At 67.3% G+C, this 57671-nt stretch carries 50 protein-coding genes (1 of these 50 running past the window's edge); 40 read left to right on the forward strand and 10 right to left on the reverse strand.

Features of this window, described 5'->3' with window-relative positions; genetic code table 11:
* Positions 1 to 13: 13 nt before the first annotated feature.
* A complete protein-coding gene (locus tag ITJ67_RS07890) occupies positions 14 to 439 on the reverse strand; it encodes an RNA-binding S4 domain-containing protein (protein ID WP_104331119.1) in 426 nt (141 codons plus the stop codon).
* A gap of 166 nt (positions 440 to 605) precedes the next feature.
* Between ITJ67_RS07890 and ITJ67_RS07895 the strand changes: the two genes are divergently transcribed.
* Positions 606 to 1178 carry a CDP-alcohol phosphatidyltransferase family protein gene (locus tag ITJ67_RS07895; RefSeq protein ID WP_181057884.1) on the forward strand — a complete coding sequence of 191 codons (573 nt, stop codon included), beginning with the start codon at positions 606 to 608 and terminating at the stop codon, positions 1176 to 1178.
* Here ITJ67_RS07895 and ITJ67_RS07900 read toward each other — a convergent pair.
* Positions 1150 to 2055, reverse strand: coding sequence for a DUF3097 family protein (locus ITJ67_RS07900; protein ID WP_236558400.1), 906 nt, complete (start codon positions 2053 to 2055; stop codon positions 1150 to 1152). The two genes, ITJ67_RS07895 and ITJ67_RS07900, sit on opposite strands and share 29 nt — an antisense overlap.
* Before the next feature lie 167 nt (positions 2056 to 2222).
* Here ITJ67_RS07900 and ITJ67_RS07905 point away from each other — a divergent pair, with 167 nt between their 5' ends.
* The 3 genes from ITJ67_RS07905 to ITJ67_RS07915 all read left to right on the forward strand — a co-directional run bounded on the left by ITJ67_RS07905 (position 2223) and on the right by ITJ67_RS07915 (position 4261).
* Positions 2223 to 2723: an FHA domain-containing protein gene (locus tag ITJ67_RS07905; RefSeq protein WP_068478243.1), complete on the forward strand. Its 501-nt coding sequence runs from the start codon at positions 2223 to 2225 to the stop codon at positions 2721 to 2723.
* Positions 2724 to 2788: 65 nt separating this feature from the next.
* On the forward strand, positions 2789 to 3418 hold the full coding sequence (locus tag ITJ67_RS07910; protein WP_323741423.1) for a MerR family transcriptional regulator: 630 nt from the start codon (positions 2789 to 2791) through the stop codon (positions 3416 to 3418).
* A 300-nt stretch (positions 3419 to 3718) separates the two neighbouring features.
* Positions 3719 to 4261, forward strand: a complete 543-nt coding sequence (locus tag ITJ67_RS07915; RefSeq protein ID WP_104241118.1) for a MerR family transcriptional regulator — start codon at positions 3719 to 3721, stop codon at positions 4259 to 4261.
* 111 nt (positions 4262 to 4372) lie between these two features.
* Here ITJ67_RS07915 and ITJ67_RS07920 read toward each other — a convergent pair whose 3' ends face one another.
* Positions 4373 to 5239, reverse strand: a complete 867-nt coding sequence (locus tag ITJ67_RS07920; protein ID WP_160071675.1) for a ParA family protein — start codon at positions 5237 to 5239, stop codon at positions 4373 to 4375.
* Between the two features lie 77 nt (positions 5240 to 5316).
* Here ITJ67_RS07920 and ITJ67_RS07925 point away from each other — a divergent pair, with 77 nt between their 5' ends.
* The 3 genes from ITJ67_RS07925 to def are packed head-to-tail and all read left to right on the forward strand — an operon-like array spanning position 5317 to position 10686.
* The gene (locus ITJ67_RS07925; protein ID WP_194677269.1) at positions 5317 to 8739 is read left to right on the forward strand and encodes a pyruvate carboxylase; all 3423 of its coding nucleotides are present in this window, start codon (positions 5317 to 5319) and stop codon (positions 8737 to 8739) included.
* Entirely contained in the window at positions 8732 to 10138 is a 1407-nt protein-coding gene (locus ITJ67_RS07930) for a mycothione reductase (RefSeq protein WP_194677270.1), read from the forward strand. The genes ITJ67_RS07925 and ITJ67_RS07930 overlap by 8 nt, the downstream gene beginning before the upstream one ends.
* The gene (def, locus tag ITJ67_RS07935; protein ID WP_194677271.1) at positions 10135 to 10686 is read left to right on the forward strand and encodes a peptide deformylase; all 552 of its coding nucleotides are present in this window, start codon (positions 10135 to 10137) and stop codon (positions 10684 to 10686) included. Before ITJ67_RS07930 ends, def begins: the two co-directional genes overlap by 4 nt.
* 45 nt (positions 10687 to 10731) lie before the next feature.
* Here def and ITJ67_RS07940 read toward each other — a convergent pair whose 3' ends face one another.
* Complete coding sequence (locus tag ITJ67_RS07940) at positions 10732 to 12552, reverse strand: AMP-dependent synthetase/ligase (RefSeq protein WP_194677272.1); 1821 nt, start codon at positions 12550 to 12552, stop codon at positions 10732 to 10734.
* A 175-nt stretch (positions 12553 to 12727) separates the two neighbouring features.
* Here ITJ67_RS07940 and ITJ67_RS07945 point away from each other — a divergent pair, with 175 nt between their 5' ends.
* The 3 genes from ITJ67_RS07945 to ITJ67_RS07955 all read left to right on the forward strand — a co-directional run bounded on the left by ITJ67_RS07945 (position 12728) and on the right by ITJ67_RS07955 (position 16874).
* Positions 12728 to 13447, forward strand: a complete 720-nt coding sequence (locus ITJ67_RS07945; protein WP_104241124.1) for a lysophospholipid acyltransferase family protein — start codon at positions 12728 to 12730, stop codon at positions 13445 to 13447.
* Between the two features lie 169 nt (positions 13448 to 13616).
* On the forward strand, positions 13617 to 15002 hold the full coding sequence (locus tag ITJ67_RS07950) for a class II 3-deoxy-7-phosphoheptulonate synthase (protein WP_160071680.1): 1386 nt from the start codon (positions 13617 to 13619) through the stop codon (positions 15000 to 15002).
* A gap of 168 nt (positions 15003 to 15170) precedes the next feature.
* A complete protein-coding gene (locus ITJ67_RS07955; protein WP_194677273.1) occupies positions 15171 to 16874 on the forward strand; it encodes an acyltransferase in 1704 nt (567 codons plus the stop codon).
* A 115-nt stretch (positions 16875 to 16989) separates the two neighbouring features.
* Here the strand turns inward: ITJ67_RS07955 and pknB are convergent, their stop codons facing one another.
* Positions 16990 to 19005, reverse strand: a complete 2016-nt coding sequence (gene pknB, locus ITJ67_RS07960) for a Stk1 family PASTA domain-containing Ser/Thr kinase (RefSeq protein ID WP_194677311.1) — start codon at positions 19003 to 19005, stop codon at positions 16990 to 16992.
* Between the two features lie 134 nt (positions 19006 to 19139).
* On the opposite strand from pknB, the gene ITJ67_RS20240 reads away from it, so the two are divergent.
* Complete coding sequence (locus ITJ67_RS20240) at positions 19140 to 19484, forward strand: Rv2175c family DNA-binding protein (protein ID WP_194677274.1); 345 nt, start codon at positions 19140 to 19142, stop codon at positions 19482 to 19484.
* A 110-nt stretch (positions 19485 to 19594) separates the two neighbouring features.
* Here ITJ67_RS20240 and ITJ67_RS07970 read toward each other — a convergent pair whose 3' ends face one another.
* Entirely contained in the window at positions 19595 to 20677 is a 1083-nt protein-coding gene (locus ITJ67_RS07970) for a polyprenyl synthetase family protein (protein ID WP_194677275.1), read from the reverse strand.
* A gap of 87 nt (positions 20678 to 20764) precedes the next feature.
* On the opposite strand from ITJ67_RS07970, the gene ITJ67_RS07975 reads away from it, so the two are divergent.
* From ITJ67_RS07975 to ITJ67_RS08090, 24 genes are all read left to right on the forward strand, one after another.
* Positions 20765 to 21148, forward strand: coding sequence for a DUF3040 domain-containing protein (locus ITJ67_RS07975; RefSeq protein WP_160071683.1), 384 nt, complete (start codon positions 20765 to 20767; stop codon positions 21146 to 21148).
* Between the two features lie 266 nt (positions 21149 to 21414).
* A complete protein-coding gene (gene mraZ, locus ITJ67_RS07980; RefSeq protein WP_160071684.1) occupies positions 21415 to 21846 on the forward strand; it encodes a division/cell wall cluster transcriptional repressor MraZ in 432 nt (143 codons plus the stop codon).
* Positions 21847 to 22038: 192 nt separating this feature from the next.
* Complete coding sequence (gene rsmH, locus ITJ67_RS07985; RefSeq protein ID WP_228502430.1) at positions 22039 to 23040, forward strand: 16S rRNA (cytosine(1402)-N(4))-methyltransferase RsmH; 1002 nt, start codon at positions 22039 to 22041, stop codon at positions 23038 to 23040.
* On the forward strand, positions 23037 to 23600 hold the full coding sequence (locus tag ITJ67_RS07990; RefSeq protein ID WP_160071686.1) for a hypothetical protein: 564 nt from the start codon (positions 23037 to 23039) through the stop codon (positions 23598 to 23600). Before rsmH ends, ITJ67_RS07990 begins: the two co-directional genes overlap by 4 nt.
* A gap of 36 nt (positions 23601 to 23636) precedes the next feature.
* Positions 23637 to 25406 carry a peptidoglycan D,D-transpeptidase FtsI family protein gene (locus ITJ67_RS07995; protein WP_160071687.1) on the forward strand — a complete coding sequence of 590 codons (1770 nt, stop codon included), beginning with the start codon at positions 23637 to 23639 and terminating at the stop codon, positions 25404 to 25406.
* A 23-nt stretch (positions 25407 to 25429) separates the two neighbouring features.
* Complete coding sequence (locus ITJ67_RS08000; protein ID WP_160071688.1) at positions 25430 to 26962, forward strand: Mur ligase family protein; 1533 nt, start codon at positions 25430 to 25432, stop codon at positions 26960 to 26962.
* Positions 26963 to 26966: 4 nt separating this feature from the next.
* A complete protein-coding gene (locus ITJ67_RS08005) occupies positions 26967 to 28385 on the forward strand; it encodes a UDP-N-acetylmuramoyl-tripeptide--D-alanyl-D-alanine ligase (RefSeq protein ID WP_194677276.1) in 1419 nt (472 codons plus the stop codon).
* The gene (mraY, locus tag ITJ67_RS08010) at positions 28382 to 29479 is read left to right on the forward strand and encodes a phospho-N-acetylmuramoyl-pentapeptide-transferase (RefSeq protein WP_104241137.1); all 1098 of its coding nucleotides are present in this window, start codon (positions 28382 to 28384) and stop codon (positions 29477 to 29479) included. Before ITJ67_RS08005 ends, mraY begins: the two co-directional genes overlap by 4 nt.
* Positions 29476 to 30987 carry a UDP-N-acetylmuramoyl-L-alanine--D-glutamate ligase gene (murD, locus tag ITJ67_RS08015; RefSeq protein ID WP_194677277.1) on the forward strand — a complete coding sequence of 504 codons (1512 nt, stop codon included), beginning with the start codon at positions 29476 to 29478 and terminating at the stop codon, positions 30985 to 30987. Before mraY ends, murD begins: the two co-directional genes overlap by 4 nt.
* The gene (gene ftsW / locus ITJ67_RS08020) at positions 30947 to 32176 is read left to right on the forward strand and encodes a putative lipid II flippase FtsW (protein ID WP_194677278.1); all 1230 of its coding nucleotides are present in this window, start codon (positions 30947 to 30949) and stop codon (positions 32174 to 32176) included. The genes murD and ftsW overlap by 41 nt, the downstream gene beginning before the upstream one ends.
* Entirely contained in the window at positions 32173 to 33258 is a 1086-nt protein-coding gene (locus ITJ67_RS08025) for a UDP-N-acetylglucosamine--N-acetylmuramyl-(pentapeptide) pyrophosphoryl-undecaprenol N-acetylglucosamine transferase (protein ID WP_160071692.1), read from the forward strand. Before ftsW ends, ITJ67_RS08025 begins: the two co-directional genes overlap by 4 nt.
* An 89-nt stretch (positions 33259 to 33347) precedes the next feature.
* The gene (gene murC, locus ITJ67_RS08030) at positions 33348 to 34757 is read left to right on the forward strand and encodes a UDP-N-acetylmuramate--L-alanine ligase (RefSeq protein WP_194677279.1); all 1410 of its coding nucleotides are present in this window, start codon (positions 33348 to 33350) and stop codon (positions 34755 to 34757) included.
* Entirely contained in the window at positions 34754 to 35476 is a 723-nt protein-coding gene (locus ITJ67_RS08035) for an FtsQ-type POTRA domain-containing protein (protein WP_194677280.1), read from the forward strand. The genes murC and ITJ67_RS08035 overlap by 4 nt, the downstream gene beginning before the upstream one ends.
* Positions 35477 to 35729: 253 nt before the next feature.
* Complete coding sequence (gene ftsZ / locus ITJ67_RS08040) at positions 35730 to 36956, forward strand: cell division protein FtsZ (RefSeq protein ID WP_104241143.1); 1227 nt, start codon at positions 35730 to 35732, stop codon at positions 36954 to 36956.
* Between the two features lie 7 nt (positions 36957 to 36963).
* Positions 36964 to 37680: a YggS family pyridoxal phosphate-dependent enzyme gene (locus tag ITJ67_RS08045; protein WP_194677281.1), complete on the forward strand. Its 717-nt coding sequence runs from the start codon at positions 36964 to 36966 to the stop codon at positions 37678 to 37680.
* Positions 37681 to 37713: 33 nt separating this feature from the next.
* Entirely contained in the window at positions 37714 to 38220 is a 507-nt protein-coding gene (locus tag ITJ67_RS08050; RefSeq protein ID WP_104241145.1) for a cell division protein SepF, read from the forward strand.
* Positions 38221 to 38338: 118 nt separating this feature from the next.
* Positions 38339 to 38623, forward strand: a complete 285-nt coding sequence (locus ITJ67_RS08055; RefSeq protein WP_104241146.1) for a YggT family protein — start codon at positions 38339 to 38341, stop codon at positions 38621 to 38623.
* 306 nt (positions 38624 to 38929) lie between these two features.
* A complete protein-coding gene (locus ITJ67_RS08060; RefSeq protein WP_104331145.1) occupies positions 38930 to 39676 on the forward strand; it encodes a DivIVA domain-containing protein in 747 nt (248 codons plus the stop codon).
* A gap of 10 nt (positions 39677 to 39686) precedes the next feature.
* Positions 39687 to 40238, forward strand: coding sequence for a signal peptidase II (gene lspA, locus ITJ67_RS08065; protein ID WP_323741425.1), 552 nt, complete (start codon positions 39687 to 39689; stop codon positions 40236 to 40238).
* Complete coding sequence (locus ITJ67_RS08070) at positions 40238 to 41164, forward strand: RluA family pseudouridine synthase (protein WP_104241148.1); 927 nt, start codon at positions 40238 to 40240, stop codon at positions 41162 to 41164. Before lspA ends, ITJ67_RS08070 begins: the two co-directional genes overlap by 1 nt.
* Before the next feature lie 76 nt (positions 41165 to 41240).
* Positions 41241 to 44750: a DNA polymerase III subunit alpha gene (gene dnaE, locus ITJ67_RS08075; protein WP_194677282.1), complete on the forward strand. Its 3510-nt coding sequence runs from the start codon at positions 41241 to 41243 to the stop codon at positions 44748 to 44750.
* 62 nt (positions 44751 to 44812) lie between these two features.
* Positions 44813 to 46117: a histidinol dehydrogenase gene (gene hisD, locus ITJ67_RS08080; protein WP_194677283.1), complete on the forward strand. Its 1305-nt coding sequence runs from the start codon at positions 44813 to 44815 to the stop codon at positions 46115 to 46117.
* On the forward strand, positions 46117 to 46626 hold the full coding sequence (gene nrdR / locus ITJ67_RS08085; RefSeq protein WP_104241151.1) for a transcriptional regulator NrdR: 510 nt from the start codon (positions 46117 to 46119) through the stop codon (positions 46624 to 46626). The genes hisD and nrdR overlap by 1 nt, the downstream gene beginning before the upstream one ends.
* Complete coding sequence (locus tag ITJ67_RS08090) at positions 46623 to 47654, forward strand: quinone-dependent dihydroorotate dehydrogenase (protein WP_194677284.1); 1032 nt, start codon at positions 46623 to 46625, stop codon at positions 47652 to 47654. The genes nrdR and ITJ67_RS08090 overlap by 4 nt, the downstream gene beginning before the upstream one ends.
* A gap of 164 nt (positions 47655 to 47818) precedes the next feature.
* Here the strand turns inward: ITJ67_RS08090 and ITJ67_RS08095 are convergent, their stop codons facing one another.
* Complete coding sequence (locus ITJ67_RS08095) at positions 47819 to 48403, reverse strand: DUF3043 domain-containing protein (RefSeq protein ID WP_160071698.1); 585 nt, start codon at positions 48401 to 48403, stop codon at positions 47819 to 47821.
* Between the two features lie 40 nt (positions 48404 to 48443).
* Here ITJ67_RS08095 and ITJ67_RS08100 point away from each other — a divergent pair, with 40 nt between their 5' ends.
* The 5 genes from ITJ67_RS08100 (at position 48444) to ITJ67_RS08120 (ending at position 53562) form a co-directional block, all read left to right on the forward strand.
* On the forward strand, positions 48444 to 49862 hold the full coding sequence (locus ITJ67_RS08100) for a dipeptidase (protein ID WP_194677285.1): 1419 nt from the start codon (positions 48444 to 48446) through the stop codon (positions 49860 to 49862).
* Between the two features lie 100 nt (positions 49863 to 49962).
* Positions 49963 to 50328, forward strand: a complete 366-nt coding sequence (locus ITJ67_RS08105) for a HesB/IscA family protein (protein WP_104241155.1) — start codon at positions 49963 to 49965, stop codon at positions 50326 to 50328.
* A 128-nt stretch (positions 50329 to 50456) separates the two neighbouring features.
* Positions 50457 to 51410, forward strand: coding sequence for a cytochrome c oxidase subunit II (gene coxB / locus ITJ67_RS08110; RefSeq protein ID WP_104241156.1), 954 nt, complete (start codon positions 50457 to 50459; stop codon positions 51408 to 51410).
* 11 nt (positions 51411 to 51421) lie between these two features.
* A complete protein-coding gene (gene ctaD, locus ITJ67_RS08115; RefSeq protein ID WP_104241157.1) occupies positions 51422 to 53143 on the forward strand; it encodes a cytochrome c oxidase subunit I in 1722 nt (573 codons plus the stop codon).
* Positions 53140 to 53562 carry a cytochrome c oxidase subunit 4 gene (locus ITJ67_RS08120; RefSeq protein ID WP_104241158.1) on the forward strand — a complete coding sequence of 141 codons (423 nt, stop codon included), beginning with the start codon at positions 53140 to 53142 and terminating at the stop codon, positions 53560 to 53562. Before ctaD ends, ITJ67_RS08120 begins: the two co-directional genes overlap by 4 nt.
* Positions 53563 to 54771: 1209 nt before the next feature.
* On the opposite strand, the gene ITJ67_RS08125 is transcribed toward ITJ67_RS08120, so the two are convergent.
* The 3 genes from ITJ67_RS08125 to ITJ67_RS08135 form a co-directional block, all read right to left on the reverse strand.
* Entirely contained in the window at positions 54772 to 56376 is a 1605-nt protein-coding gene (locus ITJ67_RS08125) for a cytochrome b (protein ID WP_104331154.1), read from the reverse strand.
* Positions 56360 to 57439, reverse strand: coding sequence for a ubiquinol-cytochrome c reductase iron-sulfur subunit (locus ITJ67_RS08130; protein WP_104241161.1), 1080 nt, complete (start codon positions 57437 to 57439; stop codon positions 56360 to 56362). Before ITJ67_RS08130 ends, ITJ67_RS08125 begins: the two co-directional genes overlap by 17 nt.
* Before the next feature lie 72 nt (positions 57440 to 57511).
* Positions 57512 to 57671, reverse strand: partial view of a c-type cytochrome gene (locus ITJ67_RS08135; protein WP_104241162.1) — the 3' portion only. It continues 674 nt past the right edge of the window; 160 of the gene's 834 nt are visible here — the last part of the coding sequence; its start codon lies beyond the right edge, outside the window — the gene reads right to left on this strand; the stop codon is at positions 57512 to 57514.

Below are 57671 nucleotides of genomic sequence, written 5' to 3' on the forward strand. Positions count from 1 at the left end.
GCGCGGTTCGCGATCACTCGTCCGGGTCGAGCAGGGGCCGCTCGTCGCGGCCGCGGATGCGATCGATCTCTCGACGCTCCCGCTTCGTCGGACGCCCGGCCCCACGGTCGCGGTACGCGATGGGGGAGGCGAACTCCCGAGGGGGAGGCGGAGGTGAGTTGTCGATGAGCGCCTTCGCCGCGATCGGCGCGCCGACGCGCTTCTTGAGGAGCTCCTGCGCGACGAGGACCCGGTCACGATCGGTCCGCACCCGAACCTCGTCGCCGACGTGGATGCGCTGCGCTGGCTTGGCCCGATCGCCGTCGATCTTGACGTGCCCGGCCTTGCAGGCCGCGGTCGCGGCGCTGCGGGTCTTGTAGATGCGGACCGCCCAGAGCCACACGTCGACCCGCACGGAAGCGGGCCCTGGCTGGTGGTAGCCCTGCTCGTCTCGGTCCATCCGATGATCGTATCGAGTTCGTGAGGCCGCGCCCAGCGGTCGTGCTCAGCGGTCGTGCCCTCGTGCGCGCACAGCAGATGGCGTCACCACGTGTCGACCCGCGCGGGCTTCACCGACACGCAGACGCGCCGAGACGCGCGAGGCGTGCCACTGCGACAATGACCTCATGGCAGGCGACCGGCACGAGAGCCCGATGCGGTGGGCGACGCTTCCCAACGCCATCTCGGTGGCGCGACTGCTCGTCTTCGTGCCCCTCACTATCTGGCTCGCCGCCGACGGCCGGGAGCTGGCCGCCACCCTGAGCCTCGCTGCGTTCGGGGCGACCGACTGGATCGACGGCTTCCTCGCCCGCCGCCTCGGGCAGGTTTCCCGGGTGGGGGAGGTCCTCGACCCGGTCGCCGACCGGCTCGGCATCATCATCATCGGCTTCGGCCTGGCACTCCTCGGCTACTTCCCGTGGTTCGTGCTGGTCACGATCTTCCTCTGCGACCTGGCGCTGCTCGTCATCGGGCTGGCGCGGCTCGAGCGGGTTCGCGAGGGGCGCGTAAACCTGCTCGGCAAGGCCAGGTCGGCGTTCATCATGGTTGCCATGCCGCTCCACCTGCTGTCGTACGCCGAGCAGGTGCCCGCCGAGCCGCTGCGCACCATCACGTGGTGGATGCTGCTGATCGGGACGGTCCTGCACGTCGCAGCAGGAGCCGTCTACGCGGTCAGGTACCTGCGCCGCCGGGCTCCGTGACGAAGTCGATGAGCTCCTCCACCCGGCCGAGCAGCGACGGCTCCAGGTCCCGGTAGTCGCGGACGCGCTCCAGGATGCGCTGCCAGGCCCTTGCCGTGTCCGCCTGCTCCTCTGCGGGCCAGCCGAGGGCCCTGCAGATGCCCTTCTTCCAGTCCTGCCCTCGAGGAATGACGGGCCATGCCTTGAGCCCGAGGCGCTCGGGCTTCACCGACTGCCACACGTCGACGTACGGGTGGCCGACGACCCGCACGTGCGAGGCGCCGAAGCGCCGCGTGATGTCGTCGGCGATGCGCTGCTCCTTCGAGCCCTTGACGAGATGATCGAGCAGCACTCCGACGCGGCGCGTCGGGCTCGGTCCGAACACCGTCAGCACTTCGGCGAGGTGGTCGGCGCCCTGCAGGAACTCGACGACGACTCCGTCGATGCGCAGGTCGTGGCCCCAGACCTTCTCGACGAGCTCGGCGTCGTGCTTGCCCTCCACGAAGATTCGCCCGGCCCTCGCGGTCCTCGCCTTGGCATCGGCGACGTGGAAGGAGCCGGACGCGCTGCGTGCTCGCCCAGACTGCTGCTTGGCCGCCGGGGGCCCGAGGAGGATGGCCTCATCCTCGAGCAGGAAGATCGAATCGGCGGGGAACGCCTTGCGCTGGCCGTCGAAGTCCTGCAGCGTCACGGTCTGCTTGTTGGCCGACGCGAGGCGGCCGTAGAAGCCGCTCGCCGCATCCTCGAGCCACATGCCGCTGGCCATGGGCACCTTCCGCGTGAGGGGCGCGGACTTGCGCTCGCGCATGCGGGCGATGGGGTCACCCGAGTAGCGGTCGTCGGACTCGGCGCGGCCGTCGAAACTCGCGCGATCGCCGGAGAGGGAGTCGTCTAGCACTCCGGAAGTGTACGCCGAGGGTGAAAATCGGGCTCGATCTTCCCGCTCGTTTCGACAACACTCAGTCGTCTGACGCACAATGGCAGGCGGTGCTGCTGCAATTAACCGACCGGAATTCGGGCACCCCCGATTCCGCTACGCTTGAGCATCGACTCGAGGAGGCAAATATGGCTGGTTCTGACGCTGAGGCGCGGACCCCTGAAGGCGACGGCGTCGTCGATGAGCAGACACAGTCTTCGACGATGTCGTTCACCGGCGATTTCAGCGCGCAGCTCGCTGCGCTCATCGCAGGTGGTGTGTCGAAGGAGGAGATGGAGTCCATCAGTGCGCTTCCCTCCGGATCCGCGCTCCTGATCGTCCGTCGCGGTTCCAACGTGGGAGCCAGGTTCCTGCTCGACACCGACCTCCAGGTCGCCGGCAGGCACCCGAACGCGGAGATCTTCCTCGACGACGTCACCGTGTCCCGACGTCACGCCGAGTTCACGCGGCACGGCCGCGAGTTCCACATGCGCGATCTCGGTTCGCTCAACGGCACGTACTACAACGGCGAGCGCATCAACTCCGCCGTCCTCACCAACGGCGGAGAAGTGCAGGTCGGCAAATTCCGGCTCACTTTCTACAGCTCTCCGCTTGACACCAGCCTGACTTCCGCGTCTGCCGGGAACTGATCGTGGCCGCTATGGCGGCGGCGGCTTCTGCGCGGGGACCAGGTCGGACGCTCAGTATCGGTCAGGTGCTGCAGCGGCTGAACGTCGAGTTCCCTGAGCTGAGCCCCTCCAAGCTCCGCTTCCTCGAGGACAAGGGCCTCGTGCATCCCGAGCGAACGCCGAAGGGGTATCGCAAGTTCTCCGCGGCCGACGTCGCTCGCCTGCGCGAGGTGCTCACCATGCAGCGCGACCTCTACCTGCCGCTCAAGGTGATCGCCGAGTACTTCGACGACCTCGATCGGGGCCTCGAGCCTGAGCTCCCGGGATCGCGGGCACCGCAGCGGCAGACCATGCTCGCCGCCGGCACCGTCCTCGATCGCGCGCAGCTGCTCGAGCGCTCTGGAGCCAAGCCCGCCCTGCTCGAGCAGGCCGTGAGCGCCGGACTCATCCCGGCGGCGAGTCGGTACCAGGAAGACGAGCTCACCATGCTGAGCACGCTCGTGGAGCTCGAGCGGGTGGGCATCGAGCCGCGCCACCTGCGCCCTTTCCGCGCTGCCGCACATCACGAGTACGGGCTCATCGAGCAAGCGCTCTCGACGAACACCCGGCGGGCGCGCTCGCAGGGCGAGGCCGTCGAGCGTGCCAACGAGCTCGCCGAGCAGCTCGGGTCGGTTCGCCGGTCCCTCATCCGCCAAGCGGTTCGCGGTCGCAGGTAGGTTCATCCTCCACTTGAACGTGAAGTGGATTCGCGAGCCACGATCTCGTGCCACGACACGCCGCAGGCCTGCCGCGGATGCCTGAAATCCGGGGCAAGTCGGGTCATGATCACATCGTTGTCGTTCGGAAGTAGCCGAGCGGCATGCACTCCAATAGAATCGACCCAGACGGCTCGGGACTTACCTCAAGTTCCCTTGTGGTACAAGGCTTCCCCAGGGCGCATCGGCTCCCCGGAGCGCAGGGCTTGCTCCAGGAGTACGGGGCGCTGAGTTGGTCGAAAACGTGTGAAAGGTGCAGGCATGAGCGAGCAGGGACAGGGCGACGCGCCAACCGGCGGCGAGTTGGTCTTCACCGACGGCATTCCGGACCTCGATCCGGGCTCCGGGTACCGTGGCGCCGTTGCCGCGCGTGCCGCGGGCATCACCTATCGGCAGCTTGACTACTGGGCTCGCACCGGCCTGGTCGAGCCGACGGTTCGCGGGGCGAAGGGCTCAGGCTCGCAGCGTCTCTACTCGTTCCGCGACATCCTCGTCCTCAAGCTCGTGAAGCGACTGCTCGAGACGGGCATCTCGCTCCAGCAGATCCGCACGGCGGTCGACCAGCTCGCCGAGACCGGCGTCGTTGACCTCGCGCAGACGACGCTCATGTCGGATGGCGCAAGCGTCTACCTGTGCACCTCGAACGACCAGGTCATCGACCTCGTGCACCGCGGGCAGGGCGTGTTCGGCATCTTCGTCGGCCAGGTGCTCCGCGAGGTCGAGTCGACCCTCGTCGACTTCGAGCAGCAGACGCTCGACCCTGTCGACGAGCTCGCAGCACGCCGCGCCAGCCGCGCGAGCTGAACCCGCAGACGGCCTCGCTGTCTCGGCACGTTCGGGCGCTTGACCGCGCTCCGGTTGCCTGACCACGCGAGGCAGGCCGCGGCGCCGAAGCCGCTGGTTTCCGGAAACTCGCTAGTTGTTCGACCGGCCCCGTTGACGCCCGCGCGTCACCGGGGCTTCGTCGTCGCCCGTGGCGGGGGCTTCCGCATAGGTGCCCAGCCGGCCGGCCCGCATGATGCGGTCGAGCAGCTTGTCGAAGTTCGCCGCCATCTCCTCGGCTGAGCTTCCCGGCCAGAGGTGCACGGGCTTCGCTGCGCCCTGCGCCTGCTGCAGTGAGGTGCGCTCTGGGAGCGCGGGGGAGAGCACGAGGGGACCGAACATGTCCCGGAGCTCGCCGAGACGGAACTGGTGCTCGAGGGACTGGTGCTTGGCCCGGTTGACGATGATGCCGAGCGGCTGGAGCCGCGGCGACAGCTCGCGCCTGATCTCGTCGACGGCCCGGAGTGCGCGGTCGGCGGCGGCGACCGAGAAGAGCCCGGGCTCGGTGACGACCGCGACACGGTCCGAAGCGGCCCAGGCCGTGCGCGTGAGCGCGTTCAGCGAGGGCGGGCAGTCGATGAGGACGAGGTCGTAGTCCTCCTCGACGACGGCAAGCGCCTCCTCGAGTCGCCAGATCTCTCGGATCGAGGGATTCGGGGTATCGAAGCTCAGCGCTGCTGGACTGCCCACCATGAGGTCGATGACGCCGCGGCTGCCTTCGCCCCACGCGGAGCGGGCGATCGCCGCGCGAACCGTGCTTGGCTTCGGCGAGCGGAGGACGTCGGAGATCGTGGCGCCATCCTGCGCGCGGGCATCGAGCCCTGTGGAGACGTCGGACTGGGGATCCAGGTCGACGACGAGGGTTCTGAGCCCGCGGGCCCAGGCGGCGGAAGCGAGGCCAAGGGTCACCGTGGTCTTGCCGACGCCGCCCTTGAGAGAACTGATGCTGAGGACGAACACCAGCCCAGGCTACATTCACTAGGCTTGAGGTCACGTTGCTGCATGCCCCTGTCGTGTTGTCGGAAGGTGGAACACCGGTGTTCAAGAAGATCCTGGTCGCGAATCGAGGCGAGATCGCGATCCGCGCATTCCGCGCCGCAGTCGAGCTCGGAGCGCGGACGGTCGCGGTCTACCCGTATGAGGACCGCAACTCCCTGCACCGCTTGAAAGCTGACGAGGCGTACCAGATCGGCACCGTCGGACAGCCTGTTCGCGCCTACCTCGATGTCGCCGAGATCCTCCGCGTCGCGAAGGAGTCGGGGGCTGACGCCATCTACCCCGGTTACGGCTTCCTGAGTGAGAACCCGGAACTCGCGCGCGCTGCCGAGGAGGCTGGCATCGCGTTCATCGGTCCGCCGCCGCGGGTCCTCGAGTCCGCGGGCAACAAGGTCACGGCGAAGAACCAGGCCATTGCCGCCGGCGTGCCCGTGCTCGCTTCGAGCCAGCCCTCGACGGATCTCGACGAACTCTGCGCTGCCGCCGACGAGATCGGCTTCCCGATCTTCGCGAAGGCCGTCGCCGGAGGCGGCGGGCGCGGCATGCGTCGCGTCGAGCGCCCAGAGGATCTGCGCGAGGCGCTCGAGTCTGCGATGAAGGAGGCAGAGAGCGCCTTCGGCGACCCGACGATGTTCGTGGAGCAGGCCGTGCTTCGGCCTCGCCACATCGAGGTGCAGATCCTCGCGGATGAGCACGGCAACGTCGTGCATCTGTTCGAGCGCGACTGCAGCGTCCAGCGGCGGCACCAGAAGGTGGTCGAGATCGCTCCGGCTCCGAACCTCCCGCAGGAGGTCAGGGACAAGCTCTACGCGGATGCCGTCGCCTTCGCGAAGTCCATCGACTACGTCAACGCCGGCACCGTGGAGTTCCTGCTGGACACGGCCGGACCGCGCGCCGGGCAGCATGTCTTCATCGAGATGAACCCGCGCATCCAGGTCGAGCACACCGTGACGGAGGAGGTCACGGACGTCGACCTCGTCCAGGCGCAGATGCGCGTGGCCTCGGGCGAGCGGCTCGACGACATGGGGCTTCAGCAGCACCAGCTGGAACTCCACGGCTTCGCGCTGCAGTGCCGCATCACGACTGAGGACCCCTCCCAGGGGTTCCGTCCCGACACCGGCGTCATCACGACGTACCGCTCCGCGGGCGGCTCCGGCATCCGCATCGACGGCGGCACCATCGCAACGGGGGCCGAGGTCCTGCCGCACTTCGACTCGATGCTCATGAAGCTCACGGCTCGCGGACGCGACTTCCCCGCAGCCGTTCGGCGGGCACGTCGAGCGCTCTCCGAGTTCCGCATCCGCGGCGTCGCCACGAACATCCCCTTCCTCCTCGGCGTGCTCGACGACCCCGACTTCCAGCGTGGCGACGTCGCGACCGACTTCATCGAGAAGCGTCCGGGGCTGCTCGAGTACCGCCGACCCGGCGATCGAGGGACGAAGATCGTCAACTGGCTCGCCGACGTCACGGTCAACGCTCCGCACGGCGCTCGGCCGACCTCCGTCGAGCCCCGCTCGAAGCTCCCTGAGCTCGACACCGCCCTCCCGCTGCCCTCCGGGCGCCGACAGGAGCTGCTTGAGCTCGGGCCGACGGCTTTTGCAGCGCAGCTCCGCTCGGAGCGACGACTCGCCGTGACCGACACCACGTTCCGCGACGCGCACCAATCGCTCCTCGCGACGCGCGTCCGAACGCGGGACCTCGTCACAGCGGCGCCCTACCTCGCGCGGCTCACGCCAGAGCTGCTCTCCATCGAAGCCTGGGGAGGGGCGACGTACGATGTCGCGCTCCGCTTCCTCGGGGAGGAACCCTGGGAGCGCCTCGCGAGCCTTCGCGAGGCTGTCCCGAACATCCCCCTGCAGATGCTGCTCCGCGGGCGCAACACCGTCGGCTACACGCCGTACCCCGAGGCTGTGACCAAGGCGTTCGTCCACGAGGCGACTGCGACTGGTGTCGATATCTTCCGCATCTTCGACGCGCTGAACGACGTCTCGCAGATGAAGCCCGCCATCGACGCAGTGCTCGAGACCGGCACCGCCGTCGCCGAGGTCGCCCTCTGCTACACCGGCAACCTCGCCGACCCCGCTGAGCCGTTCTACACGCTCGACTACTACCTGCGCCTCGCGGAGCAGATCGTGGAGGCGGGCGCGCACATCATCGCGATCAAGGACATGGCGGGACTCCTGCGCCCTCAGGCGGCCTCGATCCTCGTCAAGGCCCTGCGCGAGCGCTTCGACCTGCCCGTCCACCTGCACACGCACGACACCGCTGGTGGTCAGCTGGCGACGCTCCTGGCGGCAAGCGAGGCAGGCGTCGACGCCGTCGACGTGGCCAGTGCTCCGATGTCGGGCACGACCAGCCAGGCGAGTCTCTCGGCGCTGGTCGCATCGCTCGAGCACACGGAGCGAGACACCGGCATCAGCCTCACGAACGTCACCGATCTCGAGCCATACTGGGAGGCGGTCCGCCTCGTCTACCGCCCCTTCGAGTCGGGTCTGCCCGGCCCGACCGGTCGCGTGTACAAGCACGAGATCCCCGGTGGCCAGCTGTCGAACCTCCGCCAGCAGGCCATCGCACTCGGACTCGCGGACCAGTTCGAGCGCATCGAGGACATGTACGACGCGGCCGACAAGATCCTCGGCCGCATTCCGAAGGTGACCCCCTCGTCGAAGGTCGTCGGAGACCTCGCTCTGCACCTCGTCGCGGTGGGCGCCGACCCGGCCGACTTCGCCGAGAACCCGGGCAAGTTCGACATCCCGGACTCGGTCATCGGCTTCATGGCGGGCGAACTCGGCGAGCTGCCCAACGGTTGGCCGGAGCCCTTCCGCAGCAAGGTGCTCGAGGGGCGAGACGTGAAGATCGAGATCACGCCGCTCTCCGCAGCCGACGAAGCCGGCCTCGCCGGCGACAGCCTCGAGCGCAGGCGCACCCTCAACAGGCTCCTCTTCCCGCAGCCGACCGCGAGCTACGAGGACACGGTCCGGCTCTTCGGCGACCTGTCCGTGCTCGACACCCTCGACTACCTGTACGGGCTCGAACCTGGCGAGGAGCACGTCATCCACATCGGCAAGGGCGTGCAGCTCTTCGTCGGGCTCGAGGCCATCGGCGAGCCGGATGCGGACGGCATGCGCACGGTCATGGCCACCCTGAACGGTCAGCTGCGGCCCGTCTTCGTGCGTGACCGCAGCATCAAGGTCGACACGATCGAGCGCGAGAAGGCCGACAGCGGGAATCCCGGTCACGTGGCAGCGCCGTTCTCCGGCGTCGTCACGCTGCGGGTGGACGTCGGCGAACGCGTCGCCCAGGGACAGACCGTCGCGACGATCGAGGCGATGAAGATGGAGGCCGGGATCACCGCTCCCGTCGCTGGAGTCGTCGAGCGCCTCGCGATCTCCTCACCGCTGGAGGTCGGCAACGGAGACCTCCTCGTCGTCGTACGTCCGGGTGCAGAGAGCGCCGATGCCTGAGCTCACCGACGCCGAGCACTTCGGCCTCATCATCATCGGCGCGGGCTCGGGGAACTCCCTCCCGCCAGGCGACGAGAGCGGGCCGAGGACCGCGATCATCGACGACGGCCCGCACTTCGGCGGAACCTGCCTCAACGTCGGCTGCATCCCGACCAAGATGTTCGTCCACGTGGCGGACATCGTGCGGGTCGCGCGCGACGCCGACCGCCTGGGCATCCACGACGTCCGGCTGCGCCCGTCGTGGCCGGAGGTGCGCGACCGTGTGTTCGGGCGCATCGACCACATCAGCGACAGCGGGGAGCAGTACCGGGAGAGCGGCAACCCTCGGGTCACGCTTGTCCGTGAGCGAGTCGAGATGCTCGGCGACCGCGAGGTGCTCACGGCATCCGGCAGGCGCCTCACCGCCGACACGCTCGTCATCGCCGCGGGAAGTCGCGCGCGCCACCACGACGTCGTTCCGCTCAGCTCGCCACTCGTCCACACCTCCGACACGATCATGCGCATCGATGACGCACCCCGACGCCTGGCGATCATCGGCGGCGGCTCGATCGCGTCTGAGTTCGCGCACGTCTTCAGTGCCTTCGGCTCCGAGGTGACGCAGCTGGTGCGTGGGCGCGTGCTCTCCTCGCTCGATGCCGACGTCGCCGAGACCTTCGCGGAAGCGGCACGGGAGCGCTGGCGCCTCGAGACCAGCACCTCCGTCGTCGGCTTCTCCGATGACGGCGGCGTCGCGACGCTCACGACCGACTCGGGAGAGCGCATCGAGGTCGACGCTGTGCTCGTCGCGATCGGGCGCATCCCGAACACCGACACGCTCGGCACCTTCGAGGTCGGCTTCGACCACCACGACGACGGCCGGCTGCGCGTGGATGCCTACCAGCGCGTCCTGCGCGACGGCCACCAGGTGCCTGGCGTCTTCGCCCTCGGCGACATCGACTCGGAGCACCAGCTCAAGCACGTCGCCAACCACGAGGCGCGGGTCGTCGCCCACAACATCGCCGTCGAGCCCGGCCGTCGCCTCATGAAGAACACCCTCGGCCCGGTCCCGGACGTGGTGTTCACCGAACCTCAGATCGCCAGCTTCGGGGCAACCCTCGAGCGTGCCGAGCAGCTCGGCTACGACGCCTTCGAGGTCGTGCACGAGTACGGGTCCACTGCCTGGGGGTGGGCGCTCGAAGACCAGCGCAGCTTCTGTAAACTCGTCGTAGCGCGTGGAAGCGCGACCATCCTCGGGGCGCACATCGTGGGCCCGGACGCGGCGGTCCTGCTCCAGCCCCTCGTCCTCGCGGCGAGCTTCGGGCACTCCATCCGGGGCCTCGCGCGTGGCCAGTACTGGCCCCACCCCGCGGCGAGCGAGGTGGTCGAGAACGCGCTGCTGCGCGCTGAGGAGGAACTGTGACCGTTCGCCCCATCCGCTTCTACGGAGATCCGGTGCTGCGCACGCCCGCCGAGCAGATCACTGTCGTGGACGACCGCATCCGCAGTCTTGTCACCGACCTGCTCGACACGACGGCGCTCGACGGCCGTGCCGGGGTGGCTGCTCCGCAGATCGGGGTCGGGCTCGCCGCGTTCTCGTACAACATCGACGGGCGGACCGGCTACGTCCTCAACCCGGTCCTCGAGAGCACCTGGGGAGACGTCGAGGAGATCGACGAGGGCTGCCTCTCCGTCCCCGGCCTCTGGAACAAGACGCCACGGTACGAGCACGCTCGGGTCACCGGAATCGACCTGGACGGCGAGCCCGTCGTCCTCGAGGGCTCTGGCCTCATGGCTCAGATGCTGCAGCATGAGACCGACCACCTCAAGGGGGTCGTGTACATCGACACGCTCGCGCCAGAGCACCGCAAGGAAGCCATGCGGGAGATCCGGGGCAGCGAGTGGTTCGCGCCCGCGACCGTCTCTGCTGGATCCGCGAAGGCCAGCGCCTTCGGCCGCACGTCGCGCTGACGACGCTGACCGGAGGCGCTGGCCGCGAGGGTCCAGCTCTCCGAGCTACTTGAGCGTGATGCCCTGCGTCGCCGGTGCGGCGTTGTAGATGCCCTCGATGATTCCTCGGTACTTCTCGAGGATCACGTGGCGCTTGATCGACATCTTCGGAGTCAGCGTGCCGTCGGCTTCCGTGAACTCGCCATCGAGCACGACGAACTTGCGGATCGACTCGGCCCGGGAGACGCGCGTGTTCGCGAGGTCGACAGCATGCTGGATCTCGGCCAGCACCTTCGGGTGCTCCGCGGCCTGGGCGACCGAGATGCTCGGGTCCTCGCCGTTGTTGGAGAGCCAGGTCTTCAGCATCTCGGGATCGAGCGTGACGAGCGCGGAGATGAACGGTCGCTGATCTCCGACGACGACGATCTGGCCGACGAGCGGGTTGGCTCGGATCGGGTCCTCGAGCGCCGCGGGGGAGACGTTCTTCCCGCCGGAGGTCACGATGATCTCCTTGATGCGCCCGGTGACGGTGATGTAGCCGTCGTCGTCGATCGAGCCGAGATCTCCCGTCTTGAACCATTCGCCGTCGAAGGCCGCGGCCGTCGCCTCAGGGTTCTTCCAGTACTCGCGGAACACGTTGATGCCCTTGACCTGGAGCTCGCCGCTGTCATCGGTGCGCACGGCCACGCCGGGCAGCGCCGGCCCGACGGTGCCGATCTTCGACTTCTCCGCGAGGTTCACGGACGCAGGGGCCGTGGTCTCGGTGAGACCGTAGCCCTCGAGGATGTTCACGCCGATAGCCCGGTAGAAGTGGCCGAGACGCGCGCCGAGTGGCGCCGAGCCCGAGACGGCGTGCTTGACCCGGCCGCCCATGACCTCACGCAGCTTCGAGTAGACGAGCTTGTCGAACAGCTTGTACTGCAGGCCGAGAACAAGCGGCGTCCGGCCCGCGTCCTGGGATTCCGAGTAGCGGACCGCGACGTCTGCCGCCTTGCGGAAGATCTTGCCCCGGCCGCCGGTCTCTGCCTTCTGCTCCGCCGAGTTGTAGACCTTCTCGAATACGCGGGGCACCGCGAGGAGGAAGGTCGGGTGGAAGGTACCGAGCGACTCGACGAGCTTCGAGGTGTCGTGCTGGTGGCCCACCTTGACCCCGCCGTAGATGCAGAGCACCGAGATGAAGCGGGCGAAGACATGCGCGAGCGTGATGAAGAGCACCGTGGATGCGCCGGGGTAGATGAGCGCGCCAAGCGGGTCCTTCACGTTGCGGCACAGCTCGACGAAGTTCGAGTGCGTGATGACACACCCCTTGGGGCGTCCCGTCGATCCCGAGGTGTAGATGAGCGTCGCGATGTCAGCGCCGTTCGCGATCCCGCGACGGCGCTCGATCTCCGCGTCCTCGACGCCGGCCCCGAGGCGGATGAGCTCCTCGATCGCGCCGGCATGCAGCGCGTAGCGCACGCGCAGCCCCGAGACGGTGTCAGAGATCTCGTCGAGCTTGTCGTCGTGCTCTGGGAGCTCGGAGATGATGCCGACGGCCTCTGAGTCCTCGAGCATCCACTCGATCTGCGCGGACGAGCTGGTCTCGTAGACCGGCACCATCACTGCCCCGGCATACCAGAGCGCGAAGTCGACGAGCGTCCACTCGTAGTTCGTCTTGGCGACGAACGCGATGCGCTCCCCGGGCTCGATGCCGGCGGCGACGAAGCCCTTGGCGAGGGTGTGCACCTTCGCGTGGAACTCCTTGACCGGCACGTCGCGCCAGGCGCTGCCTTCTGGCAGGGCGAAGAGGGCGAGATCCGGCGATTCTCGAAGTCGGTACTCGAGCAGATCTGTGGTGTTCCAGCTCGGCTCCGGGCTGACGACGGCGGGGGTCTCGGATAGCTTCATTGCAACTCCTGAGTGTGGTCCTGGTCGTGAGCCGCCTGAACGCCCATCGTCCGGACCGATTCGACTTCACGTTCCGTGGCTTCCAACCCTACCGTTTCGGAAACGGGGAGCGGCGCAACGGGGCCGGGCATGTCCCGAGTACACTGATGTGCCATCGCCTATCGGGAGGCCACGCATGTTGTATTGGGTGCTCAAGCATCTCTTCGCAGGGCCCTTGGTGCGCGGAACCTTCCGCCCTTGGGTGCGCGGCGTCGAGAACATACCGGCGAAGGGGCCGGTCATTCTGGCGTCGAACCACTTGTCGGTCATCGACTCGTTCTTCATGCCGTTGTCGATCGACCGCCGCGTCTACTTCCTCGCGAAGAAGGAGTACTTCACCGGAACGGGGATCAAGGGCTATCTGACGGCGCAGTTCTTCAAGTCGACGGGCATGCTCCCGATCGACCGGGGCGGCGGAGCAGCGAGCGAGGCGTCCCTGCAGACGGGTCTGCGAGTGCTGGGCGAGGGCAAGGTGCTCGGCATCTATCCGGAGGGCACCCGCAGCCCCGACGCACGGATGTTCCGTGGGCGCACGGGAATCGCACGAATGATCATGCAGGCGGACAAGCCCGTCACGGTCGTCCCCGTGGTCATGGTCGACACGGAGCGCGTCCTGCCGATCGGAGCGAAGGTTCCTCGTCTCCGCAAGGTCGGCATGGTCTTCGGCGAGCCCCTCACCTTCACCAGGTACGAGGGCATGGCGGCCGACCGCTTCGTGCTCCGTTCCATCACGGACGAGATCATGAGCGAGCTGCACGCCCTCAGCAACCAGGACTATCGCGACATCTATGCCTCGTCCATCCGAACCAAGATGGACGCAGAGGCCAAGGCGCTCGCCGCCGCACAGAAGCACTGAATCGCCCAGCAGGTCTGAGCGTTCGAGAAGCCCTGAGCGATCAACAGAGCAGAGCGCCGCGGCCCCGAGTATCGTCGGGGCCGTTCGGCGTGAGATCCAGCAACACACCAGCGCTGCAGCGCCCAAGCTGCCAGCATGAGATCAGAGACATGAGATCAGAGAAGCGAGCATGAGCCAATTCACCTCCACCCGCACAGAGTCGATCCCGACGCCCCCCGGCGTGCTCGAGGGGCTCGATGCCTGGCGCGAGCTGCCGATCCGGCAGCAGCCGCAGTGGGGCGACGCGACCAAGGTCGCGAGCGTCTCAGGTGAGCTCGCGTCGCTGCCACCACTCGTCTTCGCCGGCGAGGTCGACCGCCTGCGCGACCGCATCGCGACAGCCGCGGCCGGGCAGGCGTTTGTCCTGCAGGGTGGCGACTGCGCCGAGACCTTCGCGGGCGCGACGGCAGACAAGATCCGTGCGCGTGTGCGAACGATCCTGCAGATGGCCGTCGTGCTGACGTACGGCGCGTCGATGCCGGTCGTCAAGATGGGCCGCATGGCCGGTCAGTTCGCGAAGCCCAGGTCGAGCGACAACGAGACCCGCGGCGACGTGACGCTGCCCGCGTACCGCGGGGACATCGTCAACGACTTCGACTTCACCGAGGAGGGCCGGACCCCGGACCCGGAGCGCATGCTCCGCGGCTACCACACGGCCGCATCCACGCTGAACCTCGTCCGTGCGTTCACGACGGGCGGCTTCGCCGACCTGCGCGAGGTGCACTCCTGGAACCAGGGCTTCGCCGCCAATCCCGCCAACGCGCGCTACGAGCAGCTCGCAGCTGAGATCGATCGTGCCGTGCGCTTCATGGCGGCCGCCGGGGCTGACTTCTACGCACTCCGCGACGTCGAGTTCTTCGTCGGCCATGAGGGGCTCCTCATGGACTACGAGCGACCCATGACCCGGATCGACTCGCGCACCGGTCTGCCATACGACACCTCCGGCCACTTCATCTGGATTGGGGAGCGCACGCGCGACCTGGACGAGGCGCACGTCGACTTCTTCAGCCGCGTGAAGAACCCCATCGGCGTGAAGCTCGGGCCGTCGACGACGCCCGAGACCATGCTGCGGCTCATCGACAAGATCGACCCGAACCGCGAACCTGGTCGCCTCACCTTCATCACCCGCATGGGCGCAGGCAAGATCCGCGACGCGCTTCCACCCCTGCTCGAGGCGATCAAGAGCAGCGATGCGCAGCCGCTGTGGATCACCGACCCGATGCACGGAAACGGGATCACGACGCCGAACGGCTACAAGACGCGTCGCTTCGACGACGTCGTCGACGAGGTGAAGGGCTTCTTCGAGGCGCATCGCGCCGCGGGCACGCACCCGGGTGGCATCCACGTCGAGCTCACTGGCGACGATGTCACCGAGTGCCTCGGCGGTTCCGAGCACATCGACGAGAAGACCCTCGAGACCCGCTACGAGTCGCTGTGCGACCCGCGTCTCAACCACATGCAGTCGCTCGAGCTCGCGTTCCTCGTGGCTGAGGAGCTGCGCGCGGGCAAGCACTAGAGGGACTCGGCCGTGACCTGCTTGGTGGCGATTCCGGTCGTGTGACGTGACGAGGCCTCCTGGGGTGGTGGAGCTGTGAGCTCTGCCATCACCAGGAGGCCTCTGTCGGAGTGTGGGAGCACGGAACCCTGAACTCCCTCGCCGCGTCACCCGTGAAAGGATGAGCGCATGACGGCTGACGGCGTGCGCAGAGTCGATTTCCTCCCATGGGAGTACGATCCCCACTCCGCCGACGGAGCCGCTCAGGCTGAGCGGCTGGGCGAACTGGCGGCGTCGGGTGCCGCGATCGGCGATCGGGTCTTCGTCTCGGCGAGTGCCGCCGTCTTCTGCGACCGGCTGTCGATCGGCGACCGCAGCTATATCGCCGCCAACGCCTACGTCACCGACAACGTCGCGATCGGCGCGGATTGCTCTGTCAACCCGTTCGCCGTGGTCCGCGGCGACGTGCAGATGGGCGACGGCGTCCGGATCGGCGCACACACCTCGATCCTCGGCTTCAACCACTTGATGGAGCCGGACGCTCCGGTCTTCACCCAGGGGCTCTCGAGTCGAGGGATCGTTCTCGGAGACGATGTCTGGATCGGCTCGCAGGTGACGATCCTCGACGGGGTGGTGGTCGGCGACCACGTCGTCATCGGCGCTGGTTCGGTGGTCACGAAGAGTGTCCCGGACCACGCGATCGTGGCAGGCAATCCGGCGCGCGTCCTGCGCGACCGCCGGGCTCCGGCACGCCAGGCTGGGCTCGGGGAGGCGCTCCGACGCTTCGGGGACACGGCTCGGGCTGAGATCCCGGCAGTGCTCGAGCGGTGCTTCGAGGGCGACCGCTTCGTCGATCGCCCAGGCACGGCTGCGGCGCCCACCCTGCGCCCATGGGCCGACGCGGTCGAGCTCGCCGACCTGCTGCTGGACGCACCGCCGCCGGGCTTCGCCGCCGCGGACCTGCTCCGGCGGCTGACGACGAGGCAGGATCCTGCGACGGGGCTGGTCGCCGACGGCGATCTCTCGGACGCCGGCCTCGAGCGAGCGCAGACGTCGCCCGATCGGCAGCCATCGGAGCCGCTTTCGGCGTTCGACGGGCCGGCGAGCTACCACGTCCTCAGCGTCAGCTACGCCGTGCGGCTGCTGGGAGGGCGGATGCCCCACCCGATCCGCGCCGTGCACGGGCTCACGGGAACGGACCTGACGGCCGCCCTCGACGCCCGCGACTGGGGCGCTGGCGCCTGGGGCTCCGGCGCCGCGGTCGACGCGGTCGCTACGGCCTGCGCCGCGAACATGCTGGATCATTCCGACGCCTTCGACGACGGGGGAGCCGGGCCTCTCCTCACCTTGCTTGGCTGGGCTGTCGCACGCGCGGACCCGCGAACAGGCCTGTGGGGGGAGGTGCTGCCCGGCTCGGACTCACCACGGCTGCAGGCCGTGAACGGCTTCTACCGGCTGACCCGCGGACTCTTCGCGCAGTTCGGACTGCCGCTGCCGTATCCGGTCGCGACGATCGACACCGTGCTGCTGCACGCGGCTGATCCTCACCTCTCCACGCCAGCTGGCTGGACCGCGTGCAACGTCCTCGATATCGCGCATCCGCTCTGGCTTGCTTCGCAGCAGACCCCGCACCGCCGCGGGGAGATCGCGGAGTGGGCGCGCGGGGCGCTCGAGCAGGCGCTCGGCCAGTGGGTTCCCGGCGAGGGGATAGCGTTCGCTCCGCGTTCCCAGAGCGCGGGTGGCGCACCAGGGTTGCAGGGAACCGAGATGTGGTTGAGCATCATCTGGCTGCTCGCCGACCTGCTTCAAGCATCGGATTCGCTGGGCTACCGCATGCGCGGGGTGCATCGTCCTGATCCGATAGCGGCACTTCGGCCGACGTCACTCTCGTAGCGCTCGACTGCGGGCTGAGAGAGTCTGCACCAGCCGGGACGTGTCCCGGCGGCGTCGGAACGAGTTCGAGCAGAGGCCCTGATCGCGATCCGGCGCGCGTCAGCGGCCCGAGCACCTACAGCGTCGCGGTGGCCGTCAGGGTGACGTTCGACCCGGCCGGTACCTCGACCCCGGCGGCGGGGGACTGCGTCGAGACGACGAACTTGATGACCGGGTTCGGGTCGTTGACGATGCCGGGGGGAACGTTGTGGCCGACCGTCAGCCCGAGTCCCTCGAGCGTCGCGATGGCTTCGCCGATGGGTGCGCCGACGACGTCTGGGAGGACGACGGGGGCTGGCCCCTTCGAGACCGAGATGTTGATCGTGTCGCCCGGAACGACCGGATCGGTGGTGGTCGAGGAGGCGATGACGACGCCGCTGGCCACCGAGGCCGAGAACTCCCGGCTCGACACGTTCACGACGAGTCCGGCCTCCTCGATGAGCTTCGTCGCGTTCGCTTCCGTCTCGCCAGCTACGTCAGGGAGGACTCCTGCCGAGGCCACGAGACGGATGGGCTGGCCCTCGGCGAGCGTGGAGGGGAGTGGAGCGCCGGTGGTGTCCGTCGCCGCGATCACGACGTCGGCTTCCTCATCGGAGAACTGGCGCAGGGTCGTGGCCTGGTCGTAGGTGAAGCCGGCCTCGGTGATGGCGGACTCAGCCGCCTCGAGCGTCAGCCCTTCGAGGGCCGGTACCGTGAGCATCTCCGGCCCGGCGGAGACGATGAGGGAGATCGGAGTCTCGGGTGCGAGCGACGTGCCGGCTTGCGGGTCCATGTCCATGACGGTGCCGGCAGCGACCTCGAGCGAGAACTCCTGTGTGACGTCGCCGACGGTGAAGCCGGCAGCGGTGATCGCCGACTCCGCGTCCGCCTGGGTGAGCGAAACCGCCTCGGGGACCGTGTTGTAGGACCCAGGTCCGAGTCCGAACCACCAGCCGATGCCGCCGGCCGCCGCGACCAGTGCGATGACCAGGATGGCGATGACTGCCCCGAAGGTGCGTCGTTTGCGGGCGCCCTGCTCGGCCGTCGAGGTGGCTTGCGGGAGCGAGGGCTCGAGCTCTGCAACGCCCGTCTCCGGGAAGATCGGCGCCCCGACGACGGTGGGGGAGTCTCCGGGTCTGAAGGACTCGACGTGTCCTTCGGAGAACTCCGGAGGGGAGGACGCCGATGACATCTGGCTCGTGATGAGGGCGAGCTGCGTCGGGTCCGTGTCCTCGACGTCGCTCTGGCTCGCGGTGGCCAGGACCGCTGTCGGGTCGACAGCTCGGGCCGATTGGCCGAGCTCGGCTTCCGCGCGACGCAGCGCTTCGAGCATCACGCCGGCGTCCGCCGGCCGAAGTTCGGGATCGCGTTCCGTCGACCAGGCGACGAGCTCGTCGAGTTCATGCGGCACGCTGGCGTTGACCTCGCTTGGAGCGGGAACCGTCTCGTTGGCGTGCCGGTACGCGATGTTGACGGGCTGGTCGCCTCGGTATGGCTGCTCGCCCGTCAGCATCTCGAAGAGCATGATGCCCAACGAGTAGATGTCGCTGCGCACGTCGGCGGTGCCCTTGGTCACGAGCTCGGGACTCAGGTAGGCGATGGTGCCGAGCAGGACCTGCCCGGTCGCCGTGTTCGCGCTCGCCGCACGGGCGAGACCGAAGTCGCTGAGCTTGATGCGGCCGTCGTCGGCGAGCAGGACGTTCTCGGGCTTGAGGTCGCGATGCACGATGCCGAGCTTGTGAGCCGCCTGCAGGCCCGCGAGTACGGCGTCCATGACGTCGATCGACTGCTCCGGGGTGAGTCGGTGATGGTCGTGGAGCAGGTCGCGGAGCGTGATGCCCGGGATGTACTCCATCACCATGTAGGCGAAGACCTCGTCGTCACCCTGGTCGTAGACGTTCACGACGTTCGGGTGGGTGATCTTCGCCGCGGAGCGCGCCTCGCGGATGAACCGCTCGCGGAAGCGCTCGTCGGCGGCGAGGTGGTCGTGCATCACCTTGATCGCGACCCTGCGCTCGAGGCGCAGATCAGTGGCGACATAGACCGTAGCCATGCCGCCCTTGGCGATCAGAGAGCGCACTTGATATCGGCCGTCGATCAGACGGCCGATCATGTCGTCGGGACCAACGGGACTCACGTCGTGCAGGATAGCCCGACGAGGCACGCGCCTCCCGGATGAAACACCGCACGGCGCCGAGGAATCGCTCGGGCTCGCATCGATGCGCGGAGTCTGCGACCATGTGAGGCGTGAGCGACGTCTTCAGTACCCGTAAGTGGTACACGATTCCCCAGGCAGCATCCGAGCTCGGTGTCTCGACGGGGCGCGTGTCGACCCTGATCGAGGACAAGCAGCTGCTGTCGTTCCGCATCGAGCGAGAGCCGCGCATCCCGCAGGAGTTCATCAAGGACGGCGAGCCGCTGGCTGGCCTCCGGGGGACGCTGTTCCTGCTCGGCGACGCAGGGCTCAGCGCGCACGACCAGATGGTGTGGCTCCTGAGCGTCGATGAGACGCTCGGCGTCGCCCCTCTCGACGCGCTCGTGCAGGGACGCAAGACGCAGGTGCGTCACGCCGTCCAGCTGCTCGCCATCTAGTCGATCAGCGCTGCTCGACCTCCGCTGCTCGACGGGTGCTGCGTCTCGGCACCGCTGGCCAACCGGTGCTGGCGCCGAGCAGGCTGCCAGCTGGTCAGTGCTCCAGCTGGTCAGTGCTCCCGGTGAGCCGTACGCTCCGCGAGCTGCTCAAGCAGCTGTCGCGAGCCGGGGTCGAGCTCGAGGCTCTCCAGTCCGGCGAGCGCCTCGACGAGTGAGGCGCTGATCAGCTCCTCCACACGCTGCAGTCCGCCAGACTCCGCGATGAGCGCCTGCATCCAGGCGATCTGAGAGTCATCCAGCCCCTGGTCTCCGAGGAGCTCGTCGAGCCGCGCCGAGTCCGAAGGCGATGCCAGCTCCTGAGCTGCGGCGATCATGAGCGTTCGCTTGCCCTCTCGGAGGTCGTCTCCGCTGGGCTTGCCGGTGACCGCCTCGTCTCCGAACACGCCGAGGACGTCATCCCGAAGCTGGAAGGCGAGGCCGAGGGGCAACCCGAAGGCGCGAATCTGCTCCACGCGGGCATCGGATGCACCCCCGAGGAGCGCTCCGAGCACAAGAGGCTCCTCGACGCTGTACCTGGCGGACTTCGAGATCGCGATCGTCGTGGCCCGGGAGGCGCGTTCGTCGATGGGCACGACCGGCCACGCCACCTCCTCGACGAGGTCGAGGTACTGGCCGATGGTCACCTCGCTGCGCATCTTGCTGAACTCGGCTCGTGCGCGGACGGCGTCCGCGGGAGGCACGAGGGCACAGGCCTCCACGAAGAGCTGGTCGCTCCAGACGAGCAGCAGGTCGCCGAGCAGGATCGCGGCGCTGAGACCGAAGTGCTCCTCGTCGCCAGCCCAGCCGGCGGCGCGGTGGTGCTTCGAGAAGGCGCGGTGGGTGGAAGGAGCGCCCCTGCGAGTGTCGGAGCGATCGATGATGTCGTCGTGGACCAGAGCTGCGGCGTGGAAGAGCTCGATCGAGGCTGCAGCGAGGATCACCGCCTCGCTCTGCTCTGGAGTGCCGGCGGCGCTGCTGTACCCGGCGGCGCAGAACGAGGCCCGGAGGCGCTTGCCGCCCGTCGTGAAGGCCCCGGCCTGTTCGAGGAAGGCGGGCACATCGACGCCGATCGGCCCCAGAACCTGAAGATTCTCGGCAATTGTGGCGTCCAGACGACGCTGGACTTTGGAGGACAGCGTAGAACTCTCAGACACGACACCACTCTACCCAGGTGCGCGCGCCTACAATGGGCGCAATACTTCGGAGCGGGGCTCCGATCGCCCCCTGAGCACGAGGTCAACATGGCACTATCTGAGCAAGAGCAGCGGTTGCTTGATGAGATGGAGCGCAGCTTCTACCAGAACGATGCGGACGTGGTGTCCACATCGCCGAGAAGCGGCGCTGCGGTCACCACGCGAGCCGTCGTGGTCGCGTTCCTTTCCGTCGCAGTCGGCATCGGCGTCGTCGTCGCCGGCGTCGCGACCAACATCCCGGTCCTGGGGGTCGTCGGGTTCGTCCTGATGCTCGCTGGAGTCGTCTACGCGTTCGCCGCCCCGAAGGGCGGGTCTTCGCAGTCCGATCCACTGCCAACAGGTCGCCCCTCATCGAAGAGTGGTGATTCGTCTGACGGTTCGTTCATGGACAAGCTCGGCAACCGCTGGGACAAGCGGCAGCAGGGGGAGTAGCGGCGGGGAGCCCCCACAGCCCTCCACCTCGCACCTTCTCTCACCACTCCACTTTCATACCTCGGGACCGGCCACCTGGCCGGTCCCTTTTTTTGTGCCCACGTGAGGTGAAAACAGCTCCACTTCCCTCCACCCTTGAGAGGCCAGTAATTTACTGGCCTCTTTCTGCATTCACAGGCGAGAAATAGTGCGTTTGCGTAGATGTGTGGTGGGTTGTGGAGTAAAGTGGAGCATGTGGGGATTCAGCGACAGGGAGGGAGGCGTGCATGTTCCTTGGCACGTACTCGCCCAAGCTCGACGAGAAAGGGCGGCTCATCCTTCCGGCCAAGTTCCGCGAAGAGCTCGAAGAGGGTGTCGTGCTGACTCGCGGGCAGGACCGCTGCGTCTACGTCTTCTCTACGAGCGAGTTCGAGGAGCTCCACAACCGCATCCGCCAGGCCCCAGTCACCAGCAAGCAGGCTCGCGACTACCTGCGTCTTCTGCTCTCCGGAGCCCACGCGGAGACGCCTGACCGGCAGAACCGCGTGACCATCCCGCAACAGCTCAGGCAGTACGCAGGGCTCGACCGCGAGCTCGCCGTGATCGGTGCTGGCAGCCGCGCCGAGATCTGGGATGCCGAGGCCTGGAACACCTACGTCGCGGCCAACGAGGCCGCCTTCTCCGAGACCGCGGAGGAGGTGATCCCGGGACTCTTCTGACCCTGACCGCCGATTCTCAGCCGTTCCGCTCTGAAGCGCCTTCCCTCGCAGCAGAGCTCAGCAGCACCGCGGAGCCCCATCTGAAGCCACTTCCCCGGCGGCAGAAGGAATCTCCACTTCGCTCCCCTCGCGCATCGCTGCGGGGAGAGAGAACGGATGGGAATCAGTGATCAGGGAGGAACCCGCATCGTCATGACACAGAACAGCCAGAACACACAGCCGGAGAACGACGGCGAACGCGACCCGGCATCGCTGCACACGCCAGTGCTCCTCGAGCGCTGCGTGGAGCTCCTCGCACCCGCTCTGCAGGCCCCAGGCAGCATCTACGTCGACGCGACGCTCGGCATGGGTGGCCACAGCGAGGCAGTCCTCGACCGCTGCCCGAACGCCCGCCTGGTCGGATTCGATCGCGACTCGGAGGCACTCGGCCTCGCCGGTCGACGCCTCGCTCGCTTCGGCGATCGGGTCACGCTCGTGCACGCCGTCTACGACGAGTTCGAGTCCTCGCTCGACGAGCTCGGGATCGACACCGTCGACGCCGTTCTGTTCGACCTCGGTGTCTCGTCGCTCCAGCTCGACGAAGCGAGCCGCGGTTTCTCCTACAGCCAGGACGCGCCCCTCGACATGCGCATGGACGCCACGAAGGGCGTCACGGCGGCAGAGATCGTCGCCACGTACGGTGAAGAGGAGCTCAAGCAGCTCTTCTACCGGTACGGCGACGAGAAGCTCGCTCCGCGGTACGCGAGCTGGATCGTGCGCGAGCGGGCCCAGGGTCCGATCGCGACGACTGGACAGCTCGTCGACGTCCTACAACGAGCCACCCCGGCCGCGAAGCGCGACGCCGGCCACCCCGCGAAGCGCGTCTTCCAGGCCCTCCGCATCGAAGTCAATGCTGAGCTGGGCGCACTCGAGCGTGCCCTCCCGCAGGCCCTCGACCGAGTCAGCCTCGGCGGACGCGTCGTCGTCGAGGCCTACCAGTCCCTCGAGGATCGCTTCGTGAAGCGGCTGTTCGAGGCGAAGACCACGTCGACCGCCCCGAGCGGCCTTCCGGTCGAGCTGCCCGAGCACAAGCCCGAGTTCGAACGCCTCGTGCGCGGCGCGGAGCGCGCCGGCGCCGACGAGGGCGAGATCAATCCACGAGCACTTCCCGTGCGCTTGCGCGCGGTGGCGAGAGTTAGGAGCCCACGGGCATGACTGCAGCAACAAGCCTCCTCCGCGGGTCCACCTCCACGCGTCGCCAGAAGTCGCCCCCTAGGGCGGCGACCCCGTCGCCGCGGTTGCGCCTCGTCGAGGCACCCGGCACCCGGAGGCTCCCGAGCCTTCGCTCGATGCTCATCTCCCTCGTGGTCCTCGCCGGGGTCTTCGTCACGCAGCTCGCACTGAGCATCGCGATCTCCCAGGGCGCCTACGAGGTCAGCGGGCTCGAGCAGACGCAGACCGAGCTCGCTCGCACCGAGTCAGCGGCACTCGAGGAGCTCAGCGCGATGTCGTCGGCGCAGAACCTCGCGGTCGAGGCCACGAAGCTCGGAATGGTGCCGACCGACTCGCAGGCGTTCCTGCAGGTCGGCAGCGGCTCGCTCGCCACCGATGCAGCCTCCACCGGCACCTCCGCTCCCATCAACACGGGACTCGTCACGAACGAGGTCACGCAGCCAGCGGCACCGGTCGCCGACCCCAACGGAGTTTCAGCGGAGCAGGCCGCCGCGCCTGCCGTACCCTCGGTCACCGAGCTGCGTTCTCCCTCCACGAGGTAGACCCACCAAGAGCAACACCAGAGGGGGAGGACCACCGTGTCACCGAAAGTGTCCAGGCGCAGGGCAGGCCTCGTCATCATCCTCGTGACCGCGGTGCTCGTCGCCTTCGGGGTGCGCCTCATCGATGTGCAGCTGGTCTCCGCGTCGACCATCAACGCCGACGCCGAATCCAAGCGCGGCGTCTCCAGCACGATCTTCAGCGAGCGCGGGTCGATCATCGACAAGAACGGCGAGATCCTTGCCGATTCCGCCGACCGCTTCGACCTCACGGTAGCCCCCGCGAATGTCGACGAGTTCGATCGCAAGGGCGACGACGGCAAGACCACCACGGTCTCCAGGGATCAGGCGCTCGGCGAGATCGCAGCCATCACCGGGCAGCAGCAGGCAGAGCTCATCGGCGTCATCGACGGGGCGCTTGCCATCGACCCGGAGAGCAACTTCGCGTACCTCAGCCGGGGGCTCGAACTCGCGGCCTATCAGAAGGTGCGCGCGCTCGAGATCCCATGGATCTACCCGAAGAGGGAAGCGGCGCGCGTCTACCCCAACGGCCAGGTGGCCGGAAACCTCACCGGTTTCCTCGGCGCTGATGGCGAGCCTCTCGCCGGACTCGAATACTCCGAGAACCAGTGCCTCGCGGGCGTCGACGGCGAGGAGACGTACGAGCGCAGCGCTGACAACGTTCGCATCCCAGGCACCGAGGTCACGCTGACCGAGGCGAAGCAGGGTGGCACGCTCAAGCTCACGGTCGACGCCGACCTGCAGTACTACGCACTCCAGGTGCTCGCTCAGCAGGTCACGGCGATGGGCGGCCAATGGGGGCACGTCATCGTCCAGGAGGTCGACACCGGCAAGGTCCTCGCCGCGGCGGACTATCCGTCCGTCGACCCCAACGACCCAGGCGCCACGGCGACCGAGGACCGCGGCTCGCGCGCGTTCACGGCACCGTACGAGCCCGGCTCGACGATGAAGGCCCTCACCGCCGCGATGGTCTTCGACAAGGGACTCTCAACGCCCGGTGAGCAGTTCACGGTGCCCGGCCGCTTCGAGCAGACCGACGTCAGCTTCGGCGACGACTGGGCGCACGGAGATGAGCGGTGGACCGCGGCGGGCATCATGACACGCTCCTCCAACATCGGCATCGCCCTGATGGGGCAGCGACTCAGCGCTGGCGAGCGCTACGACTACATGCTCGACTTCGGCCTGAACGCCGACACCGAGGCCGGCTTCCTCGGCGAGGAGGCCGGAACGGTCCGCCCCTACGACGAGTGGGACCCGCAGACGAACTACGCCACGATGTTCGGCCAGGGCCTGCAGGTCACGGCCCCACAGATGGCGAGCGCCTACCAGACCATCGCCAACGGCGGTCAGCGGCTTCCCGTCCAGCTCGTCGAGGGCTGTGAGACGGAGGACGGCTTCGTGCCGACCGAACCCGGTGAGGCGCGCCAGGTCGTCTCCGCGAAGGCCGCAACCGACACGCTGACGCTGCTCGAGGCCACGGCGCAGAGCGGGAGCCTCGCGAACGAGGTGGCGATCCCCGGCTACCGGGTCGGCATCAAGACGGGCACCGCCGAGGTCTCTGATGGACAGGGGCAGTACGTCGCGGGGAGCTTCATGACCTCGATGGCGGGAGTCGCCCCGATCGACGACCCCAAGTACGTCGTCACGGTCTCGATCATGAACCCAACTACGATGAGGGGCAGCGCCGCCACCGCGCCAGCATGGCACGATGTCATGGCCTACGTCCTCCAATCCAACCGGGTGGCACCATCGCCGAGCCCGTGGCCGACGATCCCGACCACGTTCTGATCCGCACTACTGCACAGGAAGTCATGCCCGCAGCAAGCATTCGTCCATCCCACCCAGTGCCGCGCTCGCTCTCTGAGCTGTGCGCGCACTTCGGACTCGACGCCCCCGAAGGCGTCGACCAGGTCGAGGTGACCGGCGTCTCCATCTCATCATTGGACGTCGAAGCCGGAGATCTGTACGTGGGGCTTCCCGGTGCTCGCGTGCACGGGGCCAGCTACGCCGCGAACGCGGCTGAGGCCGGCGCCGTCGCGGTCCTCACCGACGCCGCCGGGGCCGAGCTGGCCAGCGACCTCGGAGTGCCGGTCCTCGTGACCGAGGAGCCGCGTCTCGCACTCGGCGACGTCTCCGCGTGGATCTACCGCACCGACCCGGACCAGCCGAAGCTCTTCGGCGTCACGGGGACCAACGGGAAGACGTCCGTCGTCTACATCCTCGACGGCCTCCTGCTGCAGCTCGGCGTCGTCACCGGCCTCACCACGACCGTCGAGCGCCGTATCGGCGAAGAGCGGATCGAGGCGAGCCTGACGACGCCAGAAGCCAGCGAGCTGCACGCACTGCTCGCCCGCATGCGCGAGGTCGGCGTCCACGCGGCCAGCATCGAGGTCTCCGCGCAGGCCATCACGAGGCACCGGGTCGACGGCATCGAGTTCGACGTCGTCGGCTTCATCAACCTCTCACATGACCACCTCGACGACTACGTCGACTTCGATGCCTACTTCGGCGAGAAGCTCAAGCTCTTCACGCCGGAGCGCGCTCGACGCGGCGTCGTGTCGCTCGACTCCGAGTGGGGCGCGCGCGTCGTCGAGGACTCCCGCATCCCCGTCACGACCATCTCCTCGAAGCCCGGGATCGACGCCGACTGGAACCTGGTCGTCACCGACTCCAGCGGAGGCAGCACGAGCTTCACGCTCACGAGCCCCGATGACCGGGTGCTGCACACGAGCATCCCGATGCCAGGCTGGTTCTCTGCCGCCAACGCGGGACTCGCGATCGCGATGCTCGTCGAGTCCGGCTACGACCTCGGCGAGATCGCCGAGGTGCTCGAGCGTGACGGCGGCATCGACGCCTTCGTGCCTGGGCGCCTCGAACTGGTCTCCGGTGAGCGAGGCCCACGACTGTACGTCGACTACGGGCACACCCCGGATGCGTTCGAGCAGACGCTCGGCGCGCTTCGAGCGATGACGACGGGACGCCTCTTCATGGTCTTCGGTGCCGACGGCGACCGCGACCGCACGAAGCGGCCCGAGATGGCGCGAGTCGCGGCCGCGGGCAGCGACGTCGTCATCATCACCGACTACAACCCCCGCACCGAGGACCCGGACGAAATCAGGCGCGTCCTCGTCGAGAGCGCCAGGTCCAGCCACCCAGAACGCGAACTCTACGAGATCGCCGACGCGAGCCTCGGTCTGCGCAAGGCGGTTTCGCTTGCGGGCGCAGAGGACACTATCCTCATTGCCGGTCCGGGCCACGAGAGCTACACCGAGGTCGCGGGCAAGAAGATCCAGTATTCGGCACGAGAAGAGGCCAGAGCGGCGCTCAGGGAAGCAGGGTGGTGAACGGATGATCGAACTCCGACTTCGCGAGATCGCAGAGATCACCGGGGGAGAAGCCCGACCGGCGGCAGGCGACACCCTCGAGAGCGTCTTCTCCGGGACCGTCGACACCGACTCTCGGCTCATCCGACCCGGCGACATCTTCGTCGCCAAGCCGGGCGAGGTCACCGACGGCCACCTCTTCGCGCCGAAGGCGGCCGAGAACGGAGCCGCGCTCCTGCTCGTCGAGCGCATCCTCGACCTCCCCGTCACCCAGGTCGTCGTCGATGACGCGGTCCTCGCACTCGGGCGCCTCGCTACAGAGGTCGTGACCCGCGTCAAGGCCCGCGGCGAGCTCGTGACGATCGCCGTGACCGGATCCAATGGCAAGACGACGACCAAGAACCTCCTGCGCGAGATCTTCTCGGCTCGAGGGGAGACCGTCGCCCCCGTCGCCAGCTTCAACAACGAGGTCGGAGCCCCGCTCACGTTCCTCAAGCTGACCGAGGGCACGCAGACCCTCATCGCCGAGATGGGGGCAAGCGCACCCGGCGAGATCAGCAGGCTCATCGCCATGGCCAAGCCCGACGTCGGGATCGTGCTCACGGTCGGCCTCGCCCACGCCGGCGAGTTCGGCGGCATCGAGGTGACGCTGACCTCGAAGACCGAGATGGTCCAGGGCCTCGCCGCCGGAGACACCGCCGTGCTGAACGCCGACGACGGCCGGGTCGCCTCAATGGCCGACAAGACCGAGGCCGATGTGCTGTGGTTCGGCAGGGGTGCTCGCGCGGATGTGCGTGCCAGCGACGTCTCGACGAGTCTCGCCGGCACCCAGTTCACCCTGCACGTACCTGGTGAGGACGCCGTCCTGGTGCGCTTCGGAGTCATCGGCGAGCATCACGTCACCAACGCGCTCGCCGCGGCAGCCGCGGCGCACACGCAGGGAGTCCCCGCGACCGAGATCCGCGATGCGCTCGAGCGCGTCACCCGCGCGGAGCAGTGGCGCATGGAGCTCCAGCATGCGGGCCAGGTCAACCTGATCAACGACGCGTACAACGCGAGCCCTGACTCCATGGCTGCTGCGCTGAAGACCATCGCGCAGATCGCACCGACGGGGTCTCGGACGGTCGCGGTGCTCGGTGCCATGAGCGAGCTCGGCGATGCGTCGATCGAGGAGCACGACCGCCTCGGGCTCCTCGCTGTCCGCCTCGGCATCGATCAGCTCATCGTCGTCGGCCGGGACGCGCGCGCGCTTCACCTCGGGGCCATCGCCCAGGGATCCTGGGACGGCGAATCCATCTTTGTCGAGTCCATGGACGAGGCCTACGAGCTCCTCGTGCGGGAGACCCGCCCAGGTGACCTCGTGCTCGTCAAGTCTTCGAACTCAGCGGGCCTCCGACACCTTGGGGACCGTTTCGCCGAGCACCTCAGGGGGCACTTCGCGTGATAGCGATCCTTATTGCCGGGGGCGTCGGTCTGGCGTTCACGCTCTTCATGACGCCGCTGTTCATCAGGCTCTTCCATCGCCTCGAGTGGGGTCAGTTCATCCGGGAGGACGGGCCTCAAGCCCACCACTCGAAGCGGGGAACAGCGACGATGGGCGGCATCGTCTTCATCGTCGGGTCGGTGCTCGCCTACTTCGCGGCGACGCTCGCGACGGGCGACCAGGTGACGGCCGCGGGACTCCTCATCCTCGGCATGATGGTCGGCCTCGGCGTCATCGGCTTCATCGACGATTTCCTCAAGGTGCGCAAGCAGCAGTCGCTGGGCCTCGGCGGATGGTCGAAGATCGTCGGCCAGGTCGTCGTCGCCGGACTCTTCGCGGTGGTCGGCCTCCAGTTCCGCAACAACGACGGCGTGCCGGTCATCTCCACGCACATCTCATTCATCCGTGACCTGCCCATCGACTTCATGGCGCTCGGCGCCGTCGCGGGAACGATCGCGCTCATCATCTGGATCGTCGTCATCACGACGAGCACATCCAACGCCGTCAACGTGACGGACGGCCTCGACGGCCTCGCCACGGGGGCCTCGATCATCTCGATCGGCTCGTACGGCATCATCGCCTACTGGCAGTTCAACCAGGCCTGCGGGACCGAGCGTCTTGCCGAGTCGCTCGAGTCGGCGTGCTACACGGCGTACGCGCCCCTCGACGTCGCGATCGTCGCGGCCGGCATCGCGGGAGCCCTCATCGGCTTCCTCTGGTGGAACACCTCGCCTGCGCAGATCTTCATGGGCGACACCGGCTCGCTCGGCTTGGGTGGTGCCATCGCCGCCTTCGCCATCATCACCCGCACCGAGCTGCTCCTCGTCCTCATCGGCGGTCTGTTCGTCATGACGACCGGATCCGTCATCGTGCAGCGCATCTACTTCAAGCTCACCAAGGGCAAGCGCATCTTCCTCATGAGCCCGATCCACCACCACTTCGAGCTGAAGGGCTGGGCTGAGACGACTGTTGTCGTCAGGTTCTGGATCATCGCGGGGCTGTGCGCCGCGCTCGGCATCGGCCTCTTCTACGCGGAGTGGGGAGTCACGACGTGACCCGCGACATCGAGGCGCTGCGGAGCTGGCACGACGACTGGAACGGCATCGCCGTCGCAGTTCTCGGACTCGGCAAGACCGGGTTCTCGGTCGCCGATACCCTCGCCGAACTCGGTGCGAGGCCGCACGTCATCGCCCAGTCCCACGACGAGGAGCGCGAGCGCATCCTGGAAGTCCTCGACGTCCCCGTCACGGTCGCCGAGCGTGACGACGTCGCGGTCGAGGCGCTGCGGGGCCTCGGCGCCGACCTCGTGGTCGCGTCTCCCGGCTTCGCGCCGAGCCACCCGCTCATCGCGGCGGCTGAAGCGCTCGGCGTTCCACTCTGGGGCGACGTGGAGCTCGCCTGGCGGCTTCGCGACAAGTTCGGGGAGCCAGCCCCGTGGCTCGCGGTCACCGGCACGAACGGCAAGACGACCACCACACAGCTCGCAGCGCACATGGGGCTCGCCGCTGGCATCCGCACCGCGCCATGCGGCAACATCGGCGTGCCGGTCCTCGACGTGCTCAGGGATCCGGCAGAGTTCCAGCTGCTCGTCGTCGAGCTCTCCAGCTTCCAGCTGCACTCGCTGCACTCGATGTCGGCGCACGCGGCCGTCGTCCTCAACATCGCGGACGACCATCTCGACTGGCACGGCGGAGCCGAGGCCTACCGTGCAGCGAAGGGGCGCGTCTACGAGCGTGCCCAGATCGCCTGCGTCTACAACAAGGGTGACGAGGCGACGCTGGATCTCGTCGAGGCGGCCGACGTCATCGAAGGATGCCGTGCGATCGGCTTCGGCACGGACGTGCCGGGCCCCAGCGATTTCGGTGTCGTCGACGGCATCCTCGTCGACCGCGCGTTCCTCGATGATCGAGCGCGCACCGCACTCGAGCTGACGACGTTGGATGAGCTGCGCCTGCGCGGGCTCTCTTCGAAGCACCTCGTCGAGGACGTGCTGGCGGCCGCCGCTCTCGTCCGTGCGGTCGGGGTTCCCGTCTCCGCCATCTCGGCTGCGCTCTCGACGTTCTCCGTCGACCGGCACCGCCATGAGGTCCTCGCCGAGCGCTCGGGCGTCCTTTGGATCGACGACTCCAAGGCCACGAACGTGCACGCGGCCGATGCCTCTCTCGCCGCTCACCGCAGTGTCGTCTGGCTGGTCGGCGGGCTCTTGAAGGGCGTCGACATCGCACCCCTCGTCGCGAAGCACGCGGGGCGGCTGCGGGGCGCCGTCGTGCTCGGCACCTCGCGCTCTGAGGTGGTCGACGCGTTCACGCAACACGCGCCCCAGGTCACCTTCATCGAGATCGACGTGAGCGAAACTGACTCCATCATGAGTCGTGCCGTGGCGGAAGCCGCTCGGCTCGCGCAGGACGGGGACACCGTGCTGCTCGCACCGGCGGCCGCCTCCATGGATCAGTTCGTGAGTTACAGCGACCGTGGTCAGCGATTCGCGCTGGCCGTCGCGTCGCATCTTGAAGGGGGCCTGCATGCCGAGACAGAAGGCTCCCCGGACCGCACCCCCGAGTAGTCCAGGCGGCTCGAGCGCCCGCACCGCGCAAGCCCGCAAGAGCTCCTCGACCGCCGTCGTGGTCTCGCTCGGCAAGCGCATCCGCGGCGTCAACAGGAACTTCGTGCTCCTGCTGTCGATCACGTTGTTCCTCGTCGCCTTCGGCATCGTCATGGTGCTCTCGAGCTCCTCGGTCGAGGAGTTCGCGGGAGGGAACGCGGTCTCGTCACGGTTCGTGAGCCAGGCGACGTTCGCCGCGCTCGGCATCCCGCTCATGCTCTTCGCATCTCGGATGCCCCTCAGCTTCTGGAAGAGATCGGCGTGGGCCGCGCTCGCCGTCGCCATCATCCTCCAGGCGCTCGTCTTCACTCCTATCGGCGTGGACATCAACGGCAACCGGGCGTGGATCAACCTCGGCTTCACGACGATGCAGCCGGCGGAGGTCGTCAAGGTCGCCCTTGTGCTCTGGCTCGGTCTCATCATCGGCCGCAAGCAGGGCAAGCTCCACATCGGCAAGGAGGTCGCGGTCCCGATCGTGCCGGTCCTGCTCCTCTGCTTCGGGATCATGCTCCTGAGCAAGGACCTCGGCACCATCATCGTGGTCGGGGCGCTTGTGCTCGGCGCGCTGTACTTCGGGGGAGTGGCGACCAGATACCTCCTGCTGGCTCTCACCGTCGCCGTGGCCGGGGCAGTGCTGATGTCGGTCTTCAGCGACAACCGCATGGCTCGCATCACCAACTTCTTCGGCGGCGACGTCGACTACGAGTCGTGGGGGTGGCAGAGCGCGCACGGCCTCTATGCGCTGGCCGCCGGTGGCCTCTTCGGCTCCGGCCTCGGCAACTCGAAGGCCAAGTGGTCGTGGCTGCCCGAGGCCGACAACGACTTCATCTTCGCGATCATCGGCGAAGAGCTCGGGCTCATCGGCGCGATCGTGGTGATCGGGCTCTTCGTCCTGCTCGCCGTCGTGCTCGTGCGCATCTACCACGAGGCGAGCGACTGGACCGCGAAGACGATCGTCGGCGGTGTGCTGACCTGGATCGTCTTCCAGGCCTTCGTGAACATCGCGGTGGTCATCGGCTTCCTCCCCGTGCTCGGCGTGCCGCTCCCGCTCGTCTCCTCCGGCGGTTCCGCGCTCATCACGACGCTCTTCGCGATTGGCATAGTCTTGTCGATCGCCCGCAACCCGAAGAGATCGGAGTCACGCACGTGACCAACTACCTGCTCGCCGGAGGCGGCACGGCCGGCCACGTCAACCCGCTCCTCGCAGTCGCCGACGCGCTGCGCGCCCGTGACCCGGAATCCAAGATCTTCGTCCTCGGCACGAAGGAGGGGCTCGAGGCGCGCCTCGTGCCAGCTCGCGGATACGAGCTCCTGACCATCCCGAAGCTGCCGTTCCCGCGCCGCCCGAACGCGCAGGTCCTGACGTTCCTGCCGCGGCTCCGCGAGACCGTCGCCTCCGTCCGGCGCATGCTCGCCGAGCACGACATCGAGGCGGTCGCGGGGTTCGGCGGCTACGCGGCCGCACCCGCCTACCTGGCCGCCCGGGGACGAGTGCCGATCGTCGTGCACGAGGCGAACGCGCTCCCCGGCATGGCGAACAAGCTCGGCGCGCGCTGGGCGAAGCGGGTTGGCGTGGCCTTCGACGGCACCCCGCTCCGCGGCGCCGTGACCGTCGGCATGCCCCTGCGCGCCGAGATCGAGCACCTCGATCGCGAAGCGAAGCGAGGCGAGGCCGTCGAGTTCTTCGGATTGGACCCGGCACGCCGCACCCTCCTCGTCACCGGGGGCTCGCTCGGCGCGAGGCGCGTCAACGAGACCGTGAGAGCCGTCGTCCCCGCGCTCATCGCGGAGGGGTGGCAGATCCTCCACCTCGTCGGTGGGCTGTCGAAGTTCGAGCATGACGAGCTCGACGGCTACCACGTCCTCGAGTACTGCGACCGCATGGACCTGGCCTTCGCGGCCGCCGACCTGGTCGTCGCCCGCGCTGGCGCGTCGACCGTCAGCGAACTCGGCGTCGTCGGACTCCCCGCGGTCTACGTGCCGTACCCCGCGGCCACGGGCGATCACCAGACGATCAACATCCGCTCGGTGCTCGCCGCCGGCGGTGCGCTTCGCGTGACGGACGCCGACTTCTCACCTGAGTGGGCGTCGAAAGAGCTCCTCGCGCTCGCGCGCGACGGGGAGCGCCGCGCTCGCATGGAGGCCGCGACCCTCGCGTCTGCGCAGCGTGACGGCGCCGCGCGCGTCGTCACGCTCCTCGACGAGGCGCTGCAGAGCCCTCAGGGGCGCTAGGCGCCTCACATCGGTCAGGCGGAGTACCCTCGACCATCGACGTGGCAGACGCCGCGCAGCTCGAAGACCGAGCGAACCCAGGAGCAGAGATGATCAATCCAGACGCCACCGCGCAGATCCCCGATGAGATCGGCACGGTGCACTTCATCGGCATCGGCGGCTCGGGCATGAGCGGTATCGCACGCATGATGCTCGATCGCGGCCTCACCGTCTCCGGCAGCGATCGCACGGAGAACTACGCGACCCGGGAGCTTCGCGAACGCGGAGCCCGGGTGGAGATCGGGCACGCGGCCGAGCACCTCGGCGACGCCGACACCATCGTCGTGACGAGCGCCCTCTGGCCAGACAACCCGGAGCTCGTCCTGGCGAAGCAGCGCGGACTCAAGGTCCTGCACCGCTCGCAGGCGCTCGTCTGGCTGACGCGCGGCAGTCGACTCGTCTCGGTCGCAGGCGCACACGGGAAGACCACGTCGACCGGCATGATCGTCACGGCACTGGACGCGCTCGATGCCTCCCCGAGCTTCGTGAACGGCGGCATCATCTCGGCGCTCGGCACGAGCTCCGCGGTGGGCTCCGGCGAGGCGTTCGTCGTCGAGGCCGACGAGTCCGACGGATCCTTCCTGTTCTACGACACGGCGATCGCGCTCATCACGAACGTCGACAACGACCACCTCGACCATTACGGCACCGTCGATGCCTTCGAAGCCGCGTTCGTCCAGTTCGCAGACGCCGCCACAGAGGCCGTCGTCATCTCGAGCGATGACCCGCTCGCGGTCGAGCTGACCGGAAAGCTCTCGCACGAGCGGGTACTGACCTTCGGCCAGGCCCCATCGGCCGACGCGCGCGTCTCCGACATCGCGTCCGAGGGCGGGGAGACCCGGTTCACCGTGACCTGGCAGGGCGTTGACTACCCGGCGCTCCTGCACGTTCCCGGAGTTCACAACGCGCTCAACGCGACCGGCGCGTTTGTCGTCCTCGTCCAGCTCGGCTTCGAGCCCGCCGCCGTCCTCGACGCGCTCTCGAAGTTCGGCGGCACCAAGCGCCGCTTCGAGCTGCACGGCACGGTGAGCGGTGTCAGCGTCTACGACGACTACGCCCACCACCCGGCCGAGGTCGAGGCGGCGCTCTCCGCGGCTCGCACCGTCGTCGGCTCCGGCCGCCTCATCGCCGTCCACCAGCCGCACCTGTACTCGCGCACGCTGGCGATGAGCGACGTGTTCGCGGAGGTCTACGAGCGTCTTGCCGATGAGACCGTCGTGCTCGACGTGTGCGGAGCTCGCGAGGACCCGATCGAGGGCGTCACCGGGGCCCTGGTGGAGAACGCCTTCGTCGACCAGAGCAAGGTCGCGTACCGGCCCGACTGGCAGGATGCCGCCGATACCGTCGCGCAGATCTCCCGAGATGGCGACTTCGTGATCACCTTCGGCTGCGGCGACGTCAACCTCATCGTGCCCCAGCTCCTCGACGCGCTCGGCGCGAAGGAGCAAGGCAAGTCGTGAGCGTGCTCGGCGACGAAGCGCGCCGATTCACCTGGCGCGCGCGGCGGCGTCGCCGCATCCTGCTCTGGATCGCGGCGGCTCTCGCCGCCCTCGTGGCATTCGTGGCGGTCGCCGTCTACAGCCCCATCATGTCCGTGCGGGAGATCGTCGTGTCCGGCGCCGAGCGCGTCGACAAGGCACAGATCGACGCATCGTTCGCTGATCTCAACGGCCAGCCGCTCGCCCTCGTCACGAACGAGGACGTCGAGAGTCGGTTGCAGTCCTACGTTCTGGTGCAGAGCTATTCCATCCGAGTCGAACCGCCGAGCAGGCTCGTCGTGACGATCGTCGAGCGCTCGCCGATCGGGACCGTCCAGGTGCCGGCAGGCTACGACGTCATGGACGCGGCCGGAGTCGTGCTGTGGACACAGTCGGAGCCCGCCGCCGACATCCCCACCCTCGAGCTCGACGGGCAGGGAGTCGACTCCGAGGCGTTCGCGTCGGCGGCCGCAGTGTCGCTCGCGCTGCCCGTGGAGTTCCGCTCCGGAGTGGCTGCGGTCACGGCCAAGAGCATCGACGACGTCCGCCTCACGATGCGAAGCGGAGCCGAGGTCGTCTGGGGGAGCGCGGAGGAGTCCGACCGCAAGGCCGAGGTGCTCGCGGCTCTCGTCGCGGCGACGGCCGAGCAGTCCATCTCGAGCTACGACGTATCGAGTCCGGAGACACCCGTCACCCGCTGATGCGAGCCCGCGGCGGCGGTCACGGGGAAACCTTCAAGTGGGGGTTGAAGCGACTCGCGGTCATTCGCCGCGCAAAACGCAACACACCTGCGGACTGCACGGATCGTGCGGGCTTCGCGACCTAGCGTCGAAGCAAGCAATCAGGAAACCGCATATCTCTGAGCTTCAAGTAGAGGTTGAAGCTCTCGGGCTTCTCGCCGAGGTGTGCACTCCGTACTTCATCCACACCACACGCCAACGAGGGGCCGGACACGTGTCGAACACCAACAACTACCTCGCCGTCATCAAGGTCGTCGGCATCGGCGGCGGCGGCGTCAATGCAGTCAACCGCATGATCGAGCTCGGCCTCCGTGGCGTCGAGTTCATCGCGATCAACACCGATGCTCAGGCGCTGCTCATGAGCGACGCCGACGTCAAGCTGGACGTGGGCCGCGAGCTCACCCGCGGTCTCGGAGCAGGAGCCGACCCTGAGGTCGGACGCCGTGCCGCCGAGGACCACGCCGAGGAGATCGAGCAGGCGCTCGCCGGCGCCGACATGGTCTTCGTGACCGCAGGAGAAGGCGGAGGCACCGGAACGGGTGGCGCTCCGGTCGTCGCCCGCATCGCCAAGTCGATCGGCGCCCTGACGATCGGTGTCGTCACGAAGCCCTTCAGCTTCGAGGGCCGCCGCCGCATGCAGCAGGCCGAGCAGGGTGTCGCGACCCTGAAGGAAGAGGTCGACACCCTCATCGTCGTCCCCAACGACCGCCTCCTGGAGATCAGCGACCGCGGAATCTCGATGATCGAGGCGTTCTCCACGGCAGACCAGGTGCTGCTCGCCGGTGTGCAGGGCATCACCGACCTCATCACGACTCCCGGCCTCATCAACCTCGACTTCGCCGACGTGAAGTCGGTCATGCAGGGTGCGGGCTCGGCTCTCATGGGAATCGGCTCCTCCCGAGGCGCGGACCGTGCCATCAAGGCGGCCGAGCTCGCCGTTGCCTCACCGCTGCTCGAGGCGAGCATCGAGGGTGCCCACGGCGTCCTGCTGTCGATCCAGGGTGGCTCAAACCTCGGCATCTTCGAGATCAACGACGCCGCCAAGCTCGTGCAGGAGGCCGTCCACCAGGAGGCCAACATCATCTTCGGAGCCGTCATCGACGACACCCTCGGTGATGAGGTGCGCGTGACGGTCATCGCCGCAGGCTTCGCCGGTGGCGAGCCCAAGACGATCCAGGAGCAGCAGGCGGCCCCAGCGGTCGCGGCGGCTCCCGTGCAGCAGGCGAACACCGGAGCGATCGGTCTCGGCGCTGCTGCTGCGGCAGTCGCCTCGGCCCCAGCCGCACCCATCGAACGGGAGCCCGTCCAGGCGCCGGTTCCCGTGGCTCAGGCCCCGTCCTGGTCGACGGCAGAGGCTCCCACGATTGCTCCGCGCCGCGAGCCCGAGGCGGCGTACGACGACGCCGAGGACATCCTCGACGTCCCGGACTTCCTCAAGTAGCTCGTCTATGCCAGAGCATGCGGTGGAGGCGCTCGGCCAGGGTCATTCGACGCTGGCCGGGCGCCTCTCGGCGATCCAGGCGGCCATCGGCGAGAGCTGCAGCGCTGCAGGCCGGGACGTGTCCGAGGTCACCCTCATCCCGGTCACCAAGTTCCACGGACCCGAGCTCGTGGCCGAGCTCATCGACCTCGGACTGCGCCGTTTCGCGGAGAGCAGGCATCCGGAGGCCAGAGACAAGGCCGAGGCCCTCGCAGGCCGCGCCGAGCTCGAGTGGCACTTCGTCGGGCAGATCCAGACCAAGAAAGCCAGGCAGATCGCTCAGTACGCGGATGCCGTGCACTCGATCGACCGTGCAGGCCTCGTCGACGCCCTGTCGACGATCGAGCGCGAGCAGCCGCTGCCCGTCTTCGTGCAGGTCAACATGACGCCTGACGTCGCCCGTGGCGGCGTCCAGCCCGAGGAGCTCGACGCGCTTGTCGAGCACGTGCTCCGCACTCCGACCCTCGAGCTGCAGGGCCTCATGTGCGTCGCCCCGCTGGGGGAGGAGCCGCGCGCATCCTTCGGCGAGCTCAGGGTGCTCAGCCAGCGCATCCAGGCGCTGGCCCCCGCTGCCACCGGACTCTCGATGGGCATGTCGAACGATTTCAGGGAAGCCATCGAAAACGGTGCGACACACCTAAGGATCGGCGCGGCAATCACGGGAAAGCGCCCCGACCGGACGTAGCGTGGACGCACGCCGAACACACGGAGGAGCACAATGGCCAACCCGCTGCGCAATGCCATGGTCTACCTGGGCCTTGCTGACGAAGACGAGCAGAATCTGCACGACGAGACGCCCCAGGCGCAGCAGCAGCAGAGGCAGTCGCCCACGGCGGCCCCCTCGCCGCAGCTCTCCCCGGTGGTCACCGAGCGCCCCAAGCCGGCGCCAGTGACTCCGATCACCAAAGCTCCCAAGCACACTTCGACCCCGGCGATGGCGGAAATGAACGAGATCCTCACGGTCCACCCGAAGGCCTACAACAAAGACGCGCAGGTCATCGCCGAGAACTTCCGCGATGGCGTCCCGGTCATCATGAACCTCTCGGAGATGGACGAGGCTGAAGCCCGTCGCCTCATCGACTTCGCGAGCGGACTCTCCCAGGGCCTGTATGGCAAGATCGAGCGCGTGACGAGCCGGGTCTTCCTGCTCTCTCCGCAGCACATCGCCGTCCACGGCGAGTCGAGCAAGCTCGAGGCGGAGAAGGAAGCCTCGTTCTTCCAGTAGCCCCATCCAGTCAGGCTCTGCCGCCAGGCGGACCGGCCCGCATTCGCGCGAACGGTGAGACGGTGCATCCAGTGGGTGCACCGTCGCCGTGTCTGCGCGACAACATCTCAGGAAACGAATGAACATCCTCGGCGCGATCCTCGGCTTCATCATCGGTCTCTACATCATGGTGATGTGGGGGCGGCTGATCCTCGACTACGCGCGCATGTTCGCCCCGCGCTGGAAGCCGAAGGGCTTCGTCCTCGTGCTCTGCGAAGGCGTCTACTCGCTGACCGACCCGCCCCTCCGTGCGGTCCGCAAGGTCGTTCCGCCTCTCCGCATCGGCAACATTGCGCTCGACCTCGCCTGGATCATCGTGATGTTCGCTCTCGTCATCACGTCGAATCTCGTCCGACTCCTCTGAGCTCGGCTGCCGTGCGGCGCCGCTTCTGCCCCGAGATCGGCCGGAATCGGCGTATTCCACGAGGTCAATGCCGACTTTCCCGGCAGAATGTGACGCGCGGGACCCAAGTGCCGTAATGTGACCTATGTGCTGTGCAGCACAGCAACGTTCTGCGCGCACACCTGTGCAACGCTAGTGTTGTCAAGTCAGACCCAGTGTCTTGAAGCAAGATCCAATGTCTTGAAGTCAGGCCCAGAGTCTTGAAGTAAAACTCAGTGTCTATACCAGATACAGACCAATCGCAGAGAGAGTCGAAAGGTGGCCGACATGGCACTCACTCCTGAGGACGTCATCAACAAACGCTTCCAGCAGACCAAGTTCCGCGAGGGGTACGACCAAGATGAGGTCGACGACTTCCTCGACGAGGTCGTTGCAGAGATGCGCCGCCTCGTGGGGGAGAACGAGCAGCTTCGTCAGCAGCTCGAAGAGGCACAGGCTCGCGCGGATCACGCGCCGGCTGCAGCCGCTCCCGCCCCGGTCGAGGAGCCCAGCGTCGAGGTCGAGGCAGCGCCCGAGCCCGAGCCGGAGCCCATCGCTCCGCTCGCTCAGCCCGCAGCTCCCGCACCCGTCGTCGCACAGGGCGAAGACGAGGCCGAGACGAGCAGCTCGCTCATCGCGCTCGCCCGTCGCCTCCACGACGAGCACGTCGAAGAGGGAACGCGCAAGCGCGACGAGATCATCGCAACGGGTGAGACCCGTGCGCGGGAGATCGTCGCCGAGTCCGAGAACCGCGCCCGTCAGATCGAGGGCGACAGCGAGAAGCGTGCCCGCGAGATCACGGCCGAGTCCGAGGGTCGTGCCCGCACGATCGTCACCGAGGCCGAGGCCAAGGAACGCGAGACCCTGGGTCGCCTCGAGGAGACCAAGACGAAGCTCGAGGCTCGTATCGAGGAACTTCGCATCTTCGAGCGCGAGTACCGCAACAACCTGCGCTCCTACATCGAGGGACAGCTCAACGACCTGAACCGTCAGGCCAGCGACGTCCTCGAAGGCTCCGCACCAGCGGGCCAGTAGCATTCGGAACGTGGAGGAAACACCTCTGCAGACCACCGAACGGCGATCGCGACCGAGCATCCGCATTCTTGCGATGCTCGCCGCGGTCGCCGTCGGCGCGTTTGCGCTCGACCAGATCAGCAAGGCCGCCGTCGTCGGATCGATGACCGAGGGTCAGACCATCGAAGTGCTCGGGGGATTCCTCCAATGGCATTTCGTCAGGAACCCCGGCGCGGCCTTCTCGTTCGCCGCCGGCTCGACGTGGATCTTCACGGGCGTCTCGACCATCATGGTGATCGTCATCATCGTCGTGGCCAGGAAGCTCGGTTCGAAGCTGTGGGCCGCCGTCTTCGGGCTCGTGCTCGGCGGGGCGCTCGGCAACCTCTGGGACCGGCTCTTCCGCGAGCCGGGCTTCGGCGTCGGTCACGTCATCGACTTCATCTACACGCCCTGGATGCTGCCAGCGATCTACAACGTCGCGGACATGTGCATCGTCGTGGGGATGTCGGCGTTCGTGCTGCTGACCCTGTTCGACATCGGATTCGACGGCAAGCGCCGACCAAAGGCGAAGAAAGACGCGTGATGCAATCCAGGACGATCCCGATCCCAGACGGCCTCGAGGGGGCCCGCGTCGACGCGGGAGTCTCGAAGCTCCTCGGTCTCAGCAGGACACAGGTGGCCGACATCGCGGCAGCGGGCGGCATCACGATCGACGGCAAGCAGGTCGGCAAGTCCGACCGGATGATGGCGGGCTCCGTCATCTCCGTCGAATGGCAGCAGGCTGGGCCGGTCGAGGTCGTGCCCATCGCCGTGCCCGACCTCAAGATCGTGCACGACGAGGACGACTTCGTCGTGATCGACAAGCCCGTCGGCGTGGCAGCTCATCCATCCATCGGGTGGGATGGGCCCACGGTCCTGGGGGCGCTCGCTGCAGCGGGCTTCACGATCTCGACGTCCGGGCAATCCGAGCGCCAGGGCATCGTGCATCGCCTCGACGCGGGAACCAGCGGACTCATGGTCGTCGCGAAGAGCGAGCTGGCGTACGCGCAGCTCAAGAAGGCCTTCCACGACCGTGAGGTCGACAAGGTCTACCACGCCGTCGTCCAGGGTCACCCTGATCCGCTCTCCGGAACGATCGACGCCCCTATCGGGCGCCACCCAGGTTCCTCGTGGAAATTCGCCGTGACGAGCGAGGGCAAGCCCTCCGTCACGCACTACGAGACCACGGAGGCGTTCCGTCGCGGAGCCCTCCTCGAGGTGCACCTCGAGACGGGGCGCACACATCAGATCCGCGTGCACATGGCCGCACAGCGTCATCCCTGCATCGGCGACCCGCTCTACGGATCCGACCCGATCCTCGCCGCGAAGCTCGGACTCAAGCGCCAGTGGCTGCACGCCAAGGAGCTCGGGTTCGCGCACCCGCGGACAGGTGAGCCCGTGCGGTTCACGACGGAGTACCCCGACGACCTGGCGCACTCGCTCGAGGTGCTTCGCGAGGGCGAGCTGTAGTCCACAGGCACGCTCGCGGACCCGCTCCAGCGATCTAAGATGGGTGCGCCGATCCACCCTTCTTCCCGGAGAGACATTGCCTTCAGCAGACTCGTTCGCCCACCTCCACGTCCACAGCGAGTACTCGATGCTCGACGGGGCAGCCCGGATCGGCGAGCTCATGAAGGCCGCTGTCGAGCAGGGCATGCCCGCCGTGGCGATGACCGACCACGGCAACGTGTTCGGCGCCTACGAGTTCGCGAAGGCCGCGAAAGAGCACGGCATCAAGCCGATCATCGGCACGGAGGCCTATCTGACGCCGGGGACGCACCGCGGCGACCGGACTCGGGTGAAGTGGGGCAACGGCGGGGGAGACGACGTCTCCGGTTCCGGTGCCTACACGCACATCACGATGCTCAGCGAGACGACGCAGGGCATGCACAACCTCTTCCGGCTCTCGAGCCGCGCGTCCATGGAGGGCTACTACTTCAAGCCGCGCATGGACCGTGAGCTGCTCAACACGTACTCGAAGGGCCTCATCGCGACGACCGGATGCCCCTCCGGCGAGGTGCAGACGAGGCTGCGGCTCGGGCAGTACAACGAAGCTCGTGCCGCCGCCGCGGAGTTCCGGGACATCTTCGGCGCGGAGAACTACTTCTGCGAGATCATGGACCACGGCATCGACATCGAGCGCCGCGTCATACCCGACCTGCTCAAGCTCGCGAAGGACCTCGGCCTTCCGCTGGTCGCGACGAACGACCTCCACTACACGCATTCGCACGATGCGGACAGCCACTCTGCGCTCCTCTGCGTCCAGTCCGGGTCGACCATGGACGACCCGAACCGCTTCCAGTTCTCTGGCACGGGCTACTACCTCAAGTCGGCCGCCGAGATGCGCGCGATCTTCCGCGACCACCCGGAGGCGTGCGACAACACGCTGCTCATCGCCGAGCGCTGCTCCGCGGAGTTCGACGAGAGCGCCAACTACATGCCTCGCTTCCCCGTGCCAGAGGGAGAGACGGAGAGCAGCTGGTTCATCAAGGAGGTCGACACCGGCCTCGGCAAGCGCTACCCGGGCGGGATCCCGAGCGACGTGCGCAAGCAGGCAGACTACGAGATCGGCGTCATCAACCAGATGGGGTTCCCCGGCTACTTCCTCGTCGTCGCCGACTTCATCAACTGGGCGAAGGACAACGGCATCCGCGTCGGCCCCGGCCGTGGATCCGGTGCCGGGTCGATGGCCGCCTACGCGATGGGCATCACCGACCTCGACCCGCTGCGCCACGGCCTCATCTTCGAGCGCTTCCTCAACCCCGACCGCGTCTCGATGCCCGACTTCGACGTCGACTTCGACGATCGCCGCAGGTCGGAGGTCATCAAGTACGTCACCGAGAAGTACGGCTCGGAGCGAGTCGCGCAGATCGTGACGTACGGCACCATCAAGGCGAAGCAGGCCCTCAAGGACGCGTCGCGCGTGCTCGGCTACCCGTTCTCCATGGGCGATCAGCTGACGAAGGCGATGCCGGCGGCCGTCATGGGCAAGGACATCCCGCTCAGCGGCATCTTCGACAAGGAGCACAAGCGCTACTCGGAGGCTTCCGAGATGCGCGCCTTCATCGAGAGCAACCCGGACGCGAAGAAGGTCTTCGACACGGCGAGCGGACTCGAGAACCTCAAGCGCCAGTGGGGTGTGCACGCGGCTGGCGTCATCATGTCGAGCGATCCGCTGATCGACATCATCCCCATCATGAAGCGGGAGCAGGACGGCCAGATCGTCACGCAGTTCGACTACCCGGCGAGTGAGTCCCTCGGCCTGATCAAGATGGACTTCCTGGGCCTGCGCAACCTCACGATCGTGAGTGACGCGCTGGTCAACATCAAGGCGAACCGCAATATCGACCTCGTTCTGGAAGATCTCGAGCTCGACGACGTCGGCGCCTACGAGCTGCTGACCCGCGGAGACACGCTCGGCGTGTTCCAGCTCGACGGTGGACCGATGCGGTCGCTCCTGAGACTGCTCAAGCCCGACAACTTCGAGGACATCTCGGCCGTCATCGCGCTGTACCGCCCGGGCCCCATGGGCGCGAACTCGCACATCAACTACGCGCTGCGCAAGAACGGCGAGCAGGAGATCACGCCGATCCACCCGCAGCTCGAGGAGCCCCTCAAGGAGATCCTCTCCACCAGCTACGGCCTGATCATCTATCAGGAGCAGGTCATGGCCATCGCGCAGAAGGTCGCAGGGTTCTCCCTCGGCCAGGCCGACATCCTGCGTCGAGCGATGGGCAAGAAGAAGAAGTCGGAGCTGGATAAGCAGTTCGCTGGCTTCCAGGGCGGCATGCACGCGAACGGCTTCTCCGACGAAGCGGTCAAGATGCTCTGGGACATCCTGCTGCCCTTCTCCGACTACGCCTTCAACAAGGCGCACTCCGCGGCCTACGGCGTGGTCTCGTATTGGACCGCCTACCTCAAGGCGCACTACCCGGCCGAGTACATGGCCGCCCTCCTCACGAGCGTCGGCGACTCCCGCGACAAGCTCGCGATGTACCTCAACGAATGCCGCCGCATGGGCATCACCGTGCTCGCACCGGACGTCAACGAGTCCTTCGTCAACTTCTCGGCGGTCGGCGAGGACATCCGCTTCGGCCTCGGGGCAGTCCGCAACGTCGGCGCGAACGTGGTCGAGGAGATCCAGAAGTCCAGGGAGTCGAAGACGGCGTTCACGTCCTTCCACGACTTCCTGAAGAAGGTGCCGACGACGGTCGCGAACAAGCGCACCGTCGAGTCGCTCATCAAAGCCGGTGCGTTCGACTCGCTCGGCAACACCCGCCGCGCGCTCGTCGAGGTCCACGAGAACGCCATCGACGTGGCGGTCTCGCGGAAGCGGAACGAAGCGCACGGCCAGGTCGACCTGTTCGCTGGACTCGACGAGTTCGAGGCGGAGGAGGACGACGTTCCCGTCCGCCCCGAGTTCAACCGCAGAGACAAGCTCGCCTTCGAGCGCGACATGCTCGGACTCTACGTGTCCGATCATCCGCTCGCGGGTCTCGAGCGCGACCTCGCGAAGCTCGCGACGACGAGCATCCTCGACCTCACGCAGGCCGAGAACCTGGAAGACGGCTCCCAGGTGACGATCGCTGGCCTCATCACGAGCGTGCAGCACCGGGTCGCCCGCAACTCGGGCAACCCATACGGCATGATCGAGGTCGAGGACTTCGGCGGCACCATGACCGTGATGTTCATGGGCAAGACCTACCAGGAGTTCCAGACGCAGCTCCAGGGCGACGTGATCGTGGCGGTCAAGGGCCGTGTCTCGAAGCGAGACGACGGCATGAACCTCCACGCGCAGGGGCTGACGCTGCCGAAGATCTCCGCGGCCGAGGACGCCGGCACGCTGACGCTCACGATCCCGGACACGCGTGCCACAGAGCCCGTCGTGGATGCACTCGGCAAGGTCCTGCGACGGCACTCGGGCGAGAGCGAGGTGCGGCTCAGGCTGCGCACTCCCGGTGTCATCCGCCGCTTCGAGCTGCCGCATCGCGTGCGCATCACGCAGGACCTCTACGGGGAGCTCAAGGCGCTCCTCGGGCCGAGCTGCCTGGAGTAGAGCCCCCTCGGCCGTTGCTGTCGCGACGGCACTCCCTCCTGCCTGACTACGATGGAGAAACCATGATGCAACTCATCGATCTGCGTGGTTCTGCGCTCAGCGCCTCCGAGCTCCGGAACATCCTCCCTCGTGCCGAGCTCGACGTGACGCGCGCCCTCGGCACCGCAGCGGAGCTCATCTCCGCGGTCCGTGACGAAGGCGGGGCCGCCCTCCGTGAACAGGCCCTTCGCCTCGACGGCGTCGAGCCGCCCCATCTGCGGGTACCTCAGGAGGCCATCGACGAAGCGACGGCTGGCCTCGACCCTCGGGTTCGTGCTGGCCTCGAGGCCATGATCGAGCGCGTGCGGGCCGGATCCGCGGCGCAGGTCCCTGCGCCGCGGGTGACGACGCTCGGCGACGGCGCCATCGTCGAGCTCCGCTGGCACCCTGTGGCCCGCGTGGGCCTGTACGTGCCAGGAGGCAAGGCCGTCTATCCGTCGAGCGTCGTCATGAACGTCTGTGCGGCCGCGGCCGCCGGGGTGACCTCGATCGCCATCGCGTCGCCGCCTCAGCGCGAATTCGGCGGGAGCGTGCACCCGACGATCCTGGGTGCGGCTGGCCTGCTCGGCATCACGGAGGTCTACGCGATGGGCGGGGCCGGCGCGATCGGCGCGCTGGCACACGGCGTCCCAGACATCGGCCTCGAGCCCGTTGAGGTCATCACGGGCCCTGGCAACATCTACGTGGCGGCTGCGAAGCGCATCGTGCAGTCGTTCGTCGGGATCGACTCCGAGGCCGGACCTACCGAGATCCTCGTGCTCGCCGACGACTCGGCGGATCCCGACCATGTCGCCGCTGACCTCGTCAGCCAGGCGGAGCACGACGAGCTCGCCTCGGCCCTCCTCGTCACACCGGACCCAGAGTGGGCTGAACGAGTGCTCGAGCGCGTCGCCGCCAGAGCCGCGTCCACGAAGCACGCCGAACGGGTCCGCATCTCGCTCGGCGGACGCCAGTCCGCGCTCATCCTCGTCGACGACCTCGCTGCCGGAGCCGTGGTCTCGAACGCGTACGCACCTGAGCACCTCGAAGTGCAGACCCGTGAGCCCGAGGCGGTGCTCGCGACGCTCCACAACGCCGGTGCGATCTTCATGGGGGCGAACTCGCCCGTGAGCCTCGGCGACTACCTCGCAGGGTCGAACCACGTGCTGCCGACGGGAGGGCAGGCCGCCCACACTCCCGGCCTCGGGGCGCACACGTTCCTGCGGCCGCAGCAGATCATCCGCTATGACCGCGAGGCGCTGCGGACGGTGAGCGGCCACGTCGTGGCGCTCGCCGAAGCTGAGGACCTCCCCGCGCACGGCGAAGCAGTGACGGCGAGGTTCAGCTGATGCACTGCCCCTTCTGCCGGCACCCCGACTCGAGGGTCATCGACTCCCGGACCAGCGACGACGGCTTCGCGATCCGTCGCAGGCGGCAGTGCCCCGAATGCGGTCGCCGTTTCTCGACGACCGAGACGGCGAGCCTCGCGGTGATCAAGCGCAATGGCGTCGTCGAGTCCTTCTCGAGGGACAAGGTCGTCGCCGGGGTGCGCAAGGCGTGCCAGGGGAGGCCCGTCACCGACACCGATCTCGCTCTGCTGGCTCAGCGGGTCGAGGAGAGCATCAGATCGACGGGGGCATCCCAGATCGAGGCCAACGACATCGGGCTCGCGATCCTGCCACCGCTGCGCGAGCTCGACGATGTCGCGTACCTCCGGTTCGCGAGCGTCTACCAGGGCTTCGCGAGCCTCGACGACTTCCGAGCCGCCATCGAGCAGATGCACGAAGACGGCATCAGGGCCCAGTACGCCACGGAGTCGGCCGACGGCGAGCCCACCATCGAGGAAGAGGTCAGATGAACGCCGCGTACCGCCTGCTCTTCACCCACGTTCTGTCGAAGATGGACACGGAGCGTGCCCACGCCCTCGCGTCGGGCGTCATCAGGACTCTCGGGCGTCGCTTACCGGCCAAGATGACGTCGCCGTTCACGGCCCCGGCCGCGTCGCTGGCGGTCGAGACGATGGGGCTTCGCTTCGCATCGCCGTTCGGTCTCGCAGCAGGATTCGACAAGGACGCAGAAGACATCGACGGGCTTGCGGCCCTCGGTTTCGGGCACGTCGAGGTCGGCACGGTCACGCCGCGCCCGCAGCCCGGGAATCCGTGCCCACGCCTCTTCAGGCTCGTCGCGGATGGCGCGCTCATCAACCGCATGGGCTTCAACAACCGGGGAGCGGAGCTCGCGGCGGCGAACATCGCGGCTCGCCGAAACCGCACCGTCATCGTCGGCGTCAACATCGGCAAGAACAAGACCACCGAAGCAGAGGACGCGCACCTCGACTACGCCGCAGCCGCGTCGGGGGTGAAGGACGTCGCCGACTACCTGGTCGTCAACGTCTCATCGCCGAACACGCCCGGCCTGCGCAGCCTGCAATCGCTCGAGTCCCTCACGCCCATCCTGCGGGCTGCCCGTGACGCTGCGCCAGACGTGCCGCTACTGGTCAAGATCGCACCAGACCTCACGGACGGCGAGATCCGCGAAGTGACACAGCTGGCCATCGACGAGGGGCTCGCTGGCGTCATCGCCGCGAACACGACCATCTCGAGGTCCGGACTCCGCACGTCCTCGCGGGTCGTCGAGGCGTTCGGTGCCGGAGGCCTCTCTGGACGCCCGCTCACGGAACGCTCCTTCGAGGTGCTGCGAATCGTCAAGGAGACGGCGGGGGACCGCCTCTGCATCATCTCCGTCGGAGGTGTCGCCGATGCCGCCGAAGTGCAGCGGCGTCTCGACGCCGGCGCGACGCTTGTGCAGGGGTACACGGAGTTTCTCTATGCCGGCCCTGGTTGGGCTGCCAGCATCAACCGGGGGCTCGCGCGCCTGCAGCGCTGAGAGCAGGCCTCGCTGCTCGCAGATCGTGCCGTCTTCGCGATTCTCAGGCAGCTGACACCTGCTGGGCACCGTGCAGGTCTAGATTGTGAAACAGCGAAGGCCCGAGCGGAATACCGTTCGGGCCTTCGAGTTTCTGCAGACGAGCAAGAAGCTCCGGGCGAGGACTACTTGCCCGTGAACTCGATCTTGGCGCCGCGCTTGACCTGCGACTTCGGCATGCGCATGACGCGCAGCTGCAGGCTCCGGGCGATCGTGCCGATCATGATGCCCTTCTCGACCTTGTCTTTGCCGACGACAGCCGCGATGCGTCGCTTGATGATGTTCGCGATCATGACAGCTTCGAGCACGCAGACGGCGAGGAATGCCCAGATGAAGCTCATGGCCCAGATGCCGACAGACTGGCTCGGGATGAAGGTGGCGAAGATGACGAGGAACATCATCGGGAGCAGGAGCTCGCCGATGGAGTACCGCGCATCGATGTAGTTGCGCATGAAGCGCTTCTGCGGGCCGCGCTCGGTGGGACGGAGGTAGCGGTCGTCGCCCTTGGCGAGCCCCTCACGTGCCTTGGCCTGCTCGATGCGCACCTTCGCCTGCATCTCGCGCTTGGCCTGTTTGCGGTCCTCGGGGACGAGGGGACGCAGATTCTGCGCCTCGCGCTCGCGCCTCGTGGGGGTCGGCTGCTGCTTCTTGGCCGGACTCTTCGCGGGAAGCGATGCTGTCTCGGCGCTCTTGGACTCGTGCTTCGACATGATGCCTCTCAAGAACTCTGGGTGATTTAGCCTAACCGCTATGACTCTCTCCGATGCCCCACTCGATGCACATGACCAGGAACAGGCGCTCCTCCGAGCGGTGGAGGACCGCTTTCCGACCACGATCGCGCGGCTAGCCGGGCTTGTCCGCATTCCATCGGTGTCCTGGGATGCCTTCGACCGAGTCCACGTGCGACGCAGTGCAGAGCGCACCGCAGAGCTGCTCCGCGAGACGGGGGTGTTCGAAACCGTGGACATCGACGGCGTCGAGACCGCCGACGGCTATGCCGGGCAGCCCGCGGTGATCGCAACGAGGCCGGCGGAGCCCGGCCAGCCGACGGTTCTGCTCTACGCGCACCACGACGTCCAACCGCAGGGCAGCGCCGACGACTGGCGCACTCCGCCGTTTGAGCCGACGCTTCGCGATGGCCGCCTGTACGGCCGCGGTGCCAGCGACGACAAGGCCGGGGTCATGACCCACATCGCGGCTGTCGAGGCGCTCAGCGCGGCGACGTCCGGTCGGCCGAAGATCGGCATCTCGGTCTTCATCGAGGGGGAGGAGGAGAACGGCTCGCGGAGCTTCGCCGACTTCCTCGAGAAGCACAAGGCGGCTCTCGGTGCTGACGCCATCATCGTCGCGGACAGCGACAACCCCTCGACGAGCGTCCCCGGCCTGACCGTCTCTCTGCGCGGCAACGTGACGATGAAGGTGACCGTGCGAACGCTCGGCCATGCCTCGCACTCCGGAATGCTCGGGGGAGCGGTCCCGGATGCGATGCTCGCGACCGTCAGGCTGCTCGATTCCCTCTGGGACGAGCGCGGAGCCGTCGCGGTCTCCGGGCTCGTCTCGCGTGCCGACGGACCCTCCGGGGGCGACGAGTCCGACGTGCGCCGTGACGCGGAACTGCTCGAGGGAGTCACCACTATCGGCGCCGGCACCGTCCATGACCGACTCTGGAACCAGCCCGCGATCACGATCACGGGCATCGACGCGCCGAGCGTCGATGAGGCCTCGAACACGCTCCTCCCAGCGGTCTCCGTGCGGCTGTCCGCGCGCATCGCCCCGGGCGACGACGCCGCACGCGCGTTCGAGGCCATCGAACGGCACCTTCGCGAGCATGCGCCCTTCGGGGCGCACATCGAGATCACCCAGCCCGACCTGGGGCAGCCGTTCCTCGTCGACACGGCGGGACCAGCCGTCGGTCTCATGAAGAGGGCGATGGAGGACGGATGGGGCGCCCAGCCAGCGGAGACGGGCATCGGCGGATCGATCCCCTTCATCGCGGCACTCGCCGAGGTGTACCCGGAGGCGGAGATCCTGGTGACCGGAGTCGAGGATCCGGCGACGATGGCGCACAGCCCGAACGAGTCGCAGGACCTCGGAGTCCTCCGCCGGGCGATCTCAGCAGAGGCACTGTTCCTGCACCGCTTCGCTCGCGTCGACGAGGACATCCGGTGATGCGATTCCTGCGTGGGAGGAATATCCTTGGCTCACACGCCGTTATCGACGTGAAGAGCGCGGGAGCAGGTCGTCCCGCCGAGCAGCACGAGGAGAATCAATGAGCGCAGTTCTTGAAGGCATCACCGTGAGCGAGGCCACGCACTCCGTGACCCTCACGCAGGCGGCCCTGGACAAGATCAAGAACCTCATCGGCCAGGAGAGCGAAGGCGGACTCCGCCTCCGCATCGCCGTGCAGCCTGGCGGCTGCTCCGGGCTGATCTACCAGCTGTTCTTTGACGAGCGCATCCTCGATGGCGACGCGACCGTCGACTTCGACGGTGTGGAAGTCATCGTCGATCCGATGAGCGTCCCCTACCTTGACAGCGCGAAGATCGACTTCGAAGACACGATCCAGAAGCAGGGCTTCACGATCGACAACCCGAGCGCGCAGGGATCCTGTGCCTGTGGCGACTCCTTCCACTGATGCGACACGCGGGGCAGCGTCCCGCGACACACCCGAAACGGCGTGGTCTTTGACCGCGCCGTTTCGTCGTCTCCGCGCGCCCCGAGTCGTTCGCCCGCGAGATTCCCACTAGACTGACAGCAACCTGTATGCGTCACCTCGAAAGGTTTGCCGTGCGAGACACCCGCCGCGTGAAGTGGTTCGCCGCTCCGATTGCAGCAGCCCTGATTCTGATTCTGGCTGGCTGCACGTCGCAAGAACTACGGGGCTACATGCCCGGTGACCCCGGCGTCACCAACCATTCCGACGCCTTTACGAACTTCTGGGTCAACTCCTGGATCATTCTGCTTGTCGTGGGCGGCATCACCTGGGGGCTCATCATCTGGGCATCCGTGATGTACCGCCGCCGCAAGGGCGAAAAGGGTCTGCCAGCGCAGCTGCGCTACCACATGCCCATCGAGATCCTCTTCACCGTGGTCCCGATCATCCTCGTCGCCGGCTTCTTCGCCTTCACGGTGCGAGAGGAGGCCCCCGTCGTCTCGAACTTCGCCGAAGAAGAGCAGGACGTGAAGATCGAGGTCTATGGCAAGCAGTGGGCATGGGACTTCAACTACCTGCCGACCAGCAACACCGCTTACGACTCCGGCGTCTACTACGAGGGCATCCAGGCGCAGGAAGACCGCGAGCCGTCTGTCGACGGCGAGCGAGGAGCTGCGACCGGAACCATCGACGAGGCAGCGCTGCCCAAGCTCGTCCTCCCGGTCGGCGCAAACGTCACGCTGGACATCAAGTCGCGCGACGTCATCCACTCCTTCTGGGTCGTCGACTTCCACTACAAGATCGACAACATCCCCGGCCACACCAACACCATGTCGTTCGTGCCAGAACGTGAAGGCACCTACATGGGCAAGTGCGCCGAGCTGTGCGGCGAGTACCACTCGATGATGCTCTTCCAGGTCGAGGTCGTCTCGCAGGCCGAGTACAACGCCTACATCGCCGAGCTGCGCGCGGCGGGCAACGTCGGCGCCCACGGCGACGACTACAACCGCAACCAGAACCTTCCGGGCACTGATGTTCCCGAGTTCAACCACGAGTCGGAATAGGGGCGACGAAAATGACGTCAACGCTGAACCGTCCAGGCATCACCCCGGTCTCTGAGGCGACCACGGCTCCGAGCCGCTCTGTCGAGCGCAAGGGCAACGTCCTCGTCACCTGGATCACCTCGACGGACCACAAGACCATCGGGTACATGTACCTGATCTCGAGCTTTGTCTGGTTCTGCATCGGCGGAGTCATGGCATTGGTCATCCGCACCCAGCTCTTCGAGCCGGGCATGGAGATCATCGACACCAAAGAGCAGTACAACCAGCTGTTCACGATGCACGGCACGATCATGCTGCTCATGTTCGGAACGCCGCTCTTCTCCGGCTTCGCGAACGTGCTCGTGCCCCTGCAGATCGGCACGGCCGACGTCGCGTTCCCGCGACTGAACGCGTTCGCCTTCTGGCTCTTCACCTTCGGCGCGCTCATCGCGGTCGGTGGCTTCCTCACGCCGGGAGGTGCGGCATCCTTCGGCTGGACGGCCTACGTCCCCTTGTCGACGATGACCTATTCACCGGGAGTCGGAGGCAACCTCTGGGTTGCCGGGCTCGCGGCGACAGGATTCGCGACGATCTTCGGAGCCGTGAACTTCATCACGACGATCATCACGATGCGCGCACCTGGCATGACGATGTGGCGCATGCCGATCTTCACCTGGAACGCGATGATCACGTCGATCCTCGTGCTCTTCGCCTTCCCCGTGCTCGCGGCCGCCTGGTTCGGTCTGCTGATGGACCGCGTGTTCCTGACGCACATCTATGACGTCGAGGCCGGGGGAGCGATCCTCTACCAGCACCTGTTCTGGTTCTTCGGCCACCCAGAGGTCTACGTCCTCGCGCTGCCGTTCTTCGGCATCGTGTCCGAGATCTTCCCGGCCTTCAGCCGAAAACCGATCTTCGGCTACAAGACCCTCGTCTACGCGACGATCGCCATCGCGGCACTCTCCGCCTCCGTGTGGGCTCACCACATGTACGTGACGGGTACTGTGCTCCTGCCGTTCTTCGCGCTCATGACGATGCTCATCGCCGTGCCGACGGGCGTGAAGATCTTCAACTGGCTGGGTACGCTCTGGCGTGGCTCGGTCACGTTCGAGACCCCGATGCTGTTCTCGCTCGGCTTCCTCGTCACCTTCGTCTTCGGTGGTCTGACGGGCGTCATCCTGGCTTCGCCCATGCTCGACTTCCACGTGTCTGACACGTACTTCGTCGTGGCGCACTTCCATTACGTGATCTTCGGAACGATCGTCTTCGCCATGTTCGCCGGCTTCTTCTTCTGGTGGCCGAAGTGGACGGGGAAGATGCTCAACGAGCGCCTCGGCAAGATCCAGTTCTGGCTGCTGTTCATCGGCTTCCACATGACGTTCCTCATCCAGCACTGGCTTGGCGTCATGGGCATGCCGCGTCGATACGCGACGTACCAGCCCGAAGACAACTTCACGTGGATGAACCAGCTCTCGACGTTCGGTGCCTTCGTGCTCGCGATCTCGCTGCTGCCGTTCTTCCTGAACGTCTTCATCACGGCCCGCAACGCACCGAAGGTGACCGTCGACGACCCGTGGGGCTACGGCTCCTCGCTCGAGTGGGCGACCAGCTGCCCGCCGCCGCGTCACAACTTCACGTCCATCCCGCGCATCCGCTCGGAGCGTCCGGCGTTCGACCTCAACCACCCCGAGGTCGCACCGCACGGCTACCGCGACCTGACGCCAGTCAACGACAAGATCGGAGAACGAGAGTGAAGACCTCCGCACGCCTCCTCTGGGTCCTCGCCGTCTTCTACGCGGTCGTGACCGTCGTCTACACCCTCTGGACTCACGCGGCCCTCGGCCACTACGAGTGGGTCGGCATCGTGGCGCTGGCGCTGTCGGGTATCTTCGTCGCCTTCGTCGCCTTCTACCTCGGCAGCTCGGCGAAGCCGTTCCGAGTGCACGTCCTTCCCGAGGACAGGCTCGACGGCGAGATCGCTGACGCTGATCCTGAGCTCGGCTTCTTCCCGCCGCAGAGCTGGTGGCCGTTCGTGCTGGCCCTTGCCGTCGGGCTGATCTTCCTCGGCCTGTCGATCGGCGGATGGTGGTTCGCGTACTTCGCGGCACCGCTGTTCATCATCGCCATCGTCGGCTGGGTGTTCGAGTACTACCGCGGACGCTACGCCCACTAGGCGCCGTTTGCAGGCTTCCGGCCCGTCCCTCGTAAGAGGGGCGGGCCTTTTGCCGTCCCTGCTGCAGCGACCAACTCAGCCCAGGCCGACCGCACCCGCGCCGACCGCACAGGCGGCGACCGCACCCGCGGCGACCGCACAGGCGGCGACCGCACCCGCGGCGACCGCACCCGCGGCGACCGCACCCGCGGCGACCGCACCCGCGGCGACCGCACCCGCGGCGACCGCACCGACCGCACCGACCGCACCCGCGCCGACCGCACCCGCGCCGACCGCACCCGCGCCGACCGCACCCGCGCCGACCGCACCCGCGCCGGGTGCCTCACGGTCACGTGCTGCCGTGCCGGGAACTGCACTCTGCTGAGTGAGAGGCTCTCGCGGCGTCCTGACAAGTCCGACGGCGGCTGGACAGTCCCAACGGCGCCGCGATCACCCGTGACGTTGCCCTGACAACCCCACGTTGCCCTGTGACGCTCCTGGACTCGAAGGTTTGTGTTCGTGCTCCAGGGGAGGGGTTGAGGCCCCAGCACGCGCAGAAGGAGCACGCGCACGTTGGGCCTCGAGACTTCTCCCTCTGCCTCTGCCTCTCTCTGCCGGACGCCGCTCACCCGATGCCCGCTGGGGCGCAGTCGGCGCAAGAGTGCCCGTCCTGGGTCCGATGCCGCGGGCCCGCATCCGGTGCGCGCCAAGCGTGGGCAGTGCAGTGGATATGGCGGGCTCCCTCCCGTCTCGAGTCCAGGAGGTCGCGGAAGTGGGCCGAGCCCGTGCAGGGTCTCCGTGCCGGTCGCGGCGCGGGCTCCTGCTGCGTTCGTACTGTCTTCAGGCCGTTCCTGATGAAATCTGGGGGCGCTCTGGGGCGCTCCTGGGGGCAGGACAGCGACTCGAGTGGCGGGGAACTCGCGGCGGGAATTCGGCAACGCTGACGGCTCCTGCTCGTTCCCGCGTCTCCTGGCTTCTTCGTTCCCTCGTGCGACTTCGCGTGCGGGCGACTCGTCTGCGAGTTGCCGATGGCGAGTACGCAACAGCGCTCCACGAGATCTCGTCCCGGTCGAGAGTCCTGAAGTGTGGGAACAGCCTCCGTGGTCTCCCGTGCGTGCCACCCAGGACTTCACGGAGGAGTGGCCCGAGTACAAGAAGAGGGGCTGTCAGTCCGCTGAAGCGGAACTGACAGCCCCTCTTGCGCCCGAAGGCTCAGGGAGTTGCTACGACCTAGTGGTGGCCGTGGTGTGCCTGCTCGATCTCCGTCTTCGTGACGGGTTCGACGCGGTCCTCGAAGAACCAGCGCGACATTGCGGCGCGCAGGCGCATGGGAGCCGTGATCTTGCCGTCCTCGTTCGGACGAAGCATGATCGGGGCCTGCTCGTTGTAGGACACCAGCTCCCACCGGTCGTACTTGTCGAGCGGAACCTCGACCTCGACGAACTCGCCGTGGGGGAGCCGCAGGACACGACCCGACTCGACACCGTGCAGCGCAAGCGAACGATCGCGCTTCTGGAGTCCGAGGCAGATCCGCTTCGTCGCGATGTACGCGATGACCGGTCCGAGGAACAGCATCACCTGCAGGAAGTGGATGACGTGCTCCATGGCGAGGTGGAAGTGCGTCGCCATGAGGTCGGAGCTCGCGGCGGCCCACATGACGGCGTAGAAGGTCACGCCAGCAGCGCCGATTGCGGTACGGGTGGGAGCGTTGCGCGGGCGGTCGAGCAGGTGGTGCTCGCGCTTGTCACCGGTGATCCATGCCTCGATGAAGGGGTAGACGACAACCAGCACGATGAAGATTCCGATGAGGATCAGCGGGGTCAGGATCGCGAACGACCACGTGTGGTTGAACCAGTACACCTCCCAGCCGGGCGGGATGAGTCGCAGCATGCCGTCGGCGAATCCGATGTACCAGTCGGGCTGGGTACCGGCGGAGACGGGGGACGGGTCGTACGGTCCGTAGTTCCAGACCGGGTTGATCGAGAAGAACGACGCGATGAGGAAGATGAGGCCGAAGATCAGGAAGAAGAATCCGCCTGCCTTGCCAGCGAACACCGGGAGGACCGGGTTTCCAACGACGTTGCCGTTCGTTCGGCCGGGTCCGGGCCACTGCGTGTGCTTGTTGATCACCATGAGCGCCAGGTGCAACGCGATGAACAGGATGACCATCGCGGGCAGGATCATGATGTGCAGCGAATAGAGGCGTCCGACAATCTCGGTGCCTGGGAACTCGCCGCCGAAGAACAGGAAGGAGACCCAGGTTCCGACGAGCGGAATGCCCTTCATGATTCCGTCGATGATGCGCAGGCCGTTGCCGGAGAGCAGGTCATCGGGGAGCGAGTAGCCGGTGAAGCCCTCTGCCATCGCGAGGATGAAGAGCACGAAGCCGACGACCCAGTTGAGCTCGCGGGGCTTGCGGAACGCTCCGGTGAAGAAGACGCGCAGCATGTGGAGCCCGATGGACGCCACGAACAGCAGCGCTGCCCAGTGGTGCACCTGGCGCATGAGCAGTCCGCCGCGGATGTCGAAGGAGATGTCGAGCGTCGACGCCATGGCGGCCGACATGCCCATGCCCTTGAGCGGGAGGTAGGAACCTTCGTACTCGACGTGGGCCATCGACGGGTCGAAGAAGAACGTCAGGAAGGTTCCGGAGAGCAGGATGACGACGAAGCTGTAGAGCGCGATCTCACCGAGCATGAAGGACCAGTGGTCCGGGAAGATCTTGCGCCCGAACTCCTTGACCGCACCGGAGATGGTGGTGCGCTCGTCGAGATAGTTGGCTGCGCCGGCGATGAACCCGCCCTCGCGTACCGGAGCTTTATACGTTGTAGTCATGGCGTCGCTCCCAGAAGCTCGGTCCGACAGGTTCGGTGAAGTCGCTCTGCGCGATGAGGTAGCCCTCGTCGTCGACAGCGATCGGCAGCTGCGGGAGCGGGCGTCCCGCCGGTCCGAAGATGACCTCGCAGTGGTTCTTGACGTCGAACTGCGACTGGTGGCAGGGGCAGAGCAGGTGGTGCGTCTGCTGCTCGTAGAGAGCGACCGGGCAACCGACGTGCGTGCAGACCTTGGAGTAGGCGACGATTCCGTCGTAGGACCATCCAGCGCGGTCCTCGCGCTCGTTGAGCTGGTCAGCAGGCAAGCGCATGAGCAGGACAACCGCCTTGGCCTTCTCCTCGAGCAGGTGATGCTCGAGATCGATCAGGCCGTCGGGGATGACGTGGAAGGCAGATCCGTAGGTGACGTCCGCAGCGCGGATCGGCGTTCCCGTGGGGTCGCGGACGAGGCGGGTTCCCTCTTCCCACATGGTGTGGGAGAGCGACTCGACCGGGTCCGGGTTGTTGCCGTTGTAGAGGTCGCGGAAGAGCACGATGCCAGGAAGCGGCATGGCGACAAGAGCTCCGATGAGGGAGTTGCGGAACAGCTTGCGGCGGCTGAAGCCTGACTCCTCGTTCGCCTGCGCGAAGACCTCGACCGCTCGCGAGCGAGTGGCGGGGGAGCCCTTGCCCGGGTGGCGGGCCTCAGCCATCTCGTGGTCGGCCATGAGGTACTTGGACCAGGCGACCGTACCGATGCCGATGGCGAGCATCGCAAGCGCGATGCCGATGCCGAGGAACATGTTGTTCAGGCGGACGGTGGAGATGTCCTCGCGGCTGATCGGCCACACGAAGTAGGCGACGACAGCGAAGATGCTGGCGAGTGCCGAGAACACGAACAGCGCAACGAGGAGGCGCTCCGTGCGCTTCGCCTGCGCGGGGTCCGCGTCTGTGATCCGGTCGCGGTGCGCCGGCATGCCAGGGTTCTCGAAGCCGTCCTTGGGAAGGATCGCGGTCCCGATGTGAGGCGCCCGCTCCGACGAAGGAGCAGTGCGAAGCTCTCCGCCGTGTTCGCCATCAGCCATGGTGATCCCTTTCTGGGTGTGTCTGTTCAGCTGCAGTAAGTCGTTTGGACCCGTGCCGGGTTTCTTCCGGCACTAGTTCGGTCGAGTGGCGATCCAGACCGCCATCGCGACGCCTGCGCCGATTCCGAAGATCCAGATGAAGAGGCCCTCGGAGACTGGACCAAGCGATCCGAGGCTGTTGCCGCCGATCGTGCCGGTGACCTCGGTCTGCCAGCGAATCGCCGTGATGATG

Source organism: Pseudoclavibacter sp. VKM Ac-2867 (genome assembly GCF_015351275.1).
GTDB lineage: Bacteria > Actinomycetota > Actinomycetes > Actinomycetales > Microbacteriaceae > Pseudoclavibacter.

What these genes read in the sequence shown, in the direction of transcription:
- ITJ67_RS07950 (WP_160071680.1), top strand. Translation starts at nt 13,617, where the DNA reads ATGAGCCAATTCACCTCCACCCGCACAGAGTCGATCCCGACGCCCCCC.
- ITJ67_RS07975 (WP_160071683.1), top strand. Translation starts at nt 20,765, where the DNA reads ATGGCACTATCTGAGCAAGAGCAGCGGTTGCTTGATGAGATGGAGCGC.
- murC (WP_194677279.1), top strand. Translation starts at nt 33,348, where the DNA reads ATGATCAATCCAGACGCCACCGCGCAGATCCCCGATGAGATCGGCACG.
- ITJ67_RS08005 (WP_194677276.1), top strand. Translation starts at nt 26,967, where the DNA reads ATGATCGAACTCCGACTTCGCGAGATCGCAGAGATCACCGGGGGAGAA.
- ITJ67_RS07895 (WP_181057884.1), top strand. Translation starts at nt 606, where the DNA reads ATGGCAGGCGACCGGCACGAGAGCCCGATGCGGTGGGCGACGCTTCCC.
- mraZ (WP_160071684.1), top strand. Translation starts at nt 21,415, where the DNA reads ATGTTCCTTGGCACGTACTCGCCCAAGCTCGACGAGAAAGGGCGGCTC.
- hisD (WP_194677283.1), top strand. Translation starts at nt 44,813, where the DNA reads ATGATGCAACTCATCGATCTGCGTGGTTCTGCGCTCAGCGCCTCCGAG.
- ITJ67_RS07940 (WP_194677272.1), bottom strand. Translation starts at nt 12,552, where the DNA reads ATGAAGCTATCCGAGACCCCCGCCGTCGTCAGCCCGGAGCCGAGCTGG.
- ITJ67_RS08000 (WP_160071688.1), top strand. Translation starts at nt 25,430, where the DNA reads ATGCCCGCAGCAAGCATTCGTCCATCCCACCCAGTGCCGCGCTCGCTC.
- ITJ67_RS08125 (WP_104331154.1), bottom strand. Translation starts at nt 56,376, where the DNA reads ATGACTACAACGTATAAAGCTCCGGTACGCGAGGGCGGGTTCATCGCC.
- ctaD (WP_104241157.1), top strand. Translation starts at nt 51,422, where the DNA reads ATGACGTCAACGCTGAACCGTCCAGGCATCACCCCGGTCTCTGAGGCG.
- ITJ67_RS07955 (WP_194677273.1), top strand. Translation starts at nt 15,171, where the DNA reads ATGACGGCTGACGGCGTGCGCAGAGTCGATTTCCTCCCATGGGAGTAC.
- ITJ67_RS08130 (WP_104241161.1), bottom strand. Translation starts at nt 57,439, where the DNA reads ATGGCTGATGGCGAACACGGCGGAGAGCTTCGCACTGCTCCTTCGTCG.
- ITJ67_RS08090 (WP_194677284.1), top strand. Translation starts at nt 46,623, where the DNA reads ATGAACGCCGCGTACCGCCTGCTCTTCACCCACGTTCTGTCGAAGATG.
- pknB (WP_194677311.1), bottom strand. Translation starts at nt 19,005, where the DNA reads ATGATCGGCCGTCTGATCGACGGCCGATATCAAGTGCGCTCTCTGATC.
- ITJ67_RS08045 (WP_194677281.1), top strand. Translation starts at nt 36,964, where the DNA reads ATGCCAGAGCATGCGGTGGAGGCGCTCGGCCAGGGTCATTCGACGCTG.
- ITJ67_RS08050 (WP_104241145.1), top strand. Translation starts at nt 37,714, where the DNA reads ATGGCCAACCCGCTGCGCAATGCCATGGTCTACCTGGGCCTTGCTGAC.
- ftsW (WP_194677278.1), top strand. Translation starts at nt 30,947, where the DNA reads ATGCCGAGACAGAAGGCTCCCCGGACCGCACCCCCGAGTAGTCCAGGC.
- ITJ67_RS07890 (WP_104331119.1), bottom strand. Translation starts at nt 439, where the DNA reads ATGGACCGAGACGAGCAGGGCTACCACCAGCCAGGGCCCGCTTCCGTG.
- ITJ67_RS08070 (WP_104241148.1), top strand. Translation starts at nt 40,238, where the DNA reads ATGCAATCCAGGACGATCCCGATCCCAGACGGCCTCGAGGGGGCCCGC.
- ITJ67_RS07945 (WP_104241124.1), top strand. Translation starts at nt 12,728, where the DNA reads ATGTTGTATTGGGTGCTCAAGCATCTCTTCGCAGGGCCCTTGGTGCGC.
- ITJ67_RS08105 (WP_104241155.1), top strand. Translation starts at nt 49,963, where the DNA reads ATGAGCGCAGTTCTTGAAGGCATCACCGTGAGCGAGGCCACGCACTCC.
- nrdR (WP_104241151.1), top strand. Translation starts at nt 46,117, where the DNA reads ATGCACTGCCCCTTCTGCCGGCACCCCGACTCGAGGGTCATCGACTCC.
- ITJ67_RS08100 (WP_194677285.1), top strand. Translation starts at nt 48,444, where the DNA reads ATGACTCTCTCCGATGCCCCACTCGATGCACATGACCAGGAACAGGCG.
- rsmH (WP_228502430.1), top strand. Translation starts at nt 22,039, where the DNA reads ATGACACAGAACAGCCAGAACACACAGCCGGAGAACGACGGCGAACGC.
- ITJ67_RS07915 (WP_104241118.1), top strand. Translation starts at nt 3,719, where the DNA reads ATGAGCGAGCAGGGACAGGGCGACGCGCCAACCGGCGGCGAGTTGGTC.
- ITJ67_RS07930 (WP_194677270.1), top strand. Translation starts at nt 8,732, where the DNA reads ATGCCTGAGCTCACCGACGCCGAGCACTTCGGCCTCATCATCATCGGC.
- coxB (WP_104241156.1), top strand. Translation starts at nt 50,457, where the DNA reads ATGCGTCACCTCGAAAGGTTTGCCGTGCGAGACACCCGCCGCGTGAAG.
- ITJ67_RS07905 (WP_068478243.1), top strand. Translation starts at nt 2,223, where the DNA reads ATGGCTGGTTCTGACGCTGAGGCGCGGACCCCTGAAGGCGACGGCGTC.
- ITJ67_RS08095 (WP_160071698.1), bottom strand. Translation starts at nt 48,403, where the DNA reads ATGTCGAAGCACGAGTCCAAGAGCGCCGAGACAGCATCGCTTCCCGCG.
- ITJ67_RS08060 (WP_104331145.1), top strand. Translation starts at nt 38,930, where the DNA reads ATGGCACTCACTCCTGAGGACGTCATCAACAAACGCTTCCAGCAGACC.
- ITJ67_RS08055 (WP_104241146.1), top strand. Translation starts at nt 38,339, where the DNA reads ATGAACATCCTCGGCGCGATCCTCGGCTTCATCATCGGTCTCTACATC.
- ITJ67_RS07990 (WP_160071686.1), top strand. Translation starts at nt 23,037, where the DNA reads ATGACTGCAGCAACAAGCCTCCTCCGCGGGTCCACCTCCACGCGTCGC.